Annotated in this window: 52 protein-coding genes and 1 pseudogene (2 of these 53 running past the window's edge); 29 read left to right on the top strand and 24 right to left on the bottom strand. The window is 62.4% G+C overall.

What is annotated here, in order from left to right; all coding sequences use genetic code 11:
• The 5 genes from ACIP02_RS06590 to ACIP02_RS06570 all read right to left on the bottom strand — a co-directional run.
• A protein-coding gene (locus tag ACIP02_RS06590; RefSeq protein WP_400614421.1) for a TolC family protein crosses the window boundary here: on the bottom strand, positions 1 to 835 show its 5' portion. Its footprint begins 509 nt before the window's first position; the window shows 835 of its 1,344 coding nt (coding positions 1-835); the start codon lies at positions 833 to 835; the stop codon falls past the left edge of the window.
• Positions 836 to 905: 70 nt separating this feature from the next.
• The gene (locus ACIP02_RS06585; protein ID WP_400614418.1) at positions 906 to 2,075 is read right to left on the bottom strand and encodes an ABC transporter permease; all 1,170 of its coding nucleotides are present in this window, start codon (positions 2,073 to 2,075) and stop codon (positions 906 to 908) included.
• Positions 2,068 to 2,724, bottom strand: a complete 657-nt coding sequence (locus ACIP02_RS06580) for an ABC transporter ATP-binding protein (RefSeq protein WP_400615045.1) — start codon at positions 2,722 to 2,724, stop codon at positions 2,068 to 2,070. The genes ACIP02_RS06585 and ACIP02_RS06580 overlap by 8 nt, the downstream gene beginning before the upstream one ends.
• Before the next feature lie 5 nt (positions 2,725 to 2,729).
• Positions 2,730 to 3,512, bottom strand: a complete 783-nt coding sequence (locus ACIP02_RS06575) for a hypothetical protein (protein ID WP_400614415.1) — start codon at positions 3,510 to 3,512, stop codon at positions 2,730 to 2,732.
• A gap of 91 nt (positions 3,513 to 3,603) precedes the next feature.
• Positions 3,604 to 4,104 carry a hypothetical protein gene (locus ACIP02_RS06570; RefSeq protein ID WP_400614412.1) on the bottom strand — a complete coding sequence of 167 codons (501 nt, stop codon included), beginning with the start codon at positions 4,102 to 4,104 and terminating at the stop codon, positions 3,604 to 3,606.
• A gap of 852 nt (positions 4,105 to 4,956) precedes the next feature.
• Between ACIP02_RS06570 and ACIP02_RS06565 the strand changes: the two genes are divergently transcribed.
• From ACIP02_RS06565 to ACIP02_RS06500, 14 genes are all read left to right on the top strand, one after another.
• Positions 4,957 to 6,273: a nucleotide sugar dehydrogenase gene (locus ACIP02_RS06565; protein WP_400614410.1), complete on the top strand. Its 1,317-nt coding sequence runs from the start codon at positions 4,957 to 4,959 to the stop codon at positions 6,271 to 6,273.
• A gap of 74 nt (positions 6,274 to 6,347) precedes the next feature.
• Positions 6,348 to 7,829 (top strand): glycosyltransferase family 2 protein, encoded by a 1,482-nt coding sequence (locus ACIP02_RS06560; protein ID WP_400614407.1) that lies wholly within the window; start codon positions 6,348 to 6,350, stop codon positions 7,827 to 7,829.
• A gap of 36 nt (positions 7,830 to 7,865) precedes the next feature.
• Positions 7,866 to 9,032, top strand: a complete 1,167-nt coding sequence (locus ACIP02_RS06555; protein WP_400614405.1) for a PilZ domain-containing protein — start codon at positions 7,866 to 7,868, stop codon at positions 9,030 to 9,032.
• 51 nt (positions 9,033 to 9,083) lie between these two features.
• Entirely contained in the window at positions 9,084 to 10,568 is a 1,485-nt protein-coding gene (gene algK, locus ACIP02_RS06550; protein ID WP_400614402.1) for an alginate biosynthesis TPR repeat lipoprotein AlgK, read from the top strand.
• On the top strand, positions 10,565 to 12,043 hold the full coding sequence (locus tag ACIP02_RS06545) for an alginate export family protein (protein ID WP_400614399.1): 1,479 nt from the start codon (positions 10,565 to 10,567) through the stop codon (positions 12,041 to 12,043). Before algK ends, ACIP02_RS06545 begins: the two co-directional genes overlap by 4 nt.
• 16 nt (positions 12,044 to 12,059) lie before the next feature.
• Entirely contained in the window at positions 12,060 to 13,619 is a 1,560-nt protein-coding gene (gene algG / locus ACIP02_RS06540) for a mannuronan 5-epimerase AlgG (RefSeq protein WP_400614396.1), read from the top strand.
• 13 nt (positions 13,620 to 13,632) lie between these two features.
• Positions 13,633 to 15,075 carry an alginate O-acetyltransferase gene (locus ACIP02_RS06535; protein WP_400614394.1) on the top strand — a complete coding sequence of 481 codons (1,443 nt, stop codon included), beginning with the start codon at positions 13,633 to 13,635 and terminating at the stop codon, positions 15,073 to 15,075.
• Between the two features lie 9 nt (positions 15,076 to 15,084).
• Positions 15,085 to 16,188, top strand: a complete 1,104-nt coding sequence (locus tag ACIP02_RS06530; RefSeq protein WP_400614391.1) for a mannuronate-specific alginate lyase — start codon at positions 15,085 to 15,087, stop codon at positions 16,186 to 16,188.
• 181 nt (positions 16,189 to 16,369) lie between these two features.
• Entirely contained in the window at positions 16,370 to 17,830 is a 1,461-nt protein-coding gene (locus ACIP02_RS06525; RefSeq protein ID WP_400614389.1) for an MBOAT family O-acyltransferase, read from the top strand.
• A 10-nt stretch (positions 17,831 to 17,840) separates the two neighbouring features.
• Positions 17,841 to 18,998, top strand: coding sequence for an alginate O-acetyltransferase (locus ACIP02_RS06520; protein ID WP_400614386.1), 1,158 nt, complete (start codon positions 17,841 to 17,843; stop codon positions 18,996 to 18,998).
• Positions 18,999 to 19,018: 20 nt separating this feature from the next.
• Positions 19,019 to 19,666 carry an alginate O-acetyltransferase AlgF gene (locus tag ACIP02_RS06515; RefSeq protein ID WP_400614384.1) on the top strand — a complete coding sequence of 216 codons (648 nt, stop codon included), beginning with the start codon at positions 19,019 to 19,021 and terminating at the stop codon, positions 19,664 to 19,666.
• 35 nt (positions 19,667 to 19,701) lie between these two features.
• On the top strand, positions 19,702 to 21,156 hold the full coding sequence (locus ACIP02_RS06510) for a mannose-1-phosphate guanylyltransferase/mannose-6-phosphate isomerase (protein WP_400615042.1): 1,455 nt from the start codon (positions 19,702 to 19,704) through the stop codon (positions 21,154 to 21,156).
• A gap of 197 nt (positions 21,157 to 21,353) precedes the next feature.
• Positions 21,354 to 21,818, top strand: a complete 465-nt coding sequence (locus tag ACIP02_RS06505) for a multidrug transporter (protein WP_400614381.1) — start codon at positions 21,354 to 21,356, stop codon at positions 21,816 to 21,818.
• A 139-nt stretch (positions 21,819 to 21,957) separates the two neighbouring features.
• Positions 21,958 to 22,770 carry an SDR family oxidoreductase gene (locus ACIP02_RS06500; protein ID WP_400614379.1) on the top strand — a complete coding sequence of 271 codons (813 nt, stop codon included), beginning with the start codon at positions 21,958 to 21,960 and terminating at the stop codon, positions 22,768 to 22,770.
• Positions 22,771 to 23,029: 259 nt separating this feature from the next.
• Here the strand turns inward: ACIP02_RS06500 and ACIP02_RS06495 are convergent, their stop codons facing one another.
• The 5 genes from ACIP02_RS06495 to ACIP02_RS06475 form a co-directional block, all read right to left on the bottom strand.
• On the bottom strand, positions 23,030 to 23,824 hold the full coding sequence (locus ACIP02_RS06495) for an SDR family NAD(P)-dependent oxidoreductase (RefSeq protein ID WP_400614376.1): 795 nt from the start codon (positions 23,822 to 23,824) through the stop codon (positions 23,030 to 23,032).
• 138 nt (positions 23,825 to 23,962) lie between these two features.
• Positions 23,963 to 25,414, bottom strand: coding sequence for an efflux transporter outer membrane subunit (locus ACIP02_RS06490; protein ID WP_400614373.1), 1,452 nt, complete (start codon positions 25,412 to 25,414; stop codon positions 23,963 to 23,965).
• Entirely contained in the window at positions 25,411 to 26,472 is a 1,062-nt protein-coding gene (locus tag ACIP02_RS06485; protein WP_400615039.1) for an HlyD family secretion protein, read from the bottom strand. Before ACIP02_RS06485 ends, ACIP02_RS06490 begins: the two co-directional genes overlap by 4 nt.
• Before the next feature lie 28 nt (positions 26,473 to 26,500).
• Entirely contained in the window at positions 26,501 to 28,042 is a 1,542-nt protein-coding gene (locus ACIP02_RS06480; protein ID WP_400614371.1) for an MFS transporter, read from the bottom strand.
• Between the two features lie 226 nt (positions 28,043 to 28,268).
• Positions 28,269 to 29,177: a LysR family transcriptional regulator gene (locus ACIP02_RS06475; RefSeq protein WP_400614369.1), complete on the bottom strand. Its 909-nt coding sequence runs from the start codon at positions 29,175 to 29,177 to the stop codon at positions 28,269 to 28,271.
• A 278-nt stretch (positions 29,178 to 29,455) separates the two neighbouring features.
• Between ACIP02_RS06475 and ACIP02_RS06470 the strand changes: the two genes are divergently transcribed.
• The 3 genes from ACIP02_RS06470 (at position 29,456) to ACIP02_RS06460 (ending at position 30,786) form a co-directional block, all read left to right on the top strand.
• Entirely contained in the window at positions 29,456 to 29,902 is a 447-nt protein-coding gene (locus ACIP02_RS06470; protein ID WP_400614366.1) for a universal stress protein, read from the top strand.
• Positions 29,903 to 29,995: 93 nt separating this feature from the next.
• Positions 29,996 to 30,322, top strand: coding sequence for a type II toxin-antitoxin system PrlF family antitoxin (locus ACIP02_RS06465; RefSeq protein ID WP_201206841.1), 327 nt, complete (start codon positions 29,996 to 29,998; stop codon positions 30,320 to 30,322).
• Complete coding sequence (locus tag ACIP02_RS06460; RefSeq protein WP_400614363.1) at positions 30,319 to 30,786, top strand: type II toxin-antitoxin system YhaV family toxin; 468 nt, start codon at positions 30,319 to 30,321, stop codon at positions 30,784 to 30,786. The genes ACIP02_RS06465 and ACIP02_RS06460 overlap by 4 nt, the downstream gene beginning before the upstream one ends.
• A gap of 251 nt (positions 30,787 to 31,037) precedes the next feature.
• Here the strand turns inward: ACIP02_RS06460 and ACIP02_RS06455 are convergent.
• Positions 31,038 to 31,228: pseudogene (locus tag ACIP02_RS06455) on the bottom strand (efflux transporter periplasmic adaptor subunit); the annotation flags it as partial.
• Between the two features lie 92 nt (positions 31,229 to 31,320).
• Between ACIP02_RS06455 and ACIP02_RS06450 the strand changes: the two are divergent.
• A complete protein-coding gene (locus tag ACIP02_RS06450) occupies positions 31,321 to 32,265 on the top strand; it encodes an RHS repeat-associated core domain-containing protein (protein WP_400614361.1) in 945 nt (314 codons plus the stop codon).
• Positions 32,266 to 32,476: 211 nt separating this feature from the next.
• Here ACIP02_RS06450 and ACIP02_RS06445 read toward each other — a convergent pair whose 3' ends face one another.
• The 4 genes from ACIP02_RS06445 to ACIP02_RS06430 are packed head-to-tail and all read right to left on the bottom strand — an operon-like array spanning position 32,477 to position 37,256.
• Positions 32,477 to 33,337 (bottom strand): efflux RND transporter periplasmic adaptor subunit, encoded by an 861-nt coding sequence (locus ACIP02_RS06445; protein WP_400614358.1) that lies wholly within the window; start codon positions 33,335 to 33,337, stop codon positions 32,477 to 32,479.
• Positions 33,338 to 33,347: 10 nt separating this feature from the next.
• Positions 33,348 to 33,548: a DUF1656 domain-containing protein gene (locus ACIP02_RS06440; RefSeq protein WP_009685040.1), complete on the bottom strand. Its 201-nt coding sequence runs from the start codon at positions 33,546 to 33,548 to the stop codon at positions 33,348 to 33,350.
• Between the two features lie 4 nt (positions 33,549 to 33,552).
• Positions 33,553 to 35,730: an FUSC family protein gene (locus ACIP02_RS06435; RefSeq protein ID WP_400614356.1), complete on the bottom strand. Its 2,178-nt coding sequence runs from the start codon at positions 35,728 to 35,730 to the stop codon at positions 33,553 to 33,555.
• The gene (locus ACIP02_RS06430) at positions 35,727 to 37,256 is read right to left on the bottom strand and encodes an efflux transporter outer membrane subunit (protein ID WP_400614354.1); all 1,530 of its coding nucleotides are present in this window, start codon (positions 37,254 to 37,256) and stop codon (positions 35,727 to 35,729) included. Before ACIP02_RS06430 ends, ACIP02_RS06435 begins: the two co-directional genes overlap by 4 nt.
• A 191-nt stretch (positions 37,257 to 37,447) precedes the next feature.
• Between ACIP02_RS06430 and ACIP02_RS06425 the strand changes: the two genes are divergently transcribed.
• Complete coding sequence (locus ACIP02_RS06425; protein ID WP_400614352.1) at positions 37,448 to 38,395, top strand: LysR family transcriptional regulator; 948 nt, start codon at positions 37,448 to 37,450, stop codon at positions 38,393 to 38,395.
• A gap of 115 nt (positions 38,396 to 38,510) precedes the next feature.
• The gene (locus ACIP02_RS06420; protein ID WP_400614350.1) at positions 38,511 to 39,485 is read left to right on the top strand and encodes a 2-hydroxyacid dehydrogenase; all 975 of its coding nucleotides are present in this window, start codon (positions 38,511 to 38,513) and stop codon (positions 39,483 to 39,485) included.
• Between the two features lie 117 nt (positions 39,486 to 39,602).
• Here the strand turns inward: ACIP02_RS06420 and ACIP02_RS06415 are convergent, their stop codons facing one another.
• A complete protein-coding gene (locus tag ACIP02_RS06415) occupies positions 39,603 to 40,505 on the bottom strand; it encodes a DMT family transporter (RefSeq protein ID WP_400614348.1) in 903 nt (300 codons plus the stop codon).
• Between the two features lie 263 nt (positions 40,506 to 40,768).
• Here ACIP02_RS06415 and ACIP02_RS06410 point away from each other — a divergent pair, with 263 nt between their 5' ends.
• Positions 40,769 to 41,644 carry a helix-turn-helix domain-containing protein gene (locus tag ACIP02_RS06410; protein ID WP_400614346.1) on the top strand — a complete coding sequence of 292 codons (876 nt, stop codon included), beginning with the start codon at positions 40,769 to 40,771 and terminating at the stop codon, positions 41,642 to 41,644.
• A gap of 90 nt (positions 41,645 to 41,734) precedes the next feature.
• On the opposite strand, the gene ACIP02_RS06405 is transcribed toward ACIP02_RS06410, so the two are convergent.
• The 6 genes from ACIP02_RS06405 to ACIP02_RS06380 form a co-directional block, all read right to left on the bottom strand.
• Entirely contained in the window at positions 41,735 to 44,125 is a 2,391-nt protein-coding gene (locus tag ACIP02_RS06405) for a TonB-dependent siderophore receptor (protein WP_400614344.1), read from the bottom strand.
• Positions 44,126 to 44,343: 218 nt separating this feature from the next.
• Positions 44,344 to 45,327 carry a FecR family protein gene (locus ACIP02_RS06400; protein WP_400614342.1) on the bottom strand — a complete coding sequence of 328 codons (984 nt, stop codon included), beginning with the start codon at positions 45,325 to 45,327 and terminating at the stop codon, positions 44,344 to 44,346.
• On the bottom strand, positions 45,324 to 45,899 hold the full coding sequence (locus ACIP02_RS06395) for an RNA polymerase sigma factor (RefSeq protein ID WP_400614340.1): 576 nt from the start codon (positions 45,897 to 45,899) through the stop codon (positions 45,324 to 45,326). The genes ACIP02_RS06400 and ACIP02_RS06395 overlap by 4 nt, the downstream gene beginning before the upstream one ends.
• Before the next feature lie 4 nt (positions 45,900 to 45,903).
• A complete protein-coding gene (locus ACIP02_RS06390; RefSeq protein ID WP_400614338.1) occupies positions 45,904 to 46,230 on the bottom strand; it encodes a DUF3325 domain-containing protein in 327 nt (108 codons plus the stop codon).
• Positions 46,230 to 47,807, bottom strand: coding sequence for a PepSY-associated TM helix domain-containing protein (locus tag ACIP02_RS06385; protein ID WP_400614336.1), 1,578 nt, complete (start codon positions 47,805 to 47,807; stop codon positions 46,230 to 46,232). Before ACIP02_RS06385 ends, ACIP02_RS06390 begins: the two co-directional genes overlap by 1 nt.
• Positions 47,804 to 48,109, bottom strand: coding sequence for a DUF3649 domain-containing protein (locus ACIP02_RS06380; protein WP_400614334.1), 306 nt, complete (start codon positions 48,107 to 48,109; stop codon positions 47,804 to 47,806). The genes ACIP02_RS06385 and ACIP02_RS06380 overlap by 4 nt, the downstream gene beginning before the upstream one ends.
• Positions 48,110 to 48,358: 249 nt before the next feature.
• On the opposite strand from ACIP02_RS06380, the gene ACIP02_RS06375 reads away from it, so the two are divergent.
• The 5 genes from ACIP02_RS06375 (at position 48,359) to ACIP02_RS06355 (ending at position 53,250) form a co-directional block, all read left to right on the top strand.
• Positions 48,359 to 48,904: a sigma-70 family RNA polymerase sigma factor gene (locus ACIP02_RS06375; RefSeq protein ID WP_400614332.1), complete on the top strand. Its 546-nt coding sequence runs from the start codon at positions 48,359 to 48,361 to the stop codon at positions 48,902 to 48,904.
• The gene (locus ACIP02_RS06370; RefSeq protein WP_400614329.1) at positions 48,901 to 49,821 is read left to right on the top strand and encodes a FecR domain-containing protein; all 921 of its coding nucleotides are present in this window, start codon (positions 48,901 to 48,903) and stop codon (positions 49,819 to 49,821) included. The genes ACIP02_RS06375 and ACIP02_RS06370 overlap by 4 nt, the downstream gene beginning before the upstream one ends.
• Before the next feature lie 157 nt (positions 49,822 to 49,978).
• Complete coding sequence (gene fecA / locus ACIP02_RS06365) at positions 49,979 to 52,303, top strand: TonB-dependent Fe(3+) dicitrate receptor FecA (RefSeq protein ID WP_400614327.1); 2,325 nt, start codon at positions 49,979 to 49,981, stop codon at positions 52,301 to 52,303.
• A gap of 186 nt (positions 52,304 to 52,489) precedes the next feature.
• Positions 52,490 to 52,837 carry an HPF/RaiA family ribosome-associated protein gene (locus ACIP02_RS06360; RefSeq protein ID WP_400614324.1) on the top strand — a complete coding sequence of 116 codons (348 nt, stop codon included), beginning with the start codon at positions 52,490 to 52,492 and terminating at the stop codon, positions 52,835 to 52,837.
• 122 nt (positions 52,838 to 52,959) lie between these two features.
• The gene (locus ACIP02_RS06355) at positions 52,960 to 53,250 is read left to right on the top strand and encodes a DUF3509 domain-containing protein (RefSeq protein WP_201207816.1); all 291 of its coding nucleotides are present in this window, start codon (positions 52,960 to 52,962) and stop codon (positions 53,248 to 53,250) included.
• A gap of 3 nt (positions 53,251 to 53,253) precedes the next feature.
• Here the strand turns inward: ACIP02_RS06355 and ACIP02_RS06350 are convergent, their stop codons facing one another.
• On the bottom strand, positions 53,254 to 53,724 hold the full coding sequence (locus ACIP02_RS06350; RefSeq protein WP_264311624.1) for a phosphate-starvation-inducible protein PsiE: 471 nt from the start codon (positions 53,722 to 53,724) through the stop codon (positions 53,254 to 53,256).
• 569 nt (positions 53,725 to 54,293) lie between these two features.
• Between ACIP02_RS06350 and ACIP02_RS06345 the strand changes: the two genes are divergently transcribed.
• On the top strand, positions 54,294 to 54,557 hold the full coding sequence (locus tag ACIP02_RS06345) for a DUF3077 domain-containing protein (RefSeq protein ID WP_400614321.1): 264 nt from the start codon (positions 54,294 to 54,296) through the stop codon (positions 54,555 to 54,557).
• Positions 54,558 to 55,320: 763 nt separating this feature from the next.
• Positions 55,321 to 55,587, top strand: coding sequence for a YebG family protein (locus ACIP02_RS06340; RefSeq protein WP_034137100.1), 267 nt, complete (start codon positions 55,321 to 55,323; stop codon positions 55,585 to 55,587).
• Between the two features lie 133 nt (positions 55,588 to 55,720).
• Here ACIP02_RS06340 and ACIP02_RS06335 read toward each other — a convergent pair whose 3' ends face one another.
• Positions 55,721 to 56,638: a hypothetical protein gene (locus tag ACIP02_RS06335; RefSeq protein WP_034137099.1), complete on the bottom strand. Its 918-nt coding sequence runs from the start codon at positions 56,636 to 56,638 to the stop codon at positions 55,721 to 55,723.
• A 48-nt stretch (positions 56,639 to 56,686) separates the two neighbouring features.
• Between ACIP02_RS06335 and ACIP02_RS06330 the strand changes: the two genes are divergently transcribed.
• Positions 56,687 to 56,859, top strand: partial view of a hypothetical protein gene (locus tag ACIP02_RS06330; protein WP_125923842.1) — the start only. The gene runs 604 nt beyond the window's last position; 173 of the gene's 777 nt are visible here — the first part of the coding sequence; the start codon lies at positions 56,687 to 56,689; the stop codon falls past the right edge of the window.

Raw genomic sequence — 56,859 nt, 5'->3', positions numbered from 1 at the left:
CAGCAAGTTGCTCACCGGTAATACGCTGCATCAGATAGGCAGGTTGCAGCGCTTCAGCCCGGGCCAGCGCTTGCGCAGCATCCACATGCACCTGCTGCACCTCGACCTCGTCCACGGCCCGCAAAGGGGTTGCAAGGTCGATGGCCAATGCCTGGGCCAAGGCAAGCCGGCTCTGCTGCAACTGGCTGCGGCTGCTCTCCTGCGCCAGCTCCTGGGTTGCCACCTCGGCTTCAGCCTGGATGATCTCGAACGCCGCCATGCGGCCAGCGGTGATAAGTGCCTGGTTCACCTGCACAAGCTGACGCGCGCGACGCACAGCTTGCTCGGCAATTTTCTGCTGCTCTTGCGCCCGTACCAATGCTCGATAAAGAAAAATGACCTGGCTGATGGCGTGCGCGATATTGTCCTTGAGTGCCAGCCGATTGAGCTGCTCCGACAGTTGCGCCTGACGCAGCGGCGCGCCTGCGACTGCCGGGCCTGCACCGCGCAACAGAGGCTGAATCACCATCAGGTTGGCGCCATCCCTGTAGCGCCGTCCTGACTCATGCAGCTGGGTATGGCCATACGACCAATCCATGCTCAAGCGTGTGCCGTAGGGGGTCAACAGGTTGGCCGAGGGGGCAAACTCGGCCTCGCGGTAACGCTCGCTCTGGTTGCGATTAGCGTAATAGCGGGCCTTGAGCGAAAGCTGCGGCGAATAGCGATTACGGGCCACGCGCAGGTCGAATTTTTCCACCCTGCGCTGAAGGTGGGCACTGCGAATGGCGCGGTTGTCTCGCAAGGCCAAGGCTACCGCGTCTGCCAGCTGCAATGGCACCTCCCGGGTCTGGGCCATTGCCAATGCGCTGACCCCCTCTGCCCAAGCCGCAACAGGCAGCAGCAACGCGCAGGCAAGCAGCCACCCGCTAGTCCTCACGCAATGCCTCCACCGGTTGCAGGCGGGCGGCGGCGAGTGCCGGATACAGGCCAGACAGAAGGCCTGAAACCAACGAAGCGGCAACCCCCAATGGCACCGGATAAATTGCCAGTGACAGCGGCCAACCGGACCACCAGGCGAACAGCCAGGCCGCCAGCAACCCTGCAACTGCACCACCCAGCGCACCGGTACAGGACAACAGCAAGGCCTCGAGCAGGAACGACCAACCGATGTCCCGGGCCCGCGCCCCAAGGGCTAGCCGAAGGCCTATTTCGCGACGGCGCTCGGCCACATTCATCAGCATGACGTTCATCACCCCGACACCGCCCAATAGCAAAGCAATGCCGGCAAACCCCGCCAAAAGGCCGTTGAGCATCTGCGACTGGCCCGTCATGCCCTCCAGCAACTGACTCGGCAGCCGCACCGCCACCTGGTGCTGTGGCAGCTGTGCCTGAAGGTGAGCTACCAGGCGCTCCGCGGACTGTGCCAGCGGATGCGGGTCGCGCCCGAGTGCCAGCATCAGGCCCACTTCCGGGGCCGGCATCAGTCGGTGCATGCCCGATAACGGCATGAGCACAGCCTGGTCCAGCATGATCGGCAATAGCGGATTGTCACCTGTTGCAGCCAGTACCCCTACCACGTGGAACAGATAGTGCCCCATCTGCAGCTGCTGGCCCGGCCTTGCTGCCAACTGGGCCGCCAGCGAGGCACCCAGCACTACATGCAGGGAATCGACATCATGCAGAGACAGCAAGCGCCCTTCACGGGCAGCAAGCCCAAGTACCGCTGCAAGCTGGGCCGTGCTGCCGACGACCATTGCGTCATGTCGCAAGCCAGGCCGCTGGACAGTGCTCGCGGCGACAATCAGCGGCGCTACCACCCGCACGTACGCGGATACGTCGGTCAGGTCGGGCGTCACGGCACCGTTGCCCCTGCCCTGGCGCTCCAGCTCGACCACCATCAGTTCGCTGCCCATGCCTTTGAACAGCGCCTGCACATGCTGCGCTGCACCGTGCCCCATGTTCAGCAAGGCAACCACCGCAGCACAACCTACCCCGATGCCCAGCAATGCCAGCCAAGCCCTGCGCCCCATCAGGCGCAGGTTCAGCAGCGCCTCGGCGAATCGCTGCGGCCAACCTGGGCCATAGCGCTCAGGCATCGCTCAGGCGCCCGTTTTCAACCCGCAGGCAGCGTTGCATCTGCTGCGCCAGTGACAGGTCATGCGTCACCATGAGCAGCGTGGTGCCGCGTTCGCGGTTGAGCGCCAGCAGCAGCTGCAGCACGCGTGTGCCGGTCAGCGGGTCCAGGCTGCCGGTTGGCTCGTCAGCGACCAGCATGCGCGGTTCAGTGACCAGCGCGCGCGCAATGGCGACGCGCTGCCGCTGGCCACCTGACAAGTCGGCAGGCCGCTGACGACCTTGCGCGCCAAGGCCCACGGCCTCCAGCTGCGCCTGGGCCAAGCGCCGCGCGGCAGGCAGGCGCAGGCCCCGATAGGAGAGCGGCAGTGCAACGTTATCCAGCGCGCAAAGCCGCGGCAGCAGGTTGAAACCCTGAAAGACAAAGCCGATCAGCTGATTGCGCATGAGCGCACGGCGATCAGCGCTGGCGGCTGTTACGTCAATGCCGCTGATCAGGACACGGCCACTGCACGGGCGGTCAAGCAGGCCGATCAGGTTCAGCAACGTGCTTTTGCCCGACCCGGACTGGCCAATGATGGCGCAGCTCTGGCCGCTGGGCACCATCAGGTCGATGTCTTGCAGCACTGGCCGGCCGGCATGGAACCGGCTGACGTTGGCAAGGCTGATCATCGGCTTCATGCGGTCTTGTCCTGCTCGTCTGCCGGTGTCAGCACCGGCTGTGCATGCTGGGCCTCATCTTCCAGATTGCGCACTGTCTTCAGGATCGTTTCTATCAGCGAGTCCGCTTCATCACCTCGGGGTAGTTCTTTCTTGCCAATCAGCATACTCAGATTAGTTTCATAATTAAAAAACTGCGCCTCTTCTATCGCAGGCAATGCTTTGTAATAGGCGATCATTTCTCTGATCGCATTATCACTGAGGCCGGTTCGTTCATATTCAGCATTGTCCTTATCGACGATATAACGCGTCCACAATGCATACCGATGTCCAATCTCCTTAAGGGCGGACTCTCTTTCATTCTTGGTGAAATCGCCCTCTTCGTCGTAACCGATCAGTGCCAGTTGTTCCATGGACAGATCTTTGAATGGATTCTGACCTCTGCCGTTAACATATTCGGTAGCCTGCCGCGCACGTGCCAGCAACTCCGGGTCATCCGTGTTGGGTACAAATGCATCGTTCAAAGGTTTGTTCAGACCGTATACAGATTTACTCAGGTCCATCTGGATGCGTATGCCTAACTTACCCAGTTCCTGCTGGCTAAGCTGGCTGTCACGTATTGCTGCTCGCTGTGCCGCAGCAGCCAGTTGTCGAGCCAGCGGAGAGACATCTGGCGCGCGCTCGTCTTCACTTTCGACTCGCCCAGCGTCCATATCAGGCGAGGTCGCGGTAGTGGTTTCTGGGACCGCTTTGAATATATTTTGCAAGGGTGAAGAAACAAAATCGCCAATCCTGGACATGGCCAACCTCCTGGTTCAGTTAACACCTCAATAACTCCCAACCGAGCAGCCTGCCATCAGCTGGACAAGCCGCTCGGGTAAAGCTGAGCAGTTACTTCATGGTGAACTCGGCTTTCCAGGCGTAGTTCGCAGCAAAACCTGAATTCACAGCCGTACAGGTTGCACCACCCGTCGGGGTGGCTGTCTTGTTCCATTTAGGCAGTTTTATACCCCCCGACATCATCATTACGAACGTGGTACTGAAAGCACATGTTCTACGGCCGTCCGTATACCGCAGCATTGCTCCATTTGTATCGGGGCTCACCAGCCGTTGAACCTTGATCATTATGGTCTCGCCAGCCTTGACCACTTGCTTAGGCTGCGGTTTGGCAATCTGGTAGGTGCTGGTCTCGTTCGCGTTCGTCAGTTCAAGCGTTACCGGCCCTGTCCCAAGATTCCTGAAGGTAACCTCAACAGGCGGCCCCGCCAGCGCTTCGCCAGCAGCAAGCAAGGAGGCAGTTGCACAAAGGATTCGCGTCAATTTTTTCATCGATGTCAGTCTCGTCTCTTCCTTGTGTTGATTGGGTGAGACGCCCTTGTAGCCATAGCTCAAGCTGCCTGAGACGTTCCTTCGTACACAGACACCTCCTTGGGGAGCGTCCATAAGGCTTAACGGCCACCGCGGGAATACCTTAAAGAAAATGTGCCTATCAGATGTTTCGAAATATGAAGGTCCGCTCACGCTTCTACGGGCAGCTATCGCCATTTTTTTGGCGCCAAAAAACCATTGGACTGAGGGTTATCGCCAAACGCCATAAGACCGTTCGTACCTTTTTTGACGAATTTTGCAAAAAAATTTTGGATGCTGGCATTAAAACATCTCGCAACAGTTTCACCCTTGAAACATAGGGGCGGAACCCTGCTGTGCTATCAAATTGAAATTGTCTACTTCTGAATAAATATTTAGAAATCTTTCATTTGGGCTATACCCCCTCAGGAACTTCTCATATCCCGAGCCGCTCATAGTGCCGTAACGAATTTCCTGCCTACGGGCTGTGAGAGATGACTTACAGATGACAACGGCAAGGTATCCACTACCCGCCTCGATAACGTAGACAGGCTGCACGGTTAACCCCGAGAAGCCTGTCCTTGCAGGAGACAAGCGTCCCTTACAACTCGTCCTAGTGGTTGATTTCAAAGGATTTATCCCACTTGAAAGAACAAGCACAGCAACGCGCCACGTAGCGCGCTGCAGTTAAGACGGTGCATTTCAGGGCACGTTTTTAATAATTGGCTTTTACATGCCTAATTTGAGTGCATAACTTTTTGCGCTCCGGTTTTATTTTGCCTGCGCTCGGCGAAGTGTGCATTCGCCATGGACCCGTGCGCCCGAAAACTGTTGTTAATCAACCCAGCCCGGCGCTCTGCAAAGAGGTCGGCGTGATAAACACATGAGGTGATAGCGATGCGTATCAGCATCTTTGGTTTGGGTTATGTGGGTGCAGTCTGTGCAGGCTGCCTGACGGCGCGTGGCCATGAAGTGATCGGTGTGGACGTGTCCAGCACCAAGATCGACCTGATCAACCAGGGCAAGTCGCCCATCGTCGAACCCGGCCTGGAAGCACTGCTGCAACAGGGCATCGCCAATGGCCGCCTGCGCGGCACCACCGACTTCGCCGAGGCCATCCGGGCCAGCGACGTGTCGATGATCTGCGTGGGTACCCCGAGCAAGAAGAACGGCGACCTGGGCCTGGAGTACATCGAGTCGGTGTGTCGCGAAATCGGCTACGTGCTGCGTGACACCACCCGCCGTCACACCATCGTGGTGCGCAGCACCGTGCTGCCCGGCACCGTCAAGAACGTGGTCATCCCGATCCTCGAAGACTGCTCGGGCAAAAAGGCCGGCGTCGACTTCGGTGTCGCGGTCAACCCGGAATTCCTCCGCGAAAGCACCGCGATCAAGGACTACGACCAGCCACCGATGACCGTCATCGGCGAACTGGACAGCGCCAGCGGCGACATCCTCCAGGCCCTGTACGAAGAGCTCGACGCCCCGGTCATTCGTAAGCCGATCGAAGTGGCCGAGATGATCAAGTACACCTGCAACGTGTGGCACGCCACCAAGGTCACCTTTGCCAACGAGATCGGCAACATCGCCAAGGCCGTCGGCGTCGATGGGCGTGAAGTGATGGACGTGGTCTGCCAGGACAAGGTGCTCAACCTGTCGCAGTACTACATGCGCCCTGGCTTCGCCTTCGGCGGCTCGTGCCTGCCGAAAGACGTGCGTGCCCTCACCTACCGTGCCGCCAGCCTCGACGTTCGTGCACCGCTGCTCGACTCGCTGATGCGCAGTAACGAATCGCAGGTGCAGAACGCCTTCGAGCTGATCGAAGCCCACGACAAGCGCAAGGTCGCCCTGCTTGGCCTGAGCTTCAAGGCGGGTACCGACGACCTGCGCGAAAGCCCGCTGGTAGAGCTCGCCGAACGCCTGATCGGCAAGGGCTACCAGTTGGACATCTACGACGAGAACGTCGAGTACGCCCGGGTTCACGGGGCGAACAAGGACTACATCGAATCGAAGATCCCGCACGTCTCGTCGTTGCTCAACGGTGACTTCCAACAGGTCATCGACAACGCCGACATCATCGTCCTCGGCAACCGTGACGAGCAGTTCCGCGCCCTGGCCCAGCAAGCACCGGCCGGCAAGCAAGTGATCGACCTGGTCGGTTTCATGAGCCAGCCGACCAACGCAAGCAGCCGCACCGAAGGCATCTGCTGGTAAGTGCCTGGCAGGGCAGCGCAAGCCTCCCCACTTGCGCTGCCCAACCTTTCCCGAATTCTCGACGGATGCTGAACATGCAAAGGCTCCAGACAGTGCTGTTGCAGTGCGCCGGTTGGCTGCTCTACATGAGCCTGCTCATGCTGATCGCCCTGGCCCTGCCAGCCGATATCTTCGACTCGCAGTCGAAGCACTTCATCTTCCTGGTCGGCGCAGTCGGCATCTGGCGCTATTCCATGGGCGCCACCCATTTCATCCGCGGCATGATCTTTCTCTACGGCGTGTACCCGTACCTGCGCCGCAAGGTGCAGAAAATGGGCAATGCCGCCGACCCGTCACACGTGTACCTGATGGTCACCAGCTTCCGCATCGAAGCGCTGACCACCGCCCAGGTGTACAGCTCGGTTATTCGTGAGGCGATCAACTGCGGCTTCCCCACCACTGTGGTCTGCTCGCTGGTGGAAATGTCCGACGAACTGCTGGTGAAAAGCCTGTGGGCCAAGTACAACCCACCGGCCCACGTAAAGCTGGACATCGTGCGCATCGCCGGTACCGGCAAGCGCGATGGCCTGGCCTACGGCTTCCGTGCCATCTCGCGCATGCTGCCGGACGACAACGCCGTGGTGGCGGTGATCGACGGTGACACCGTGCTGGCCGACGGCGTGGTGCGCAAGACCGTGCCGTGGTTCAAGCTGTTCCCCAACGTCGGTGGCCTGACCACCAACGAATTCTGCGAAGTGCGCGGCGGTTACATCATGAGCGAGTGGCACAAGCTGCGCTTCGCCCAGCGCCACATCAACATGTGCTCGATGGCCCTGTCCAAGCGGGTGCTGACCATGACCGGGCGCATGTCGATGTTCCGCGCCAGCGTGGTGACCAACCCCGAGTTCATCGCCGACGTCGAAAGCGACTCGCTGATGCACTGGCGCCTGGGCCGCTTCAAGTTCCTCACCGGTGACGACAAGTCCAGCTGGTTCAGCCTGATGCGCCTGGGCTACGACACGTTCTACGTGCCGGACGCCGCCATCAACACGGTCGAGCACCCGCCGGAGAAAAGCTTCTTCAAGGCCAGCCGCAAGCTGATGTACCGCTGGTACGGCAACAACCTGCGACAGAACTCGCGTGCCCTCGGGCTGGGCATCCGCCGCCTGGGGCTGTTCACCAGCATCGTGCTGTTCGACCAGCGCGTTTCGATGTGGACCAGCCTGCTGGGCCTGACCGTGGCGGTGATCGCCAGCCTCAAGTTCGGCCTGGGCTTCCTGCTGGTGTACCTGCTGTGGATCGGCATCACCCGCCTGATCCTCACCATCATGCTGCTGTGCTCCGGCCACAACGTCGGCCCGGCCTACCCGCTGATTCTCTATTACAACCAGATCATCGGCGCGCTGATGAAGATCTACGTGTTCTTCCGCCTCGACAAACAGTCGTGGACGCGTCAGCCCACTGCCCTCAAGCGTGACCTCGCCAGCTTTCAACAATGGTTCAACACCTGGTCCTCGCGGACCATGACCTTCTCGGCGGCCAGCATCTTCGTTGCTGTGCTGTTCATGGTCGTGTGAGCCCAACCCGGATCGGATCTAACAGGAACAAACCCCATGAATACCGCCGTGAACGTCAACGTCGTGCATGAGTCCGAAGCCCAGCGCCAGCATGCCCGGGTTCGCATCCCCGCCAAGCTGCGCTTCCTCGACGCCCAGCGCCAGGCCCACGATGTAAAGGTCGAAGACCTTTCCGCCGGTGGCCTGAGCTTCCACACCAAGCAGCCACTGTCGGTTGGCGACGTGTTGCGCGGACGCCTGATGTTCACGGTCGACAACCTCGGCCTGTCGATGGACATCGAGTTCCAGGTGCGCTCGTTCAACCCCGACAACGGCCGTACCGGTGCGCAGTTCCAGAACCTCGAACCGCGCGACATTGCCACCTTGCGCCACATCATCACCTCGCACCTGTCGGGTGAGCTGATCACCGCCGGCGACGTGCTCAGCACCCTGCAGCGCGATAACTTCACCAAGGCCCGCAAGCAGAAGGATGGCGGCAGTGGCCTGAGCGCCTTCGGCCGGCTCAAGGCGGTCACCGTCACCCTCGGCGTGTTCGTGGTCGGCGTCGCGGCTTTCGGCTTCGTCGCCAAGTCGCTGTACGGCATGTACTTCGTCAGCCATGCCGAAGCCGGTGTGGTCGCGGTCCCCACCACCAGCGTCACCATGCCGCGCGACGGCACCGTGAACAGCCTGGTCGAAAGCGGCGGGCAGATTGCCAAGGGCGCGCCGCTGGCCAGCTTCACCACCAGCATGCTGGACATGCTCAAGGGCAACCTGGACGACGCGCAGCTGGAGCCGGCGAAGATCGAGGAACTGTTCGGCAAGCAACTGTCCGGCACCCTCACCAGCCCCTGCGATTGCGTGGTCGCCCGCCAACTGGTGGACGACGGCCAGTACGCCGCCAAGGGCCAGCCGATCTTCCAACTGATCCCGCGCACCACCACCCCGATGGTCGAGGCGCGCTTCAGCTACCGCCAGTTCGACGAGGTCAAGCCAGGTACCCGGGTCAACTTCCAGGTCGCTGGCGAAGACGAAGTGCGCACCGGCCAGATCGTCAGCAGCGCCAGCCTCAACAGCGAAGACCTGGCCTCCGACATTCGCGTGCAGATCAAGCCTGACAGCGGCCTGCCCGCCGAACTGGCCGGCCGCCCGGCCTCGGTCAACAGCGACCGCGGTCCGTCGCTGAACTGGTTGATCGACAAAGCCATGGCCCGTGGGCTGTAAGAGGATCGGACGATGATTTCTGATACCAATACCTACCCTGTGGGAGCGGGCATGCCCGCGAAGAGGCCAGCAGGGGCAGCATCATCGGCCCTGCCAATTCGCGGGCTTGCCCGCTCCCACAAGGTCCGCGTGAACCTGGGACTGTGTGCGCTGGCTGCCGCCATCACCCTGGCCGGCTGTGCCGGCCTACCCGACCAGCGCCTGGCCAACGAGGCCATGAAGCGCGGTGACACGGCACTGGCCGAACGCAACTACAAGGCCCTGGCCGACCTCGGCTACAGCGAGGCTCAAGTGGGCCTGGCCGATATCAAGGTGGCGACCCGCGACCCGGCGCAGATCAAGCAAGCCGAGGCCACCTACCGCGCCGCGGCCGCCACTTCGCCGCGTGCCCAGGCGCGCCTTGGCCGCCTGCTGGTGGCCAAGCCCGACAGCACCCAGGCCGAGCGTGAAGAGGCCGAAACCCTGCTCAAGCAAGCCGCGAAGCAAGGCGAAAGCAACACCCTGATCCCGCTGGCGATGCTCTACCTCAGCTACCCGCAGAGCTTCCCCAAGGTCAATGCGCAGCAGCAGATCGACCAGTGGCGCGCCGCCGGCAACCCGGAAGCGGGCCTGGCCCAGGTGCTGCTGTACCGCACCCAGGGCACCTACGACCAGCACCTGGGCGAAGTAGAAACAATCTGCAAGGCCGCGCTGAACAGCACCGACATCTGCTACGTCGAACTGGCCACCGTGTACCAGAAACGCGGCCAGGCCGACCAGCAAGCCGCCCTGCTCGGCCAGCTGAAGTCTGCCTACACCCGTGGTGCAGTGCCGGCCACCCGGGTCGACAGCGTGGCCCGGGTACTGGCCGACCGCAGCCTCGGCCAGACCGACGAAAAAACCGCCAAGGACCTGCTCGAACAAGTGGCCCCGGCCAACCCGGCCTCCTGGGTCAGCCTGGCGCAACTGGTCTACGACTTCCCCGAACTGGGTGACACCGACCAACTGCTGGCCTACATCGACAAGGGCCGCGAGGCCGAACAGCCACGCGCCGAGCTGCTGCTGGGCCGCCTGTACTACGAAGGCAAGACCCTGCCGGCGGACGCGAAAAAAGCCGAGCAGCACCTGCAGGCCGCCGCCGACGCCGGCGAGATCAGCGCCCATTACTACCTGGGCCAGCTGTACCGCCGCGGTTACCTGGGCAACGTCGAGCCACAGAAGGCCGTCGACCACCTGCTGGCCGCCGCCCGTGGCGGGCAGAACAGCGCCGACTATGCCCTGGCCCAGCTGTTCAGCGAAGGCCACGGCATTCGCCCGCAGCCAGGCAACGCCTGGGTGTTCGCCCAGCTGTCGCAAGCCAACCCGACGCCGCAATCATCGGAAATGCTGCAGCAACTTGACCAGCAACTGACCGCTGACCAGCGCAGCCAGGCACAGCAACTGCTGGCCCAAGAAAAGCAGGCCCGCGGCAGCATGAGCCAGGGCGCCAACAGCACCCTGGCCATCGAAGCCCTGCAAGACGACGAACAAGAAGTAGACGGTGAGGACTCGCTATGACGCTCAATCCCTTCGTGAAAGCCGGCATCGGCCTGAGCTTCGCCCTGCTGTGGTCCTGCCCGACCCTGGCGGAAATGACCGCTGAAAAGAACTTTGGCCTGGACGTGAAAATCACCGGTCAGTCGGAAGACGACCGTGACCTTGGCACCCGCTCCGGCGGCGACGTCAACGGCCTGGGCCTGGACCTGCGCCCTTGGGTGTACGGCGAGCGCGGCAACTGGAGCGCCTATGCCATGGGCCAGGCCGTCGCGGCCACCGACACCATCGAAACCGACACCCTGCGCCAGAACGACGACGGCACCACCACCGATACCGGTGACGACAGCCGCAAGCCCGACAAGAACTACCTGGCCATGCGCGAGTTCTGGGTCGGCTACAGCGGCCTCACCGCCTACCCCGGCGAGCAATTGCGCCTGGGCCGCCAGCGCCTGCGCAGCGACGATGGCATGTGGCGCGACACCAACATCGAAGCGCTGAACTGGACTTTCGACACCACCCTGCTCAAGGCCGACCTCGGCGTGGCCCAGCGCTTCAGCGAGTACCGCACCGACCTCACCGAGCTGGCCCCGGAAGACAAGGACCGCACGCACCTCTACGGCAACGTTGCCACGCAGTGGACCCCTGGCCATTGGGTGGGCGTGCGCGCCCACCATACGCATGACAGCGGCAGCCTGAAAAACCCCGGCGAAACCGTCGACGCACTGGACAAGACCCGCACCGGCGACCTCACCTGGCTGGGCCTTGAGGCAAACAGCGACGCCTACAACTGGCGCAACGACCACACCGTCAACTACTGGAGCAGCCTGACCTGGCTGACCGGTAACCGCGACACCCTCAGCAGCCAGGTCGTCGGCGATGACCAGGTTGCGACCGGCAAGCAGAGCGGCGACGTCAACGCCTGGGCCACAGACCTTGGCATCCGCCTGCGCCTGGACCCCAACTGGCAGGTCGGCGCGGCCTATGCCCGTGGCAGTGGCGGCGGTGGCGACGACGGTTCCAACAACTTCGAGCAGACCGGCCTTGAGAGCAACCGCTCCAACTTCACCGGCACCCGCTCGCGCGTACACCGTTTCGGCGAGGCCTTCCGCGGCGAGCTGGGCAACCTGCAGGCGGCCACCCTGTTCGCCTCGTGGCAGCTGCGCGATGACTACGACGCCAGCTTCATCTACCACAAGTTCTGGCGGGTCGATGGTAGCCAGAACATCGGCTCCAGCGGTATCAACGCGGCGGTCAACGACAACGGTGTGAACCGCCAACTGGTCAATGGCGAGAAAGACCTGGGCCAGGAAATGGACGTGGTCGTGACCAAGTACTTCAAGCAAGGCCTGCTGCCGGCTTCGATGAGCCAGGCAATCGACGAGCCGTCCGCCCTGGTGCGCCTGCGTGCCGGTGTGTTCAAGCCGGGCGACGCCTATGGCAAGGAAGCAGATTCGTACATGCACCGCGCCTTCGTCGACGTGATCTGGCGCTTCTGAGGCCGGGAGAAATTTGATGAACCTTCACCCGCACTTACGTCACAGCCTGTTGGCCAGCGCCTTGCTGCTGGCCTCGGGCCTGGCCGTCGCTGCAGAGCCCAAGGTTATCGCCAAGGAACTGCAGCAGGCCAAGACCTACACCGTGGCCAGCGCGCCGATCGAGCCACTGCACATGGACCCACCCAAGCTGCCCGACCTGAGCGGTTTCACCGCCGAGGCCGTGCAGAAGAAGATCGACCGCAGCCACAAGGGCAAGGTCAGCGTGCGCCGCATGTTCCAGGAGGACACCCTCAAGGAGTTCGTCGGCGGCGACAACAAGGCGGCCGAGTGGGTGCAGCGCCAGCACGGCATCCCGCAGGCGATCTTTGTCGATGACGGGCATGTCGACCTGGTCGAGCTGAGCAAGAAGGTGCCAAAACAGTACCTGCGCGAAGTCGAGCCGGGGGTGTACCTGGCGCGCCTGCCGATCGTGGTCGGGCAGAAAGGCATCCTCGAGATCGACGGCAAGGTCAAGCAGCTGCGCCTGTCCCAGGAAGGCGGTTCGTTCCTGGTCAACGACGGCAAGCTGTTCGTCACCGACACCCAGGTGACCGGCTGGCGCGAGAAGGACAACGGCCCGGCGACGTTCCGCTCGCCCAAGGAATTCCGCCCGTTCCTGCTGTCATGGGGCGGTACCGAGACGTATATCGTCAACACCAAGATGGCCAGCTTCGGCTACGCCAAGTCCAAGTCGTATGGCGTGAGCATTTCGCAGTACACGCCGAACATGGCCAAGCGCATGGGCCGTGCCGAACCCACCGGCTGGATCATCGGCTCGGAATTCAGCGACATGTGGTACGGCTTCTACTGCTACGAAACCCAGGACTTCGTGGTCAAGGACAGCACCTACCGCGACAACATCGTCTACGGCATCGACCCGCACGACCGCTCGCACCGGCTGATCATTGCCGGCAACACGGTGTACGGCACCAAGAAGAAGCACGGCATCATCGTTTCGCGTGAGGTCAACGACAGCTGGATCATCAACAACAAGAGCTACGACAACAAGCTCTCGGGCGTGGTGATCGACCGTAACAGCGTCAACAACCTGATCGCCTACAACGAGATCTACCGCAACCACACCGACGGCATCACCCTGTACGAAAGCGGCGACAACCTGATCTGGGGCAACAAGCTGATCAACAACCGCCGCCACGGCATTCGCGTGCGCAATAGCGTGAACATCCGCCTGTACGAAAACACTGCCATGGCCAACGGCCTGGTCGGTGTATACGGCCACATCAAGGACCTGTCCGACACCGACCGCGACATCGCCCTCGACCCGTTCGACACCAAGGTGTCGCTGATCGTGGTGGGTGGCGAGCTGGTGGCCAACGGCTCCGGCCCGTTGTCGATCGACTCGCCGCTGTCGGTCGAGCTGTACAAGGTGGCCATGCTCGCCCCGCGCAAGGCCAGCGGCATCAGCCTCAACGGCGTGCTGGGCGAACGCCAGGACGAAATCCTCGACCTGCTGGTACGCCAGCAAAAGGCTGTGCTGATCGACCCGGTCGAACGCCAGACCGAAATGATCGATTAAGGAAGCCCAGACCATGACTCCACACCTGATGAAATTGCTGGGCCTGTCCGCCGCCCTTCTGGCGATCAGCCAGGGCGTGCCCGCCGACGAGGTCAAGGCACCGACGTTCAGCGCCGAGCCGTGCTGCCAGCTGTGCCCGCAAGCGCACGATGCCAGCCGCTACACCACCCGCTACCAGCAGAACTTCACCACGCTGGTGCAGGCCAAGGGCGATTGGCTGTTCCGTACCCGCGAAGACCTGCGTACCGAGTTCAACACCACCCCGGCCGGCTACAAACGCCTGCAGCAGGTGCACGACGCGTTCAAGAAGCGCGGCGTGGAACTGGTGGTGGTGTACCAGCCGACCCGTGGCCTGGTGAACCGCAACATGCTCAACCCAGCCGAGAAAGCCGCCTTCGATTACCAGAAGGCGCTGGGCAACTACCAGGCCATGCTCAAGCGCTTCGCCAGCATGGGCTACAACGTGCCCGACCTGTCGCCACTGACCAACGAACAACTGGCCGCCGCCGACCAGGGCAAGGACTTCTACTTCCGCGGAGACCAGCACTGGACACCCTATGGCGCCGAGCGCGCGGCAAAAATCGTGGCTGACACCGTGCACAAGATGCCGGCCTTCGAAGGCATCCCGCGCAAGGAATTCGAAACGAAGAAGTCCGGGCGCATGGGCAAGACCGGCACCCTGCATAACGTGGCTGGCCAGCTGTGTGGCACGAGCTACGCGGTGCAGTACATGGACCAGTTCGCCACCGAGCCGAAAGGCTCTACCGGCGGCGGCGACGACCTGTTCGGTGACAGCGGCAATGCCCAGATCACCCTGGTCGGCACCAGCCACAGCGGCAAGAACTACAACTTCAGCGGTTTCCTCGAACAGTACATCGGCGCCGACGTGCTCAACGTCGCCTTCCCCGGTGGTGGCCTGGAAGGCTCGATGATTCAGTACCTGGGCAGCGAAGAGTTCCAGAAGAACCCGCCGAAGATTCTGGTCTGGGAATTCTCCCCGCTGTACCGCCTGGACCAGGAAACCATCTGGCGGCAAATCCTTGGCCTGCTCGACGACGGCTGCGACGACCGGCCAGCCCTGATGAGCGCCAGCACCACCCTCAAACCCGGCAAGAACGAACTGATGGTCAACGGCAAGGGCGGCGTGGTCAAAGACCTGATCAACCGCAACCTGCAGATGGACGTCAAGTTCGAAGACCCGTCGGTGAAGGTGCTGCAGGCCACCCTCTGGTACCTCAATGGCCGCCACGAGGACATCAAGCTGGAAAAACCGGAAACCTCCGATACCGACGGGCGCTTTGTCTTCCAGATGCGCGAAGACGAGGACTGGGCCAGCCAGAGCCTGTTGGCCTTTGAAATCCAGGGCCCGGAAAAAGGCACCCAGAAAGTCGAAGCCAAGCTCTGCAAACGCAACAACTTCGCCGTGCCTGCGCAGACCGCGCAGGCCGGCCAGTGAGGCGACCACATGACTGCATTCAAGCAAATCTTCAGCCCTGCCCTGCTTGCCCTGGCCCTGTTTGGCAGCGCAGCACAGGCGGCGCTGGTGCCGCCGCAGGGGTACTACGAGGGCATCGAGAAACTCAAGACCGGCGATGGCAGTTTCCGTTGCGAAGCGGCGCCCAAGCCATACACCGGTGCCCTGCAGTTTCGCAGCAAGTACGAGGGCTCGGACAAGGCCCGCGCCACGCTCAACGTCGCCTCGGAAAAAGCCTTCCGCGACTCCACAGCCGACATCACCACCTTGGAAAAGGGCGTGAGCAAGATGGTCGGCCAGTACATGCGTGACGGCCGCCCGGCGCAGCTTGACTGCACCCTGACCTGGCTGGGTACCTGGGCGCGCGCTGGTGCGCTGCTGTCCACCGATTACAACCACACCGGCAAGTCGATGCGCAAATGGGCGCTGGGCAGCATGAGCGGTTCGTGGCTGCGCCTGAAGTTCTCCGATTCGCAGCCACTGGCAGCGCACCAGGCCGAGGCCGAGCTGATCGAGAAATGGTTCGCCCGCCTGGCCGAGCAAACCGTGCGCGACTGGAGCGACCTGCCGCTGGAGAAGATCAACAACCACAGCTACTGGGCGGCCTGGTCGGTGATGGCGACTGCCGTGGCCACCGACCGGCGTGACCTGTTCGACTGGGCGGTAAAGGAATACAAGGTCGGCGCCAACCAGGTGGACGACCAGGGCTTCCTGCCTAACGAACTCAAGCGCCGCCAGCGTGCGCTTGCCTACCACAACTATGCCCTGCCGCCGCTGGCGATGATCGCCAGCTTTGCCCAGGCCAACGGTGTGGACTTGCGCAGCGAGAACAATTTCGCCCTGCAACGCCTGGGTGAAGGCGTACTGGCCGGTGCACGCGACCCAAGCCATTTCAAAGCGCGCACGGGTGAGAAGCAAGACATGAAAGACCTCAAGGTCGACAGCAAGTATGCCTGGCTCGAACCGTGGTGCCAGCTGTACCACTGCGTGGGCGACACGCTTGAGCGCAAGCATGGCATGCAGCCGTTCAACAGCTTCCGGCTGGGGGGCGATGTGACCCGGGTCTATGACCCGAGTGCCGAATCGAAAAAGTAACGCAAACCCTTGTAGGAGCGGGTTTACCCGCGAATAGGCCAGACCTGCCATGGCGGTGCCTGTGCCGGCCTCTTCGCGAGTAAACCCGCTCCTACAGGGGATCTAGGTAGCCCGCCACATTTGTGTGGGGGGGTTGGGGGGCGCTTTGCCCCGGATGCTGTGAACAAAAAGGAGAACCGGGATGGTCTTCTCGTCCAACGTGTTCCTGTTCCTGTTCTTGCCGATCTTCCTCGGCCTGTACTACTTGAGCGGGCAACGTTATCGCAACCTGCTACTGCTGATCGCCAGCTACATCTTCTATGCCTGGTGGCGGGTGGACTTCCTGGCCCTGTTCGCCGGGGTCACCCTGTGGAACTACTGGATCGGCTTGAAAGTCGGTGCCGCTGGCGTACGCACCAAACCGGCGCAGCGCTGGCTGCTGCTTGGCGTGGGTGTCGACCTGGCGATCCTCGGCTACTTCAAGTACGCCAACTTCGGCGTCGACAGCCTTAACGCGATCATCAGCTCGTTCGGCCTGGAGCCGTTTATCCTCACCCATGTGCTGCTGCCGATCGGCATCTCGTTCTACATCTTCGAGTCGATCAGCTACATCATCGACGTGTACCGCGGCGACACCCCGGCCACCCGCAACCTGATCGACTTCGCGGCGTTCGTGGCGATCTTCCCGCACTTGATCGCCGGCCCGGTGCTGCGCTTCAAGGACCTGGTCGACCAGTTCAACAACCGCACCCACACCCTGGACAAGTTCTCCGAAGGCTGCACCCGCTTCATGCAGGGCTTCATCAAGAAAGTGTTCATCGCCGACACCCTGGCGGTGGTGGCCGACCATTGCTTCGCCCTGCAGAACCCGACCACGGGTGACGCCTGGCTCGGCGCCCTGGCCTACACCGCGCAGCTTTACTTCGACTTCAGCGGCTACAGCGACATGGCCATCGGCCTGGGGCTGATGATGGGTTTCCGCTTCATGGAGAACTTCAAGCAGCCGTACATCAGCCAGTCGATCACCGAGTTCTGGCGGCGCTGGCACATCAGCCTGTCGACCTGGCTGCGCGACTACCTGTACATCACCCTGGGCGGTAACCGCAAAGGCACCTTCAACACCTACCGCAACCTGTTCCTGACCATGCTGCTGGGCGGCCTGTGGCACGGTGCCAACTTCACCTACATCATCTGGGGCGCCTGGCACGGCATGTGGCTGGCGATCGAGCGGGCGCTGGGCATCGACACCAACCCGCAGCGCTTCAACCCGGTGAAGTGGGCCTTCACCTTCCTGCTGGTGGTGGTCGGCTGGGTGATCTTCCGCGCCGAGAACCTGCACGTGGCCGCCCGCATGTACGGCGCCATGTTCAGCTTCGGCGACTGGCAGCTGTCGGAACTCAACCGCGCCCAGCTCACCGGCCTGCAAGTGGCCACCCTGATCATCGCCTACATCACCCTGGCGTGGTTCGGCCTGCGCGACTTCTACCGCAATGCCACACCAACGGCTGCCACACGCACGCCGGCGCAAGTCAATGCCGATGGCTCGATCGGCCTGGACTGGACCCGGGTGATGTCCCGCGCCCTGGTGCTGCTGCTGTTCGTGGCCTCGATCCTCAAGCTTTCGGCGCAGAGCTACTCGCCGTTCCTTTACTTCCAGTTCTGAGGTTGATGACATGACCCGGACATTACGCATTACCTATTCGCTGTCGTTCCTGGGCCTGCTGGTGGGCATGGGCGTCTGGTCCACCGGTGCCCTGCAGAGTTTCCAGCGCACCGAGCAGATGACCCTGCTCAACGGCAAGCTGGCCAAGGCCGCCGAGACCCACTACGACGCCGAGTTCCCGATCAAGCGCCTGAGCACCAACCTGTGGGCGGCGATGGACTTCAAGCTGTTCAACGAAGGCCGCCCCGGCGTGGTGTTGGGCCGCGACCAGTGGCTGTTCAGTGATGAAGAGTTCAAGCCCACCGCCGGTGCCGAGCAGCTGATGCAGGAAAACCTGGCGCTGATCCGTGGCGTACGTGACACGCTCAAGCAACACGGCAGCCAGCTGGTGTTGGCGATCATCCCGGCCAAGGCGCGGATCTACGATGAGTACCTGGGCAAGGAGCTGCCGGCCAGCCTGCATGGCGACCTGTACAACCAGTTCCATGCCCAGGCGCGCCAGGCCAACGTGTTCGCCCCAGACTTGATGGCCCCGCTGGAACAGGCCAAGGCCCGTGGCCAAGTGTTCCTGCGCACCGACACTCACTGGACACCGATGGGCGCTGAAGTGGCGGCGCAGGCGCTGGCTGAGGCGGTCAACCGCCAGCAATTGCTTAATGGCGACCCGCAAACCTTCATCACCGAGGCCGGCAAAACCGCGCCCTACAAAGGTGACCTGACCAACTTCCTGCCGCTGGACCCGCTGTTCAGCAACCTGCTGCCAGCCCCGGACAGCCTGCAGCAACGCACCACCCGCCCGGTCGAGGCCGCGGCTGATGCCGACGACGCACTGTTCGCCGACAAGCAGATACCGGTCGCCCTGGTAGGCACCAGCTACAGCGCCAACCCGCACTGGAACTTCCTCGGAGCGTTGCAGCAAGCACTGCGCAGCGACGTCGCCAACTACGCCGAAGACGGCCACGGCCCGCTGCTGCCGATGCTCAAGTACCTGCAAAGCGATGCTTTTGAAAGCGCCGCGCCACAAGTGGTGGTGTGGGAATTCCCCGAACGTTATCTGCCAATGAAAAACGACCTCAGCAGCTTCGATCCGCAGTGGATCGCGCAACTGAAAAACTCCCATAAATCCGAAGAAAACCTGGCCTTGTCGTCCACCCGGACGAACCACTGATTGAAGAGAGGAACACGCACATGACTACCAAGACTTCCATTGCCAAAGCCCTCACCCTCGCGGCCGGCCTTTCCCTTGCTTCGATGCAGGCCTTCGCCGGCGCCGACGCTGCGCTGTATGGCCCAAGCGCGCCGAAAGGCTCGACCTTCGTGCGCCTGTACAACGCCGCCAGCGCACCGACTGCCGCCAGTGTCGGCAACACCCAGATCAAGCAGGTTGGCGCCCAGGCCAGCAGCGATTTCAGCTTCCTGCCAGGCGGTGACTACACCGCTCAGGTGGGTGGCAAGAGCGTGCCGGTCAAGCTGGCCGCGGACAAGTACTACACGCTGGTCAACAGCGGCAGCGGCAACCCGCAGCTGATCGAAGAACCGCCGTTCAAGAACAAACAGAAAGCCCTGGTGCGCGTGCAGAACCTGAGCGACCAGCAGCTGACCCTGAAAACCGCCGACGGCAAGACCGAAGTGGTCAAGCCGGTGGCCGCCAACGGCCGTGGCGAGCGCGAGATCAACCCGGTCAAGGTCAACCTGGCGCTGTACCAAGGCGACAAGAAAGTGGGTGACGTGAAACCGGTCGCCCTGGAGCGCGGCGAAGCCGCCGTGCTGTACGTAACGGGTTCCGGCAACGCCTTGTCGCCGGTGTGGGTAACTCGCCCCGTGGCTAGCAACTGATTCCCCTGCCTCTCAACGACTATTGGAGAAACATGATGATCCCGGTAATTCTTTCTGGTGGTAGCGGTTCGCGTCTGTGGCCTCTGTCGCGCAAGCAGTTCCCTAAGCAGTTCCTGGCCCTGACCGGTGAACACACCCTGTTCCAGCAAACCATCGAGCGCCTGGTGTTCGAAGGCATGGACACGCCGATTGTGGTCTGCAACAAGGACCACAAGTTCATCGTCCAGGAACAGCTGGCTGCCCTGAAGCTGGAAACCCAGGGCATCCTGATGGAGCCGTTCGGCCGCAACACGGCACCCGCCGTGGCCATGACCGCGATGAAGCTGGTCACCGAAGGCCGCGACGAGCTGATGCTGGTACTGCCTGCCGACCACGTAATTGATGACCAGAAGGCCCTGCAACGTGCCCTGGCCCTGGCCACCGTGGCCGCCGAGCGCGGCGAGATGGTGCTGTTCGGCGTGCCGGCGACCAAACCGGAAACCGGCTACGGCTATATCCGCTCCAGCCAGGATGCGTTGCTGCCTGAAGGTGTGGCGCGCGTGGCCCAGTTCGTCGAGAAGCCGGACGAGAAACGCGCTGCCGAATTCGTCCAGGCCGGTGGCTATTTCTGGAACAGCGGCATGTTCCTGTTCCGTGCCAGCCGCTTTCTCGAAGAGCTGAAAAAGCACGACGGCGACATATACGACACTTGCGTGCTGGCCTTGGAGCGCAGCCAGGAAGACGGCGATGTGCTGAGCATCGACGAAGCCACCTTTGCCTGCTGCCCGGACAACTCCATCGACTACGCGGTGATGGAAAAGACCCAGCGCGCCTGCGTGGTGCCGATGTCGGCAGGCTGGAGTGACGTGGGTTGCTGGTCGTCGCTGTGGGAAGTGCACGAGAAGGACGACAACGGCAACGTCACCAAGGGCGATGTGGTGGTGCAGGACAGCCACAACTGCATGATCCACGGCAACGGCAAGCTGGTGTCGGTGATCGGCCTGGAGAACATTGTGGTGGTCGAGACCAAGGACGCCATGATGATTGCCCACAAGGACAAGGTCCAGGGCGTCAAGCAGATGGTCAAGACCCTCGACGAACAGGGCCGCAGCGAAACCCAGAACCACCTGGAAGTGTACCGCCCGTGGGGCTCGTACGACTCGGTGGACATGGGTGGCCGCTTCCAGGTCAAGCACATTACCGTCAAGCCCGGTGCCAGCCTGTCGCTGCAGATGCACCATCACCGTGCCGAGCACTGGATCGTGGTGTCCGGCACGGCCGAAGTGACCTGTGACGAGAACGTGTTCCTGCTGACCGAGAACCAGTCGACCTACATTCCGATTGCCTCGGTGCACCGCCTGCGCAACCCTGGCAAGATTCCGCTGGAGATCATCGAAGTGCAGTCCGGGAGCTACCTGGGCGAGGATGATATCGAGCGGTTCGAGGATGTGTATGGGCGGACTTCCACGCCGGTGGAGCGTGGGGTTTCGGTGAAGACCATTGCGCAGTAAGTGAACCCTGGGGCCGCGTTGCGGCCCTATCGCGACACAAGGCCGCTCCTACAAGGACCGCGTACCCATGGGAAAACGCGGTCCCTGTAGGAGCGGCCTTGTGTCGCGAAAGGAGGGCAAAGCCCTCCCGCTTTTGAGCCCTCCCCCATTTCAGGCTACGATGGTCAGACCCCGCGCAACCAAGGCCTGCAAGCCCCATGATCATCGGTGCCTTCCTCATCCTCACCTGGCTGGTGCTGCTGTTGCGCTACCCGGCCAAGGCCCTGCCAATTTCCCTGGCTGCCGTGTGCGGCCTGGGCCTGGTGGCGATGTTCGTGGTCTGGCAAGACAGCCGCGAAGCCTCGCAACTGGCCCGCCTGGACGTGCGCCTGAGCTATGCCCCAGAACACTGCCCTGCCGACCGCGCCTTGCAGGTACGCATGAAGAATGGCAACAAGGCCCCGCTGACCGAACTGCGCTGGCGCGTGGCGGCGTATGCGCCGGGCGATACCGTGAACCTGGCCGAGAATACCTACAACGCTCCGCGCTACCGTGGGCCGGGTGAACTGCAGCCAGGGGCGCAGTGGAAAGACTGTTTGCCATTGCCGCCGTTGCGCTCCGGGTACCGGCCGCAGACCCTGGAGTTTCGGGCTGAGCACCTGCAGGGTACATTTGCCAACTGATGTGTTGCCTGTGCTGGCCTCTTCGCGGGTAAACCCGCTCCTACAGGGATCGCGTAGGAGCGGGTTCATCGAGGCGTCGAACCGCCGCGAATAGGCCGGCACAGGAAAAAACCAATCTCCCTGACAACAGGCCCCAACCATGCCCACCGTCCTGATCACCGGTTGTTCCAGCGGCATCGGCCGCGCCCTGGCCGATGCCTTCCGCGATGCCGGTCACCATGTCTGGGCCACCGCCCGCAAGCCTGAAGATGTCGAGCAACTGAGCGCTGCCGGCTACACCGCCCGGCAACTGGACGTGAACGACAGCGAGGGCGTGGCACGCCTGGCCGAGGAACTGCCAAGCCTCGACATCCTGATCAACAACGCCGGCTACGGCGCCATGGGCCCGTTGCTCGATGGGGGTGTGGATGCCCTGCGCCAGCAGTTCGAAACCAACGTGTTCGCCGTGGTTGGCGTGACCCGCGCGCTGTTCCCGCTGCTGCGCCGCTCGCGAGGGCTGGTGGTGAACATCGGCAGCGTTTCCGGCGTATTGGTCACCCCGTTCGCCGGCGCCTACTGCGCCTCGAAAGCTGCCGTGCATGCACTGAGCGATGCCTTGCGCCTGGAGCTGGCACCGTTTGGCGTGCAGGTGATGGAAGTGCAGCCAGGGGCGATTGCCTCACAGTTCGCCAGCAATGCCCAGCGCCAGGCCGAGCAGGTGCTGGCGGCAGATTCGGCGTGGTGGCCGTTGCGCGACTACGTACAGGCGCGGGCGCGGGCCTCGCAGGACAAGCCGACATCGGCGGCGGTGTTTGCCCGGGGGGTGTTGGCGGCGGTGAACAAGTCGCCGGTGCCGGCGGTGGTGCGGTTGGGCAATGGCAGTACGGCGTTGCCGTTGATGGCCAGGTTACTGCCGCGGCGGGTGCTGGACTGGGCGTTGCGCAAGCGGTTTGGGTTGCTGCGGCCGCTCTGATTGATGGGTTGCCAGTGCTGGCCTCTTCGCGGGTGAACCCACTCCTACATTGATGGGTTGCCTGTACCGGCCTCTTCGCGGGTGAACCCGCTCCTACATTGATGGGTTGCCAGTACCGGCCTCTTCGCGGGTGAACCCGCTCCTACATTGATGGGTTGCCTGTACCGGCCTCTTCGCGGGTGAACCCGCTCCTACAGGGTTACGCGATCGTTGTAGGAGCGGGTTCACCCGCGAATAGGCCGGCACTGGCAACTACCAATCAGGCAATGGAACGCAGCACCCCGCCATCCACCCGCAACGCCGCCCCGGTTGTCGCGCTGGCCTGCATCGACGCCAGATACACCACCATATTGGCCACCTCCTCCACCGTCGCCAACCGCTTGATCAGCGAAGTCGGCCGGTGCTCGGCCAGGAAATTGGCTTCCAGTTCTTCAGTAGACACCCCCTGCTCCTGCGCCAGCTTGGCAAAGAAATCACCCACCCCCTCCGAACGCGTAGGCCCCGGCAATACAGAATTCACCGTGACGCCGCTGCCTGCCAAGGTCTCGGCCAGCCCGCGCGACACCGCCAGCAGTGCCGTCTTGGTCATGCCGTAATGAATCATTTCGGTCGGAATCTGCAGCGCCGATTCGCTGGACAAGAACACCACCCGCCCCCATTTGCGCTCGGCCATGCCCTGGGCATAGTGGCGCGACAGGCGCACGGCGCTGAGCACGTTGACGTCGAAGAAGCGCTGCCAGTCTTCGTCTTCGATTTCAAAAAACGGCTTGGGCTCGAAGATGCCGAGGTTGTTGATCAGGATGTCGGTGTGCGGCACCTGGTCGAACAGCTTTTGCGCGCCGTCCCGGGTGCCCAGGTCGGCGGCGATGCCGATGATGCGTGCTTGCGGCAGGCGTTCGCGCACGGCCTTGAGGGCTTCATCGACACGGGCCTGGGTGCGGCCATTGAGCACCACTTCGGCGCCCGCCTCGGCCAGGCCGATGGCGATGGCCAGACCAATACCGGCAGTGGAGCCGCTGACGACGGCGCGCTTGCCGTTCAGGGAAATGTGCATCTGTGCCTCCTAGGTAAACAGGTCAATTGTCGGGGCTGCTTTGCAGCCCTTCGCGACGCAAGGCCGCTCCTACAGGCGAACGCAATCCCTTGTAGGAGCGGCCTTGTGTCGCGATGGGCCGCAAAGCGGCCCCTGCTTTTACGCTTTCTTCACCGGCTGCTCATCAAACACCTGCCAGCCACCACCCAACGCCTTGTACAACCCAACCAACGCCTGCGAAACCGCCGCCGAACTGTCGATCCACTGTTCCTCGCTGGCCAGCAAGGCCCCTTGCACCGTCAGCACATTGAGAAAGTCCACCGCCCCTTCTACATACTGGCGCTGTGCAGTTTCCAGGGCGATGCGGCTCTGCCGCACGGCCTCGGCCAAATGGTCACGGCGCAACTGGCTGGCGTTGTACAGGCGTAGCACATCGTCAATTTCATGCCAGGCACCCAGCACCACCTTGCGGTAGTTCAGCGCCGCTTCCTGCTGCTGCGCCTCGCGCAGTTGCAAGGTGCCTTTGAGCCGGCCGCCCTCGAAAATGGGCAACGACAACTGCGGCCCGAACGCGAAGCGGCGCGAATCCCAGCCACCGAAGTCGGACAGCTGCATGGCCTGGAAGCCCATGCTGCCCGACAGCCGGATGCTCGGGTAGAAGTCCGCCTTGGCCACGCCAATGCTGGCAGTGGCAGCATGCAGGCGGGCCTCGGCCTGGCGGATATCCGGGCGGCGCTCGGCCAGTTCGGACGGCAAGCCGATGGCAAACTTCTGCTGCGGTGCGGGCAGCTCGCCGCCCTTCAACAATTCGGCCTGCAAGCTGCGCGGTGGCTCGGCGGCGAGCAGGCTGAGGGCGTTGATCAGATCATCGCGGCGGGCTTCCAGGCTGGGCAGGCGCGACTCTATCGACGCGACCTGGGCGCTGGCCTGGGCCACATCAAGCCGGGTGGCGACGCCTTCGGCCTGACGGTTTTCAGAGAGTTTCAGGCTGTGCTGGGCGACCTTGAGGTTGTCCTGGGGCACATCGATAGTGTGCTGCACCGCGCGCAGCTGGATGTAGTTGCCGGCAGTTTCCGACAGCAAGGCCAACAGCACGCCGCGGCGATCGTTCTCGGCCACTTCGACCGTGGCATCGGCAGCTTCCACCTGGCGCCGCACGCGGCCCCACAGGTCCAGCTCCCAACCGGCCACCAGGTCGCCCTGCCACAGGTTGAAGGCTTCTTTACCCGCCTTGCCGGACGGGTCGCTCAGGCCTTCGGCACTGTTGCGTGCCCGGCTGTAGCCGGCGTTGACGTCCGCCGACGGCACTTCATCGGCGGCCACGGTGCTGCGCAAAGCACGGCTTTGCAGCAGCCGAGCGCTGGCCATCTGCAGGTCGAGGTTGCGTTCGGCAACCCGCTGGATCAAGGCACTGAGCTGGGCGTCGTGGAAGGTTTCCCACCAGCGCAGCTCCAGCGGCTCGGCCTGCGGCTGGCTGGCCGCTGCCTCGCCTTGCAGCGGTGCCCACTGTTGCGGTGCCTGGCTGTCGGGGCGCAGGAAGTCCGGGCCCAGGGTGCAGCCGGCCATCAGCACGGCCAGCAGCAACGGGGTCAAGCGTAATGCCGGTTTCATCGTGCGCTTACCTCTTTGCCGTCGAGCTTGTCGCCACGGGTATCGATGGTCGCTTCCACCGACATGCCCACACGCAGGCGGCTGAGCAGCGGCTGGCCATCATCGAAGACAATCTTCACCGGGATACGCTGCACGACCTTGGTGAAGTTGCCGGTGGCGTTGTCCGGCTTGACGGCGGCGAAAGTCACGCCGGTGGCCGGGGCAATGCTTTCCACGTGGCCTTGCAGCTTCTCACCGGAGAAGGTGTCGACACTGATAGTCACCGGCTGGCCAGGCTGCACATGGGTCAGCTGGGTTTCCTGGAAGTTGCCGACCACGTAAGCCTGCTGCAGCGGCACCACCGACAGCAGGCGGGCGCCCGGGTTGACGTAGGCGCCGACGCGCAGGGCGCGCTCGCCGACCATGCCGTCCACCGGGGCGGTGATGCGCGTGTAAGAAAGGTCGAGCTGGGCCTTTTCCAGGCCCGCTTCGGCGCGTTTGAGCTGGCCATCGGCACTGGCCACCTGGGCCGTGAGAATGTCCACTTGCTTGCGCGCCGCCACCAGCGCTGCCTGGGCGTTGGCCAGGCGCGCACGGGCCTGGTCGACCCCGCTGCGCGCCTGCTGGGCGTTCTGCACGGTACCGGCGCCCTGCTCGGCCAGGCGGCTGTAGCGGTTGACCTCGTGGTCGGCGAACGCCGCTTCGGCCTGGGCAGCTTTCACTGCGGCTTCCGCCTGGGCAATGAGTGCGGCCTGGCGTTCCAGGGTGGCGCGGGCATCGGCGCTTTGTGCCTGGGCCACCAGCAACTGCGCCCGTGCGGCGTCCAGGGCAGCCTGGTAATCACGGGCATCGATGGTCGCCAGCAACTGCCCGGCGGTGACCTGCTGGTTATCCTCCACCAGCACTTCCTTGATGAAGCCAGCCACCTTTGGCGCGACCACGGTGTAGTCGGCGATCACATAGGCGTCATTGGTGCTCTGGCGGTGGTCGCTGCCAAGCATCCACGGGCCAACGATTCCAGCCAGGACAGCCACGGCCAGCACCGAGCCGATGAACAGGGTTTTGCGGTTATTGGTCATTTCAGGGGTACTCGAATTCATCCAGGGTTCAGGCCACCGCGCGCGGCGGATAGACCCGGGTAGGTACGAAAGGAATCAGGCAGATCAGGGCCACGGCAATGCCGGCCATGACCAGGTAGAGGTCGGCCGAAGTCAGCACCAACGCCTGGTCGTGGATGCGCTTGGCCAGGCCAGCGGCATTACCGTCGACCAGCGGGGCGTTGCCCAGGCTGTCCACCAGGTGGTTGGAATGGAAGTGCCGGCGCAGGGTGCCCAGGGCATCCAGCAGGCCACCGGCGATCACCGCCGCCAGGCCTTTTACGGTGTTGAACCAGCTGGAGGCGAACGGGCCTTCCTGTGGGGTCATGCCGTTGGTCGACAGCATCAGCAGCGGCAGCACCGCCATTGGCTGGCCGAACACCTGCAGCAGGTAGAAAGGGTAGAAGTCGCCACGGATCCACTCGCTGGTAAGCAGGCTGCTGCCCACGCAGGACACCGCCAGCATCGCCAGGCCGATGCCCAGCACCCAGCGGCAGTCCACCGCACGGATGTTGCACAGCGCTGCGGTCAGCGGCAGGGCAATCAACTGCGGCATGGCCACCAGCATCATCAGCGGGCTGGTCTGCGCCGGGCGGTAACCCTGGATCTGCGCCAGGTAGGCTGATGGAATGCTGCCCACGCCGGAGAGCACGATAAGCACGCCGGCCAGCGTCACCAGGGCGAAACTCAAGTTGCGTCGCGACAGCATGCGCAGCTGGAAGAACGGCAGCGGCTCGGACCATTCGTTGTACATGAACAGCACCAGCAACAGCAGGCCACCGCCGAGCAGCCAGCAGATCAATGGCGAGTCGAACCAGCCCCAGCGATCACCCAGCGACAGGCCCAGCACGATACAGCTGATGGCCGGCAGGCCGAGCAGCACACCGCGCCAGTCGAACTGCTTGAAGCGCTCCAGGCGCAGCGGGTCCTGCGGCAGGCCCCAGCCGACGCAGGCAATCGCCAATGCCGAGGGCAGGATGATCTGCCAGAACGCCCATTGCCAACCGACGTACTCGGTCCACAGCCCGGCCAGTGGCGTGCCAAGGTTGGGGCCAAAGGTGGCGGTGAGGGCGTAACAGGCAAGGCCATAGACCTTGATGCCGGGCGGCAGGAAGCGCAGGGCCACGCTCATCAGCATCGGTGGCAAGGCGCCAGAGGCGAAGCCTTGCAGCACGCGCAGCAGCATCAGGCTGTGCAGGTTGGGGGCGAACGGTTGCAGCAGGCCGAGCACGGCGAACAGGCCAATCGCGCTCATGGTGAAGCGGCGCAGCGAGAAGGTGGTGGCCAGCCAGGGCGCAAAGGCCATGGCCGATACCGAAGCAGCACTGTACACCGCCAACAGCCAGGCACCTTCGTCGGCACCGATCCCCATGGCCCCGCGGATGTCGGCCAGGGAAATCTTGGTCACCGACTCGTTGAGGCCCGCACACAACACGGCCAGCAATACACCGAACAGCCCGACCACTACCTGCAGGCCGAACGCAGTCTGCGCAGGCGCGGCCGGCGCGGGGGCGGCGGCCACGGCGGCAGCTGGGGCGGAGAGGGAACTCATGGGCAGACATCTCCAGCAACAAATTTGCGACTGGAGCAAGTCTAAGAAGGTCGAATGCTGACGAAAACTGACTTCTCGGTAGGTTTATGTTGCGTCAGACGCAATCCATCTTAAAACCGAATCGCCTGGTTCGCGGGTAAACCCGCTCCCACAGGGATAACACAGGTTTTGAGGGCGGTGGTGTACCTGTGGGAGCGGGTTTACCCGCGAAGCATCCAACCCGGTTTTAAGGGTCAACACTGCAACAGGCCTTCAGGGTCTGCCGCAACCAGCGATGCGCCGGGTCATTGTGAAACCTCGGGTGCCACGCCTGTAGTACCGTCACCCTTTCCAGCGGCACCGGAATCTCGAACGAGCGCAACGGCAGCCCCAGCTTGTGCACGCTGTTGAGGATATTCGCCGGCATCGGCAGGATCAGGTCGGAGTCCGGCAACGAGAACAGCGCCGAGTGAAAACTCGGGGTGATCAACGCCACCCGCCGCTTCACCTTGAAGTTGGCCAGCTCGACATCGATCGGCCCGTTGGCTCGGCCACGGCGCGACACACTGATCTGTGGATAACTGGCAAAGCTGGTCGGCGTGATCGGCTGTTCGAAGATCGGGTGGTCGCGCCGCGCCAGGCCCACGTAGTAGGTCTGGAACAGGCTCTGCACCTTGATCTCCGGCCCCAGGTCCACGGTCGAGCTGATGATCAGGTCGGTACGCCCGTCACGCAGCACACTGTCGTCATCGCCGCCTGGGCTTTCTGGCACGAAGCGCAGCACCGTACGCGGCGCCTGCTCGTGCATGCGGCGCAGCATCTGTGCACCGTACAGGGCGATGAACAGGTCATTGGTGCGAATGTTGAAGGCGCGGTCGAGCCTGGGCAGGTCGACCTCGTCGGCACTGCGGAATACTTCACCGGCCTGCTCGACCAGCGCCGCCACCTGCTCACGCAGGGCCAGCGCCCGAGGGGTTGGCACCAGGCCACGGCCAGCACGTACCAGGATCGGGTCGCCCAAGGCATCGCGGATGCGCCCCAGGGTCCGGCTCATGGCTGCCGGGCTCAGGTTCATGCGCTGCGCTGCGCCAACCACACTGCCCTCGTCGAGCAGGGCATCGAGGGCGACGAGCAGGTTCATGTCCGGGAGTTGCATGGCCGTTTTCCGTTACAGCGGTGGGGATGGCGATGGTAGCAGGTTGGTGGATTGCACCAGACGCAATGCGCTCGTGCGTGGTGGGGCATTTATTTCGGGAGCGGGTTGGGCCAAGAATGGTGGATGGCAGGCTCGGCCCTTTCGCGGCGGTTCGACGCATCGATAAACCCGCTCCTACAGGGGTTTCGCAGGTTTCAGAGGTTGCGGTGACCTGATGTAGGAGCGGGTTCACCCGCGATGAGGCCGGCTCAGACACCCACACCCATCAAGGATCCCCCATGCCAAGCCCCATCCTGATCGCCATCGACGCGTCCCCCGCCTCCACCGCCCTGCTCACCCTCGCCCGCCGCTACTGCCGCCCCGCCGACCATGTACTGCATGTGCTGTTGGCCATCGACTCAACCTTCGCCGTGCACGAACAACCCGCGCCCTACACCGCTGAAGAACTGGAAGAATACCCCGCCGCCTGCGAGGAACAGCACCAGGCCGACGACGCGGTGGCCAAGGCGGTTGCCGAGTTGCAGCAGGCCGGTTTCGCCAGCCAGGGCTGCATGATCGCGGGGCAACCGGTCGAGGCCATCGTGGCCAAGGCGCAGGAACTGAACTGCGAGCTGATCATCATGGGCCACCGCCACCTGTCGCGGCTGGGGCGGCTGCTGGACCCGTCGATCAGCGCGAAGGTGATTGATCGGGTTGAGGTGCCGGTGTTGGTGGGGGCGGCGTGAACCGCTGATCAGCCGGGTAATGCGTTTGCATTGACCAGACAATGCAATCGCATTACCTTGATGGACGTTGATGGACCTCAATGGACATGCGCTATGGCTACCACCTTCGAAGTCGAGTCCACGCTGACCGATCGTTACCAGACCACCGTTCCTGAAACCGTGCGTCGCGCCTTGGGTTTGAAAAAACGTGACAAGATTCATTACTCGATTCGCCCAGACGGTGGGGTGATACTCACCCGCGCAGAGGCAACCGAGGATGATCCGGTGCTGGGCCAGTTCCTGAGTTTTCTGGCTCACGACATCGCGACAAATCCTCAACGGCTGCAGGTTGTCGATGCTGACCTTATCGCTCGCCTCGACAAGCTTGTCGGCGACGCGGAGGTCGATCTGGACCAACCTCTGTCGGCGGATGATGAATGAGTGATGCGAAAAAGACGCCTCTGGTTATTCATGGATGGACTGTATTTGCCCACCCACTGTTCCTGGCCAAGCTTGACGCACTGAGCGTTCAAGTTCAGGCCCAGATGCAGAAGGGCCCAACGGGTTACACGAAAAAAAATGCTTTTAAACGGCTGGCGGCCATCAAGCGGTTAGCATTTGATGTCATCCCCCAAGACCCGACAAAACCTGAGTATCGCCAGGGCGCAACGCTTGGCGGTGAGCACAAGCACTGGTTCAGAGTGAAGTTCTTCCAGCAATACCGCTTGTTCTATCGCTATCACACTGCCAGCAAGATCCTCGTGCTGGCCTGGGTCAATGATGAGTCGAGCAAGCGCGCCTACGACAGCAGCGACGACGCTTACAAGTTTTTTCAGAAGATGCTGCTAACTGGCCATCCACCAGACGATTGGGACCAGTTACTCCGAGAAGCTGCAGCGAGTTAAGGCAACGTACTTACACATATCGTCAGCGGCTAACTCGTGCTTTGAAGGAGCAACTGTCTTGCATATCTTTTCTGATCAGCACCGGCTTTTGTAGGCGCGGCCTTGTGTCGCGATGGGCTGCAAAGCAGCCCCGGCAATGTGTGCATTTGTGCGGAAACCCTAGGGCTGCTGCGCAGCCCATCCGACCGGTCCGGCGCCCCGGCAAGGCCGCTCCTACAATAGGCAAGCAATACCTTGGTAGAGCGTAAGGACTACCCCTCGCTCGGCTTCACCACCACCGTACACGTCGTCCCCGCCGCCAGCAAAAACCCTTCCGGCACTTCATCAATGTGAATGCGCACCGGCACCCGCTGCGCGATGCGTACCCATTGAAGCTGGGGTTCACATTGGCACTCAGCTCGCGGTATGGGAGATTGTCGCTGTCGTAAATACCGCAGGTGATGTCGCCACTTCCGTTAGCGCATTCCCTGACAATTTTGCCAGTTGCACGAATACGGCCAGGTAGTAAGGTGGGCATAACTCAAGGAGTCAGGAATGCGCTACTTCTACAATACACGTAACCTTGCCATGCTAGAGAGCATTGAGGCATGTACTCGATTCGTGAGTCATGACCACCACTGTTTGGCTCTTCAGCGCTCCACACTTTCGCCAACCCACGTGCTGGCCCTTGATCTCATGGGCTCAGCGTTAGCGTACGCATTTCCGAGTGGACGCATGTGCCAGGCATATTCACCTTTCGGTTTCACAAAAAAGACAGCGGCTATACCTGTGGGATTTAACGGCGGATATCTCGACTTAGCAAATGGGTGTTATGGGTTAGGCAACGGACACCGCTGGTATTCACCCGCCTTGATGAGGTTCACCACCACCGACACCCTAAGTCCATTTGGCAAGGGTGGAATTAACGCCTACTGCTATGTACTTAACGACCCTGTCAATCGCTATGACCCAGACGGCCGTACAGGTGAAAAATACATGCTTCTCAGGAACCTAAAGCCGGTTATAAGAGACAGTAATAATTTCGGGATTTATTTAAAGCCATCTCATATAAAAAATAAATCCGACTTAATTCTGCATGGCCATGGAAGCTACAATAGCATAAAAATTGGAGATAGCGTTCATGACGCGAATACCATCCCCGCGCTGATAAAATCATTATCAATTCAACTACCTGATATCGAGGACATTTTCTTGCTGTCCTGCAACAGCGGCGCTGCATCCGGAAGCTTGCTCTCACTCGCACAGCGTATTGCCAATATAACCTCGCGACCGACATATGGATTCGACGGAACGATCCAAGGTTCTATAAGACCAGATGGAGCCAACGGATACCGGGCAAGGGTCCTCGCAGAAATTTATCCCGGATTTTATCCGCTACCCTTTGAGGCCAAGGATGACATCTATACAACCACCCCCATTTTATTTTATCCCAACGTGCATACGCCTATCACCGTTTCCAAGAACATAAGGTCAAACTAACAGCGCTGCATCCAAAAACGCTGCTACCGCCCCTTATGACCCGTGGAGACTGCACTTCTATCAACAAACGCACCGCGCACCTTTTTTTCTTCAGGAAGAACAGCCGGTTCCAGCCACCGCGTTGGATTCTTCGCGGGCATGCCGGCTCCCACAGGTCCAGCGCTGTATTCAAAGGCGGTGCAGTTCCTGTGGGCCAGAATGGCGCCGAAGGTCACCCCTCGCTCCGCTTCACCACCACCGTACACGTCGTCCCCGCCGCCAGCAAAAACCCTTCCGGCACTTCATCAATGTGAATGCGCACCGGCACCCGCTGCGCCAACCGAACCCAGTTGAAGGTCGGGTTCACGTCGGCGATCAGCTCGCGGCTCTGTGGGTTGTCGCGGTCGTAAATGCCGCGGGCGATGCTCTCCACATGGCCCTTGATGCGCTCGCCGCTCATCATCTGCAACTCGGCCTGGTCACCCACCTTAACATGCGGCAGCTTGGTCTCTTCGAAGAAGCCATACACCCAGAACGAGTTTTCGTCGACCACCGCCATCACCGCCTCACCGGTGCGCGCGTAGTCGCCCTTGTGAATATTCAGGTTGGTCACGTAGCCATCTACCGTGGCCACAATGTGCGTGCGTTTGAGGTTCAGCTCGGCGGCAGCCAGTTCGGCCAGGGCCTGCTGGTAGTCGGCCTGGGCGGCGTTGGCGATGTTGCTGGCGTCGTCGCGGTTTTCCTTGGAGATCACCAGGTTGTCCATGTCAGCCCGGCGCTTGGCGTTGACCTTGCGCATTTCCCAGGTGGCCTTGCGCGAAGCAACCAGCGCCTTGGCCTGGTCGACCGCAAGCTGGTAGTGCTCGGGGTCGATCTGGATCAGCAGGTCGCCCTTTTTCACCCGCTGGTTGTCCTTGACTGGCACGTCCACCACATAGCCGGGCACGTCGGCGGCAACGTTGATGATGTCGGCGCGTACGCGGCCGTCGCGTGTCCACGGGGTGGTCATGTAGTGCAGCCACAACTGGCGACCGATGGCCACGGCAGCGACCAGCACCAGCAGGGTGGCGATCAGGCTGAAGAACTTTTTCATCGAGGGTTTCTCACCAGTAGACAGTAAGCGCCATGGCGCCGAACAGGCAGACGAACAGGCTCAGGCGCAGCAGCGCCGGGTGCCAGAAGAAGCGGTAGCCATCATGGCTGGCGATAAACCGGTCCAGGCCCCAGGCCAGGCCCAGGGCGAACAGGAACATCAGGGTCATGGTGGGCATGTATACGCCATGGAAGGCGATTTCACGGGGCATGCTTTCACGGAGCATCGTGCAGTCCTTTCGCCGGTACCAGCGGCGACTGTGGGTCCAGCAGGGAAGAACGGATGAAGTGCAGGTAGCTTTGCGCGCGACGCAGCACCGAGGTGTCGAAGTGTCGGGCAAACGGCTCGTCGGTGGCCTGCACCCGGGCGATGGCGTGGTCTACCGCCACCAGCGCACGTTCGTGATTACTGGCGCTGGGCTGCAGGAACAGCCGTGCCAGGGCGCGGCCCATTACACGGATGGCCTGGCGCCATGGTTGCGACTCGGCATAGGCCGGGTGCACCGGTGCGCGGGCCTGTTCCTTGCGCAGCTCGATGACCGCATGGCCGATTTCCAGCACGGTGAACATCCAGCCCATCAACTGGCTTTGCACCTGCGGCTTGCCGGCTGCCAGGCCATAGGCCTGGTGCAGCAGGTCGCGGGTGCGGCTTTCGAAGGCCGTGCCGATACCGCGCAGGCGGCCGCTGATGGCGAACAGCACCTGCTCGCGCAATTCCTGCTCCAGGCGGCTCCACAGCCAGCGGCTGTTGGGCGGCAGGATGATTGCCCCGGCGGCGGCACAGACGAACATGCCGATGACCATGCCAATGTAGTCGTTGATAAAGCTGTAGGGGTCATACACGGTCAGGTTGTTGGGCACCGAGCCAATCGCGAAGAACACCAGCAAGCCGATGCCATAACCCGCGTATGCCGGCCGTGACGACAGGAACGCACCCAGCACGAACACCGGCGCCAGCACCATGCACAGCAGCGGGAAACCGTCGATCCAGGGGAACACGAAGAAGGTTTCGAAGAAGCCGACAAAGGCGCCGATCGCCGTGCCGCAGGCCATCTGGAACGACATGCGCTTGGGGTTCGGCGAAGCGGCCGACAGGCCTACGGTGACCGTGGCGATCAGGGTCATCATGGCGCCGCTGGGCCAGTCGCTGAGCAGCCAGTAGCTGCCCAGCAGCAACAGCACTGCCGAGGCGCGCACACCGGCGGCGGCCGACACCAGCCAGCTGGTCTGCGCCACGTAGGGTTCGTCCCACTGCTCGCGCTCATGCTTGTGCGCAGCCAGTGAGGCGTGGGTTTCGGCGTAGCTGAACATCTCGTCGACAAAGCGGTACAGCAGCTCGAACGCGGTGTGGAAGTCGAGTTGGTCGGCCTCGCATGGCTCGGTCGCCAGGTATTCGGCACGCAGGCCGCGCACCTGGGCCTGCAGGCCTTCCTTGTAGGCGGCCAGCTCCAGGGTCAGGCGCAGCGCATCGGCGTCGGTCAGCGCCCGGCCCACGTAGGGTTGCAACAGCTCCACCAAGGTATTCAGGCCCGGTTCGATGGCACTGACGATCTGCAGCGGGCCCCGGGCGCGCAGGCGTTCCAGCAAGCGGTGCAAGGCGTTGAAGCGGGTGGTGATGGCCATGAACTCGCTGTTCATCCGCACCAGGCGGCCAGAGCGGCGGCGCATGTGCGGGTCTTCGAAGGCGGTGACGTTACGCAAGCTTTCAAGGCCCACCGCCTCGGCGATGAAACGCACGTTGCTGCTCTCGAAACGGTCACGCTGGCTGTCGCCGCGCAAGGCCTCGACCACGACCCCGGCGAACACGCCAAAGCGCTGGTACAGGGCGTTGCGCATGGCAGCACTGGCTGACTGCGGCAGAATTGCGGCGCTGACAAAGGTCGACACCAGGATGCCCAGGGCAATTTCCAATACCCGCCATACCGCCGCCATGAATGCCTGGTCGGGGTGTTGCAGCACCGGCAGGCCGATCATCGCAGCGGTGTAACCGGCCAGCACGAAGCCATAGGCACGGAAGGTACGGTAGCGCATGGCACCGGCCGAACACAGGCCCACCCACAGCGCCAGGCTGGGCAGGAACAGCTCGGTGTTCTGCGGGAAGATGGCGATCAGCGCCACCATCATTGCCGAACCGGCCAGCGTGCCAAGCACCCGGTAGAAACTCTTGGCGAACACATGGCCGCTTTGCGGCTGCATGACGATGAACACGGTGATCATTGCCGTGCGCGGTTGCGGCAGCTCCAGGCGCATGGCCAGCCACAGGGTGATGAATGCAGCGGCTAGCACCTTGAAGATGTACACCCAGGTGACGCCGTCGGTGCGCGCCCAGGCAAAGAAGCCCCGGCGCCATTCCAGGCTTTGCAGCCAGCGCACGGGCAAACTGGAAGTGCTCATTCGGCGTTATCCGGCTTCTTGTCGAAAATGGCCAGGGTGGCCGGGGTTTTCGGCGCTGCCTGGCGTTCTTCTTTCGGCACGTCCTGGCCAGCCTGAAGGCCGCCACCCAGGGCAGTGACCAGCTCGGCATGGGCGATCAGCCGCGCGGCCTGCACCTGCTGTTGCACCTGCTGCTGGCGGAACAGCAACGTTTGCGCATTGAGCACGTTGAGGTAGTCGGTAAGGCCACGCTGGAAGGCGACCATGGCGATGTCGTAGGTTTTCTGCGCGGCGGCGACCGACTCGGCGGCGAAGTGCGACTGCTCCTTCATCGATTCGCGGCGGATCAACTGGTCGGAGATGTTCTTCAGCGCACCGACCACGGTCTGGTTATAGCGCGCCACGGCCACGTCGTAACCGGCCGACGCCACGCCCAACTGCGAACGCAGGCGGCCACCGTCGAAGATCGGCAGGCTGATGGCCGGGCCGACGTTGTAGTTGAACTTGCGCCCGGTAAGGAACTCCAGCGGGCCGCCGCCGGTGGCCATGAAGCCCAGGCTGCCAACCAGGTCGACATTGGGGAAGAAACCGGCATGGGCGACGTCGATGCCGCGCGCCTGCGCGGCCACCTGCCAACGGCTGGCGACCACGTCAGGGCGCTGGCCGACCAGTTCGGCCGGCAGGTTCGACGGCAGTTTCAGCGGCGCGGCCAGGGCCAGGGTCGGGCGCTGCAACTGCGCGCCCTCCCCCGGGCCTTTGCCAGCCAGGGCCGCCAACTGGTTGCGGGTCAGGGCGATTTCTTCGTTCAGGCTGTCGAGCTGACGGTGGGTTTCCGGCAGCGGCGCTTCGGCCTGGCTGACTTCGAAGTGGGTACCGATACCGGCATTCAGGCGGCGCTTGGCCAAGGCCAGAATCTGCTCTTGCTGTTCCAGTTCGGCCTTGACGATATCGCGCTGGGCAAAGTGCAGGCTCAACTGGATGTAGGCGCGTACCACGTTGTTCTGCAGTTCCAGCTGCGCCTGGCGGGCTTCGGCCACGCTCATGTGCGCCTGGTCCACAGCCTGCTCGCTGGCATTGCGTTCACGGCCCCACAAGTCAAGGGCATAGCTGAAGCCGATGGCCGCGTTGTTATCCCAGGTGTTGGCACCGGACAGCGCGCCAGGGCCGTAGAACTGGTCTTCAGGCCAGTTGTGGCGTTTGAGCGTAGCCTGGCCGTTGGCCTGGAGCTTTTCTGCCGACTCGACCACACCGGCCATGGCCTTGGCTTCGCGCACCCTCGCCGCGGCCATGGCCAGGCTCGGGCTGCCGGCCACGGCCATGGCAAGCCAGCGGTCCAGTTGGGCGTCGCCATAGGCGTGCCACCACTGCTGGTCGGGCCAGTGGGCATCGGTTGCGGCTTCGCGAATGGCCGCGTCGGTGGTCAAGTTATTGGCTTGCAGCGTCTTGCTTTGCGGGGCAATGCCCCAGGTTCCGATACAGCCGCTCAAGGTGAGGGCAAGGGCACAGGCACTGAACGCATTGAGCGTTCTGATGATGCGACGCGGCACAGCTGCGATATCCCGAGGAAGTGGTGAGGGGGCCGGGCAATTCTAGGGGGCTGCAGCACTGGCGATAAGCGCAGATTCCTGCGAATCTTTGTTACCAAAACAGCGATAATCCGCCTTTGGTCGAAGGCAAGTTTTCATACCTTTTGCGTTACTTCGTGACACAATTTTGTCCTCTACATCGAGAGTGACCTATGGACACCCTGCAAAACATGCGTGCTTTCAGTTGCGTAGCCCAATTAGGCAGCTTTACTGCCGCTGCGGCGCAACTGGATACGACCACCGCGAACGTGTCGCGGGCGGTCTCCAACCTGGAAGCCCATCTGCAAACAAGGCTGCTCAACCGTACCACCCGCCGCATAGCGCTGACCGAGGCTGGCAAGCGCTACCTGATGCGTTGCGAACAGATTCTTACCTACGTCGAAGAAGCCGAAGCCGAGGCCAGCGACGCCCATGCGCGCCCGGCCGGGCAGCTGAAGGTGCATTCGATGACCGGGGTCGGCCAGCATTTCGTGGTCGATGCCATCGCCCGCTACCGCGAATCGCACCCGGACGTGACCTTCGACCTGACCATGGCCAACCGCGTGCCCGACCTGCTCGACGAAGGCTATGACGTGTCCATCGTGCTGGCCACCGAACTGCCCGACTCGGGGTTCGTCTCGCAGCGCCTGGGTATCACCTACAGCATCGTCTGCGCTTCGCCCGATTACATTGCCCGCCACGGTGAGGCGAACAAGCCTGCCGACCTGCTCAAGCACGCCTGCCTGCGCATGGTCAGCCCGGTGATCCCGCTGGAAAAGTGGCTGTTCGACGGCCCGGAGGGCCAGGAAATGGTCAACATCACCAGCTCGCCGTTCATGGTCAACACCGCCGACGCCATGAAGACGGCTATCCGCAGTGGCATGGGCGTGGGCGTGCTGCCAATCTATTCGGCCATCGATGGCCTGCGTGACGGCAGCCTGGTGCGGGTACTGCCCGAGTACCGCTTGCAGGAGTTGAACCTGTACGCGATCTACCCGTCGCGACAATACCTGGACGCCAAGATCAAGACTTGGGTCGAGTACCTGCGCAACTCGCTGCCGGAGATTCTGGCGGCACATGAAGCGGACCTGAAAACCCATCAGGTGCTGATCGCCAACTAAAAGCAGCTGCAAGCCGCAAGCTTCAAGCCTCAAGAAAAAGCAGATCCGTGCAGGTGCTGCTTTTTCTTGTGGCTTGAAGCTTGTAGCTTGTAGCTTTTCTTTTGGAAGTAGCCCGATGAAAAAGACCGTCCTGGCCTTCAGCCGTATCACCCCGGCCATGGCCGAGCGCCTGCAGCAAGACTTCAATGTGATCCTGCCCAACCCCAAGTTGGGCGACATCAACGCCCAGTTCAACGAAGCCTTGCCCGAAGCCCATGGCCTGATCGGCGTTGGCCGCAAGCTCGGCCGCGCCCAGCTTGAAGGTGCGGCCAGGCTGGAGGTGGTGTCCAGCGTGTCGGTCGGCTACGACAACTACGACCTGGACTACTTCAACGAGCGCGGCATCGCCCTGACCAACACCCCGGATGTACTCACCGAAAGTACCGCCGACCTGGGCTTCTCGCTGGTCATGGGCTGCGCCCGTCGCACCGCCGAGCTGGATGCCTGGACCAAGGCCGGAAACTGGCAGGCCACCGTCGGCCCGGCCCACTTCGGCAGCGATGTGCATGGCAAGACCCTGGGCATCGTCGGCATGGGCAACATTGGTGCAGCCGTGGCCCGCCGTGGCCGCTTTGGCTTCAACATGCCGATCCTGTACAGCGGCAACAGCCGCAAGACCGCGCTGGAGCAAGAGCTGGGCGCGCAGTTCCGCAGCCTCGAGCAGCTGCTGGCCGAAGCGGACTTTGTGGTTATCGTGGTGCCGTTGTCCGATGCCACCCGCAAGCTGATCAGCACCCGCGAGCTGAAGCTGATGAAGCCAAGCGCGTTCCTGATCAACATCGCCCGTGGGCCAGTGGTCGATGAGGCCGCGCTGATCGAAGCACTGCAGAACGGCACCCTTCGCGGCGCCGGGCTGGATGTGTACGAGAAAGAGCCGCTGAGCGATTCGCCGCTGTTCAAGCTGCCCAATGCGCTGACCTTGCCGCACATTGGCTCGGCCACGGCCGAAACCCGCGAGGCCATGGCCAACCGGGCGATGGACAACCTGCGTGCGGCCTTGTTCGGCGAGCGGCCGCGGGACCTGGTGAACCCGCAGGTGTGGAAGGGCTGATAGCCCTGTATTGCCTGTACCGGCCTCTTCGCGGGTAAACCCGCTCCTACACAGGTTATGTGATTCGTTGTAGGAGCGGGTTCACCCGCGAAAGGGCCGGTACAGGCAACCCATCCCCTATTTAACCATCACAACAGGCCCAACCACCCTGGCCTTGGGCTTGCGAAACACCAGCACATTCCCCGCCATCACCGCCACCAGCCCCAGCAGGGCCGGCGCGGTCCATTGATACCCCTCGGCCACCGCCGACACATTCAACGCCACCAACGGAAAAAGCACCGTGCAGTACGCCGCCCGCTCCGGCCCCATGCGCCCGACCAGTGTCAGGTAGGCAGTAAAGCCGATCACCGAGCCGGGGATCACCAGGTACAGCAGCGAGCCGATGTAACGCGTGTTCCATTCCATGGCGAACGGGATACCGCTGACCAGGCAATACACCGCCAGCATCGTCGCGCCGTAGACCATGCCCCAGGCATTGGTGGTCATGGGCTTGAGGCCGGCTTTCTGTTGCATGCTGGAAAGCATGTTGCCAGCCGAAAAGCACAATGTGCCCAGCAGCGCCAGGCCCAGCCCGTAGAGGGTTTCGGGGTTGGCGGCGTGGTGCGACAGCTCCGGCCAGAACAACAAGCCCAACCCCAGCAACCCAAGCGCTCCGCCGCCTAGCACATTGCTGGCGATTTTCTGACCGAAGAAGATCCGCGCATTCAGCGCGTTCCACAGCGTGGCGGTGGAAAACACCACGGCGATCAAACCGCTGGCGATCCACTGGCTGGCGCTGAGGAAGCAGATAAAGTTGACGCAGAACAGGCACAGGCCCTGGGCCAGGCAGATCTGGTGGCCGCGCTTGTTCATCGGCTGCAGGCGCCGGGTGAGCAGCAGGAGGGCAAACAGAATCAGGCCGGCCAGGGCGAAGCGGTAGACGATCGACACCGGAATGGCGACCACGCCCAGCTGGAGCTTCAGGGCGATCCAGGTGGTGCCCCAGATCAGGACGGTGAGCAGGTAGAGTGACAGGTTCATGGCGGTGATTCCTTGGGCCTTTCGAGATCGGTGCCCGGCGCTTCGCGGCTAAAGCCGCTCCTACAGGGACCGCGCCGATTTCGCGATTGACACGGTCCCCGTAGGAGCGGGTTCACCCGCGAAGCGAGGGCACAGCCCTCGCCGATGCCTTTCAGTGTTCTCCCGGCGAGCCCCAAAGCGCTTGCACAAACTTGCGCATTTGTCCCGCCGGTGGCTGTCAGCCAGCCCAAGGCGCAGTAGGATGGGCCTCAGAGGAACCACCCATGACGCCATTCACCCAACTGCAAGTGTTCAACGCCATGCACGCCTCGCCCCACGCCCGCCTGGAGCTGAGCGCGCACCTGGGCGACGGACTGGCGGCAGCGTTGTGGAGCAACCGCGACGATGCCCGCGACTATCAGGCGCCGAGCCACCACACCCTGTCGTGCTACATCGCCGACGGTACCGGCACGTTCCGCCGCCAAAGGCCGGCCGACAAGGGCGCACCCGACAAGCTGTGCATCATGCCGGCCGGCCACGAATCGAACTGGGTGGTGAATGGAGAGATCCGCCTGGCGCACCTGTACGTCAGCGAAGCGCAGTTCGCCCTCGGCTGCGTGCGCCTGCTTGACCGTGAGCCGCGCGAATTGCAATTGCAGGAAGCGACCTTTCTGGACGACCCACAGCAGGCCCGACGCTTTCGCCAACTGATCGCCCTGGGCTGGGACGAACCCGGCGAGCGCCTGTTGGCCAGCAGCCTGGCCCATGAAATCGTCGACCATGCACTGCTCAGCCAGGTCGGGCTGCGTCAGGGCCTGCGCCTGAAAGGCGGGCTGGCGCCAAACCTGCGCCGGCAACTGGTCGACTACATCGAAGCGCACCTGGACCAGCCGATGACCCTGGGCGAGCTGGCGTTGCGCTGCAACTTGTCCGAGTACCACTTTGCGCGCATGTTCCGCGCCAGTTTCGGGCTACCGCCGCACCAGTACCTGCTGGCCCGGCGGCTGCACCGGGCTTGCCAGCTGTTGCGGCAGGGGGTGATGCCGCTGGGGGAAATTGCCCTGCTGTGTGGGTTTGCCAGTGCCAGCCATTTCAGTAACCGGTTCCGGCAGGCGATGGGTGCGACACCCGGAGAATACCGTATGGCCATTCGCGGCTGAAGCCGCTCCCACAGGGACCGCACCAGCCTCCAACACAACGCGTTACTTGTAGGAGCGGCTTTAGCCGCGAATAGGCCGGCACAGGCAGCCTCAGAACTCGAAGGTACTGGACAAACTCACCTGCCGCGCATCCCCAATCGCCACAAAATACTGGTTCACCGCCGAGCTGTAGTACACCTTGTCGAACAGGTTCTTCACGTTCAACTGCAACAGCACCTTGTGCTCGTCCAGCTTGGTCTCGTAACTGGCAAAGGCATCAGCCACGGTATAGGACGGCAGGTCGAAGGTGTTGGTCGAGTTGCCGCTGCGCTCCCCCACATAGCGCGCCCCCGTGCCGATACGCAGGCGGTCACCACCGAACAGGCTGCCATAGTCGTACACCGCCGACAGCGAGCCCGTGTGACGTGCTACGTTCTGCAGGCGGTTGCCTTTCAGGTCCGGGTCCTTGGTCACCTTGGCATCGGTGAAGGCGTAGCTGCCGATCAGGCTCCAGCGCTCGCTAAGCTGCCCGGTCAGGTCCAGTTCGACACCGCGCGAATTGACCTCACCCGCATTGCTGTAAAGTGTTTCGCCAGTACCACTGTCGAAGTTGGCTACCAGCACATTGCGCTTGGTGATGTCGAACAGCGCCAAGGTGCCGGTCAGGCTGCCCGGCATATCGAGCTTGGCCCCCACCTCCCACGACTTGCCCTCCTCCGGGGCGACCGACGAATCCAGCACCACACCACCGGACAGCGGCGCAATGCTGGAGTTGGGCTTGAACGACTCGCTGTAGCTGCCGTAGAACGACAGCTGGTCATCGACCTTGTAGACAATGCCGGCATGCGGCACCCAGGCCTGGCCACTGATATCAGTGTTGGCCTTGAACGGGCGGCCACGGCCGGCGTACTGGTCGTACTGCTGGAAGCGCGCACCGGCTACCAGGATCCAGTGTTGGTCCAAATGCAGCGCGTCCTGCAGGAAGATCGCATCGGTGCGCAGTTTGTCGGTCTGGTCACTGTCGCTGGCACGTACTGATGTGCCTTCCACTTCCTGGCCGTAGACCGGGTTCACATAGCTGAAGGTGGATTGGGCGGTCTGCCGGATCAGGTCACCGCGGAAGATCTTGCGGTCTTCGTGATCGACGCCAAACAGCAGGTCGTGCTGCATGCCGGCCAACTGCAGGTTGCCGGCCAGGCTCAAGGTTGCGAACTGGTCACGGCTCATGGCGTTGTGGGTACCGTCGATGCTGCGGGTCAGGGTGCCCTTGGCCTCGTTCACCCCGGTGACACGAACCTGGCTGGCATCGTAAGTCTCGCGATTGAAGCTATAGCCGAAGTGCAGCTTCCAGTCATCGGCCAGCTGGTGATCGACCTCCAGGCGATACAGGTCGGACCGCCCTTCCATGTCGTTGAACGGCTCGTCCAGGCGCCGTGTGGCCGGAATGTCCAGCGGGTGGCCATTGCTGCCGAACGCCGTACCGCGGTCGAACGGGTAAAGGAATTCGCGGTGCTCGTAGGCCAGTACCACCTGGGTGTCCTCGCCCAGCCAGGCCAGCGACGGCGCCACCAGCGATTCGCGGTGCACGCCGAAGTTGCGCCAATAATCCTCGTCTTCATGGTCGACAATCAGCCGATAGGCAAAGTTGCTGTCGCCCAGCGCGCCGGTGCTGTCGAACCCGCCGCCACTGCCGTTCTTGCCACTGCCATAGGTCGAATCACGCACGTTCAGTGCGTTGTACTGCTCAAGCTGCGGGCGCTTGCTGACCACGTTGATCACCCCGCCCGGGTCCTGAATGCCGTACAGCAGCGAGGCCGGGCCTTTGAGCACTTCGACACGCTCGGTGCTGGCGTTGAGGCTGCGGCCCTGCACGATGGGCATGCCATCGCGCATGATCGAGCCGTCGCGGTTGTCGCCAAAGCCGCGCTTCATCACTGTGTCGGAGGTGCCGCCGAAGTTGTTGCCCTGGGTAATGCCGCTGACATTGGCCAGGGCATCGTCGAGGTTGCGCGGGGCCTGGTCGCGGATGACCTGGGCCGGGACCACGTTGATGGCCTGGGGAATGTCCTGGTTCGGGCCCTGGCCGCGCATGATCGAGGCACTGGCCGGGGGCTGGTAGCTGAAGGCGTCCAGTTGCGAGGTGACGGTAGTGGCCTGCAGGTTGAGGGCGCCCGAGGTGTCCACCGTTTCCAGGGTCAGGGTGCGCGCGTCGATACGCCGCCAGGCCAGGCCGGAAGCGCCCAGCAGTTGCTGAAGAGCCTGCTCGGCACTGTAGCTGCCGTGCAGCGCCGGGGCCTGCACGCCGGGCAGTTCGACGGTGTAGACCACACTTTGGCCCGTGGTGCGGCTAAAAGCGTTCAGGGCCTGGGCCAGCGGCTGGGCCGGCTGGGCGAAGGCATAGGCCTGCTGTTGCTCGGCAGCGCTGGCCTGGGGGACGGCGGCGATGACAGGCAACAGGGCAAAGCCGAACCAGAGGGGGACGCAACGCGGGGAGAACTTCATGGACGCTGACCTGTGAGAGGGATATTACTGCGAATGAATCGCACTTCCACTCATTACACGGATGCCACGCCCTGTTACCTCATCCGCTTTTTGAAAATATTTCTCTTGTGGCGGCCTCTTCGCGGGTAAACCCGCTCCTACAGGGTATTGCACAGGCCTGGGGAGGGCGCTGTCCTGTGTAGGAGCGGGTTTACCCGCGAAGAGGCCACCACAGGTAACTACCGGATCAAGGTCAACCGCCCCAAAACGGTCTGTCGCGAAAAGCCCATCACCTTGCCCAACGAATCCAGCGCCAGCAGCGGTTCAGCTACCGGGAAACTGCCGCTGACCTTGCGCTGCCCCAGTTCATCATCAAGCACTAGCATGCGCCCCGGGTAATAACGCCCTAGGTCCTCGACCACCTGTGCCAGCGGCACCTGGTAGTAATTCAGCCAACCCTGGCGCCAGGCCAGACGGTTGTCGCTGTCCACCGCCACGGTTTCGCCCATGTGGCCCGCGCCGTAGGTCACCTGCTGGTTGGCCGTCAGCTCGCGCGCCACGTCGCCCGCTACCGGGCTCACCGCCACCCGCCCGCTGCGCACCGTCACCTGGCTGCCCTCGCCCTGCTGGCGCACCTCGAACTGGGTACCCAGCACCCGCACCTCACCGTCCCCTGCCTCGACCAGGAACGGTGCGCCGGTATGGGTAACCTGGAAAAACGCCGCGCCATGCAGCAAGCGCACGCGGCGCTCGCCATGAGCGAAATCGACCGCAATCGCACTCCCTGCATCCAGGGTCACCTGCGACTGGTCCTGCAAGGTCACCTGGCGAACCTGCCCGGTACTGCTGTAGTCGGCCTGCAGGTCCTGCAGCCAGTAGCCCGGGTGCCAACCACCGGCAACGCTGATGGCCAGCACCAGGCAGGCAGCCGTTGCCATTGCCGCAACCCGCGCACGCCATGGGCGCCTGGCTGTGGGCCTGGCCATGGCGTCCAGATAACGTTGCAGGCTTTCATGCTCTTGTTCAGCCAGGCGCGATGCGGGCACGGCGGTCTTCTGCCACAGCGCCCGGGCCTGGTCATAGGCTGCGCGGTGCCCGGGCTCGGCCAGCAGCCAGCGCTTGAACGCCGCCCCTTCGGCTTGCGCTGGTTGGTCGATGATACGGCTGAGCCATTGCAGGGCCGCTTGCGACTGCGCCTCGGTGATCGGCGGTAAACGGCTCATCGACGGGCACTCCCTGGCCGGCGTGGGGTGGGCGCGGGCTCGGCAATGCTCGCCTTGCACGCTTCGAGGGCGCGCATCATATGCTTTTCCACCGCGCTCTGGGACAGTTGCATGGCCTTGGCGATTTCGCCGTACTTGCAGCCATGGACGCGGTTGAGCAGGAAGATCTGCCGGGTACGCTCGGGCAAGGCGCGCAAGGCGGCTTCGATGCGCTGCAAATCGTGGTCGACCTCCAGGGCCTGCTCCGGGGCCAGGGCCATGCTCGCCTCATCCACCGGAATAGCCGCTTCGGCCACACGCTCGCGGCTGCCTTCGCTGCGCAAGTGGTCGATGGCCAGGTTGCCGGCGCAGCGCAACAGGTAAGTGTCCAGCGCCTCGACCTTGACCTCGGGGCGCCGCCACAAACGCAGGAACAGTTCCTGGACCAGGTCAGATGCCGTGGCGCGGCAGCCCACCCGGCGGCTGACCAGCGCTTCCATGCGCGCGCGCTGGGCCTGGAACACCTGGACGAAACGCGCCCGGCCGCCAGCACTGTCGGCGTCGGGCTTTATGCTTTCCCCCTGCTCGCTCAAGGGTTCACACGGCGAACACGGCCAGCAACGGGCCCAGCACCACACTGGCGGCGGCCAGGCCCAGCAGCAGGCGTGGCTGGTACGGCAGGCCGAACACCCACAGGGTCACCCCGGCCATGATCACCGCCGTCCACTCCACCAGGCCATGGGCCCAGCCACGCAGATGCACGCTGAGGACCAGCGACAGCGCCAGCAGCAGCCAACCGGCGATACGCAACAGGCGCAACTGCCGTGGGCGCGGCTTGCGCCCGAGCAGGTCGCTGAAGTGCTTTTTCATGGCCAGGCACAGGGCGACGAAGCCAGCAAAGGCGATCAGGGCGTTACCCAGCATCAGCTCGCCTCCACAGGTTCAGTGCTCGGCTTTTTTGCCGCACGCGGGGCACGCTTGGCCACCGGCTTGGCGCTGCGCAGCATCTTGCCGGCCAGCCAGGCGAGGAAAAGGCCGATGGCCAGCGCGGTAAGGTCGAAGCCGGCCATGGCCCAGTCCCCCGCAGGCACGGCGTGGTTCAGGCCTTGGCCGGTGGTCAGGCCATTGAGCAACGGCAACAGGCCAAAGCCCACTGCCCCCAATGCCAGTTGCTCACCCCAGGCGCGCCGCCCGGGGCGCAGCACAGCATGTACCAGGGACAACGCCCACACCAGCAAGAAGGTATTCACTTCCCAGTCGGCACGGCCCTCGACGCCCACCGGGATCAGCCGGTTGGCCCAGAAGAAGCCCGCCACCGCCAGCAACAGGCCGCTCATGCTGGCGATATTGAGGACCTCGACCAGGCGCAGCTCACCCGGCATGTGCTCACGCTTGGCATGCTTGAGCTGGCGCTTGCCCAGCCACATCACCAGGCCAGTGCCGATCACGGCGGTGCCGGCCACACCGAAGACGAAGTACAGCCAGCGCAACCACGGCCCGGCGAAATTACCCATGTGCAGCCCGGCGAAGCTGAAGGCGGTCATCATCGCCCCGGTCTCCGGCTTGCCTTGATTCAGCAACTCGCCCGTTGCGGCATCGAACGTCCAGTTGGCACTGCGCTTGTAAGCCACGTTGTCAGCCGAGGACTGGGTGAAGGTGACACGGGCATTGCGGTCACCCGGGTTCTGCAGCTGGATGTAACCAATGCGCGCACCCGGCTCCAGCGCCTGCACCTTCGCGTACAGGCTGGGCAGCGGTGCCAGCGGCGTCGCGACATTGGCCACCTTGGGCACATCGTCACGGCCGAACAGGTCGTTGAAGTAATCCCCGGTGTTGCCGCCATAGCTGGCCAGGATGCCCGCCGGCATCACCATGTACATGAACAGCACCAGGCTGCTGTAACTGATCATCAGGTGAAACGGCAGCACCAGCACGCCAATGGCGTTGTGCCCGTCCAGCCACGAGCGCTGGCCTTTGCCGGGGCGGAAGGTGAAGAACTCCTTGAAGATCTTCTTGTGGGTGATGATCCCGGTGACAAGCCCCAGCAACATGATGAAGGCGCAGAACGTCGATAGCCAACGCCCGAAGGGATACGGCATTTCCAGCTGGAAGTGGAAGCGGTAGAAAAATTCGCCGCCGCGGCTGTCACGTGCGTCTACCGGCTGGCCGGTCTGTGCATCGAGGCTTTTGCTGACAAAGCCTCGCCGTCCGCCATCCGGGTTGCGCCAGCTCACGCCGAGCGCTGCTTCGCGCTCGCTCGGCAAGCGGATCATCCAGTTGCTGGCGTGGCCAGCGTTGGCTTCGAGGTAACGCTGTGCCAGCCCCAGGCTCGCTGCCGGGTCGAGCGCATGGCGGCGCACTTCGGGTTGCGACCAGTGAGTGATCTCGTCCTTGAAGTACGACATCGTGCCGGTCAGGAAGATGGCGAACAACAGCCAGCCAAAGATCAGGCCGGTCCAGGTGTGCAGCCAGGCCATGGCCTGGCGAAAGCCTTCTTTCATGGGTTTTTCATCCAGTAGGCAACGCCGCTGATCAGGCCCAGCAGCACGCTTGGCACCAGCACGCCCAGCCACGCGCGCCAGGCGCTGCGGCAGGCGAAACACCAGATGAACGCCAGCAGGTAGAAGACGAACGATAGCAGCAGGCCGGTAACCGTGGCATCGACCTTGGGCAAGGGCGCCACCAGGGCGACACACACGCTGGCCATGGACGCCAGCAGGTAGCCGCCCAGCAGCGCGGCCAGGCTGCGTGAGGCCACGGCCAGGCGATAGCTGAGCGGGAGGCCGGCGGTTTTGCGCGTCATGGCGAAGGTCCGGGCGTTTTCGGGGATGCAATAATAATGATTTCAATTCTCATAAGCAAAACTCTTCAAGCCTGCGCGGGCTATTGTAGGAGCGGCCTTGTGTCGCGAAAGGGCTGCAAAGCGGCCCCGACAATCTGTGCTGCGAAGCTGAGAACCTGGGGCCGCCTTGCGGCCCGATCGGGACACAAGGCCGCTCCTACAGGTGACCGCGCCAGCCGGCGATTGCCGAGAACCTTGCCCGCACATATAATGCGAACAATTCTTACTACCAGTTGCGCTGAATTGCGCCGGAGTATCACGGTGCACAGCGCGCGCTCTTCCACTGTCGAAGGCCTCTACCACACCCATCACAACTGGCTCACCAGCTGGTTGCGCCGCCGCCTGGGCTGCCCGCAGAGTGCCGCCGACCTGGCGCAGGACACTTACCTGCGCCTGCTCCAGTCACGCGAAACACCGCAACTGGTCGAACCTCGCGCATTCCTCGCCACCGTGGCCAAACGCGTGCTGTGCAACCACTTCCGCCGTCAGGAACTGGAGCGCGCCTACCTGCAAGCCCTGGCCCAAGTACCGGAAGCAGTAGCGCCCAGCGAAGAAGACAAAGCTCTCATCTTCGAGACTCTGCTCGAACTCGACCGCCTGCTGGACGGCCTGCAACCTCTGGTCAAACGCGCCTTCCTGCTAGCCCAGGTCGATGGCCTGGGCCAGGGCGAAATCGCCCGCGAGCTGGGCATATCGCTGGCCACGGTCAAGCGCTACCTGAGCAAGGCGGCCATGCGCTGCTACTTCGCCCTGTGAACGCGACGTTCTCCCCGCAGGTGGCGGAGCAGGCCGTGCATTGGCTGATCGAGTCGCAGGGCGATGACTTTGGCCAGAGACAACAACAGGCGTTCGACCGCTGGCTACAGGCCAACCAAGAGCATCAGCGGGCCTGGGCGCACATTCAGCAGGTCAACCAGCGCTTGCGCGGTGTGACATCGCCAGTGGTGCACGCCACGCTGCAAGCCCCTCCGTCACCAGCCCGTCGGCGCGCGCTCAAGACCTTGCTGCTGGTGGGTATCACCAGTGCTACCGGGCTTGGTCTGCAACAGCACAACCGGTTGCCGGGTCTGATGGCCGACTACCGCAGCCCGCTCGGCCAGCGCCGGCGCATGCAGCTGGACGACGGCAGTGTGCTGCAACTGAACACGCGCAGCGCCGCGGACGTGCGTTTTGACGGCCAGCAGCGCGTGTTGCGGCTGTTCGAAGGTGAACTGGCGCTGCAGGTGGCCAGCGATGCTCGGCCATTGCTGTTGCGTACCGCGGAGGGGGCGCTGCGCTTGGACAGTGGGCGCTTCAACGTGCGCCAGTTCGATGGTTACAGCGTGGTTTCTGTATTCGAAGGTGTGGCCAGCGCCGCTGGGCAACCCCTGTTGGCCGGGCAGCAGGCACGTTTTGCTGGCGCATGGCGATCGGTGGCGGCACTCGACCGTAATGTCGGGGCCTGGGTCGACGGCATGCTGGTGGCATCGCAGATGCGCCTGGCCGACTTCCTCGCCGAGCTTGGGCGATATCGCCATGGGCAACTGGGCTGCAGCGATCAGGTTGCCGACCTGCGCATTTCCGGGTCGTATCCGCTGGATGACAGTGAACGCATCCTGCAGATGCTGGAGGTGGCGCTGCCGGTGCGGGTGCGGCGGTTTACCCGGTATTGGGTGACGGTGGATGTGGGGTGAGTCTCAGGTGCTCGCCGCGAGTTGTGCAGGGGCGCTCGATCTCACAACCAATACAAAACTTACGACGAACACGCGCAAAAAAACTTCGATTCCCCTGAGCCATTTTCCCAACCTCGCGTGACAGACATGGCAAACCCCCTCTGTCAGGACCCGACCCATGCCGTTGCGCCCAAGCCCACTTGTTCACGCCCTGCTGCTCAGCACCACCCTCGTGCTGGCCATGCCCGCCGCCCATGCTGAATCGCGCAGCTACCACATCGCCGCCGGTTCGCTTGAAGACGCCCTCAACCAGTTCGGCCGTGAAAGCGGTGCGCTGATCTCGTTCGGCTCGCAACTGACCCAAGGCATGAACACGCAAGGCCTGGATGGCCAATACGACGTACGCGAGGGCCTCGATGCGCTGTTGCGCGGCAGCGGCCTGCAAGCGCGGCAGGAAACCGACAACGCCTTCAGCCTGCAGCCCGTAGCCAGCGCAACTGCAGGCGCCGCCGTCGAGCTGGGTGCCTCTACCGTGGTCGGCGACTGGCTGGCCGAGGCGCAGCAGGACAATGTCTTCGAACATCCTGGCGCTCGTGACGTGGTGCGCCGTGAAGCGTTCGAACGCAGCGGTGCCACCACCGCCCGCGAAGTGCTCAACCGCATCCCCGGGGTCAACGCCCCCGACAACAACGGCACCGGTAGCCACGACCTGGCGCTGAACTTCGGCATCCGTGGCCTCAACCCGCGCCTGGCCTCGCGCTCAACGGTGCTGATGGACGGCATCCCGGTGCCCTTCGCCCCGTATGGCCAGCCACAACTGTCGCTGGCTCCGTTGAGCATGGGCAACATGGACGCCGTGGATGTGGTGCGCGGCGGTGGCGCCGTGCGCTATGGCCCGCAGAACGTCGGCGGCATCGTCAACTTCGTCACCCGGGCTATCCCCGATCAGGCCACGTTCAAGGCCGCCATGCAGAACCAGATCAGCCCGTCCTCCAGCCACGATGGGTTCAAGAACAGCGCCAACCTGCTGGTCGGCGGTACCAACGCCAACGGCCTGGGCGGCGCATTGCTGTACTCCGGCACCCGTGGCGGCGACTGGCGAGAGCACAGCGACACCCAGATCGACGACCTGATCCTCAAGGGCAAGCTGCAACTGGACGAAGCCAACAGCCTGCACGCCATGGCCCAGTACTACGAGGGCGAAGCCGAGATGCCCGGCGGCCTGAGCACCGCCGACTTCGACGCCGACCCGTACCAGTCCACCCGCCTGAAAGACAAGTTCTGGGGCCGCCGCACGCTGTTCAACTTCGGCTACGACTACAAGCAGGACGACCGCCAGTTCAGCGTCAACAGCTTCTTCACCAAGACCCTGCGCAGCGGCTACCTGGACCAGGGCAGCTTCGTATCGCTGTCGCCACGCGAGTACTGGGTACGCGGTATCGAAACCCGCTTCTCGCAGGGCCTGGCCCTGGGCGGCAGCTGGCACGAACTGGGCATCGGCTACCGCTACATCAACGAAGCCGGCCACGAGCTGCGCTTCCGTGAACCGGTCAACGGCGACCTGCCCACCACCGCCAGCCGCAACGACCGCGACACCCGTGGCAGCACCGAAGCCCACGCCCTCTACCTGGACGACCGCATCGACATCGGCCGCTGGACCATCACCCCGGGCGTGCGCTACGAGATGATCGACTCGGAGCAGAGCAACAAGCTCAGCGGCCAGCGCTACCAGGGTAGCTACAACACCGCGCTGCCGGCACTGAACGTGATGTACCACCTGACCGACAGCTGGAACCTGTACGCCAACACCGAGGGTTCGTTCGGCAGCGTGCAGTACAGCCAGATGCCCAACCGGGTCAGCAGTGGCGAAGTGAAACCGGAAAAGGCCCGTACCTGGGAAATGGGCACCCGCTACGACAACGGCGACCTGCAGGCCGAGATCGGTGCGTTCCTGATCAACTTCGACAACCAGTATGAGAGCAACCAGACCAACGATTCGGTAATCGCCCGCGGCGAAACCCGCCACCAGGGCATCGAGACCAGCATCCGCTACGCGCTGGACGGAGTGAGCCCGGCGCTGGCCGGCTTCGACGTGCACGCCAGCTATGCCTTCGTCGATGCCACCATCCGCGAGGACGGGCCGAACAAAGGTAACCAGGTACCCTTCTCGTCGCGCCACAAGGGCAACCTGGGCCTGGGTTATACCGAAGGACCGTGGCAGCTCAACCTGGACGGCAGCTTCCAGAGCAGCCAGTACGCCGACAACGCCAACACCGGCACCGAAAGCGCCGACGGCAGCACCGGGCGCATCCCCGGCTACATGCTGGTCAGGACCCGCGCCGGCTACGATTTCGGCCCGCAGCTGTCGAACCTGAAGGTGGCGGTGGGCGTGAAGAACCTGTTCAACCGCGAGTACTACACACGCTCCTATGACGACAACAACAAGGGCAAGTATGTGGGTGAGCCGCGGACCTTATATGTGCAGACGTCAGTTGAGTTCTGATCGATTGTATGGGGCCGCTGCGATGGGCTGCACAGCAGCCCCAATTGCAACAAGAAATTTATTTTCGAAAAGGGCTTGAATTCGTTCCCCGGTTGCCTGACCTTAGAGTCAAGAGGCGCAGAAATTCCAAGAGTCTCAAGGACCTGGACGCGCCTCCATGCGAGCAAGCTGAATAAGGATTGAATCATGCAAATCCAGGTCAACAGCAGCAACCATTTCGAAAGCAACGCCCGGCTCGACCAGTGGGTCCGCAGTACACTGGAAAGCTCTCTTGAGCGCTTCGAGGACGACCTCACCCGCATCGAGGTGCACCTGCGCGACGAGAACGGCGCCAAACCCGGACCGCATGACAAACGCTGCCAGATGGAGGCTCGCCCCAAAGGCCACCAACCGATTTCCGTGACCCACACCGCCACTTCGCTGGACCAGGCAGTGGACGGTGCCGCCACTAAACTCAGCCACGCGCTGGAACACTTCTACGGCAAGCTGCGCAGCAAGCGCGGCGCCCTGGAGCTAAGTGACCCGGACGCCTGATCGCCCCACTGAAAACGCCCGGCCAAGTGCCGGGCGTTTTCGTTTGTACCGATCAATGGTGCTGAACCAACCTGCAAACCAGCCGGTCAACTCCTGCATTCATTCACCGCAGAAGCAAGACCATGAACAACCCCTTCGACCGGATCAGCGCCGCCTTCGCCCCCGAGTACCGGGTCAACCTGAGCATTGCCAACCTCGACGGCAGCATCATGCTCACCCTGTCCGACGACGCCGGCGTGGTCGCCAAGCGCCTGATCACCCAGGCCCAGCGCAACGACCCGGTGCGTTTGCAGCGGGTCATCGACAGCATCCGCCTGGGGCTGGCCATCGAACTGGGCCAGAACCCGATGCAGGTACTGGCCGCACTGACCCGCGATGCCAGCCACGAGCCGCGCGCGTTCATGGCCAACTGAGGGCTACTTGCCCTCCTCCACTTCCTTGCCGTTTGCATCCAGCACCTTGGTCGAGGGGTAGCGGTACGAGGCGTAGCGCACCACCAGGATCGAGAACGCCAGCAACAGGATCCCCCCGCACAGGTACAGCAGCCCTTCGTCCGGCGCCTTGTGGTGCGAGACATCGCCGATCAGCAGGCGGGTCAGCGCAGTGATTGCCACATACAGCAGGAAGCGGATCGGCATGTGGTTGGTCTTGAAGTAGATCCCGACCATCGCCCCCAGCTCCAGGTAGATGAACAGCAGCAGGATGTCATCGACACTGATCCCGCCCTTGCCGAGCATGTCCAGGAAGGTCACCACCGCCGCATAGGCTGTGATTGCGCCAATGCCGAACAGCGCCAGGTAATGGAAGGCCTCGACGCACAGGTTGCCCAGCGAGTCGGCCGAGCCGTGCAGGCCCTTGCGCAGCTTTTCTGCCCATTTGATGTTCACGATGTTCCATTCCCCGATACGGCTTGTGAAGGATGATGCGTCACCGGTGTGACGCTTGTGCCATGCAGTTAAAGGGCCAGGCCCTTGCCTTGGAAGGCGGCCGATTGCCGCAGGGCACTTTGCGGCGGGGTGGGTTGTGTGGGGGCTGCCAGGTGTTCGGCTTGGCGGTTTTAGCGCCTGTGAGATCGAGCGCCGCCCGCGCGGCGCTTCGCGGCACAAGGCCGCTCCTACATCTGTTTCGGGCCAGTTACTCCTGCTTCCTGCGCACTCGCTCCCTGGGTGCATGGCTGGAGATTGCAGAAAAGCATGGGCGACACCTTCGATATCGAAGGGAAAAACAGATTTAACACATTTCTTGTAGGACATTTCTCAAAGACACTCCATGCCATTGTGGTGTAGGGGAATGCGCACTAGTCTCGGGTGGTCGTTGCCAATCAACGATCGGCTTTGACAGGCCGCCCTGAACTAACCACATGGCTTTGCCTTTATGGCAGCTGTCATGGGCACCTCGTGTGCGCCGGCTTTTTTTAGCCAGACCAGACACCAGAGAATTTTCAGGGGATTGAACAATGACAACAGAAGACACCCAATTCACCGTCGGCAAGACCACCTTCTACCAGGGCAAAAATCGCACCCACCCGCTGTTCCGGATCGAGCCGGGTATCCCGTGCCGGGATGCCCGCGAGCAGTCTTCGGAGTTGATGGGGTATGTGCGCGAACTGACCATCACCGGGCTGATGGACGAAAAGCCGATGATGATCTGGGCTGCCCATTACCTGAGTGCGATGGCCAAAGCACTGATGGATGATGCTGAGTTGGGGATGAAGCAGTGAGGGGTTGGCTTTAGATCGCATTAGGGCCGCCATGTGTCCGACACAACAATTTCAGCGCCTATGAGATCGAGCGCCGCCCGCGCGGCGCTTCGCGGCGCAAGGCCGCTCCCACATCTGTCTCGGGCCAGTTACTCCTGCTCCCCCCGCACTCGCTCCCTGGGTGCATGGCTGGAGATGGCAGAAAAGCATGGGCGGCACCTTCAATATCGAAGGGAACACACAAAGCGGGCAGCGGTGAACTCACAGAAGAGACTGGCCCGAAACAGATGTGGGAGCGGCCTTGCGCCGCGAAGCGCCGCGCGGGCGGCGCTCGATTTCACAGGCACTAAAGTTGTTGAGCCAAACACCCCGCAAACCGCCACGCTACAATTTCTGCTTGCGAACCAACCAACATTGCCATTACTGTATATAGATACAGTAAACCGCAACACAACCAGCAAAAAGGCATAGAGGTGATGAATGGCCGTCGAAGTGGTGTACCGCAGCAGCCGCGACCCGGAGCGCTTGTCCGCCGTTTTCTACACCTAATGCCTGTCCAGTTAGTGTCAAAATGCTTTGTTTTATTGTTTTAAATCAGCGCGTTAGACGCCAACTGACAAATCAGATACAGGAAGGCGGTGCATAGATTTTCGAAAGGACCTATGCCTAGTTATCAATGTTCATATGAAGACAAGCACGGATCGTAGAGATAACATCCATCGGATAGAATTTTTTTCAGGGCATTGCCCCAGGTAGGCAGCCCTTTAATTTTTGAGAGGCCATCATGGCAGTAGAAGTACTTTACCGAAGCACTCGAGATTTGGAGAAGGTTTTTTTGGATCGAAAACTAGCCGATGCACATGATCAAATGCTTGAATTGGCAGAAATTTTAACTTCCGTTCTCATTAAAAATGTACCAGGTCTTGACGAAAAACAAGCGGAGGACGCAAGCATTTTTATGGCGAAAAATAGAGCAATCTTTGCGTCGGCGTTTAAGAGTGGTGCTAATGCGTTGGATCAGTTGACAGGGAAAGACGATAGCGCCAACTGAGATGGTGTCACAACACATAGCCAACCCATTTGATGCATGGCGGAATCAGCATGCTTGAACGTCCCGCTTTCGGCTCCATAATCGCCCTTGATAATGGATAGCTATGGACGGGACGGTGCTTAAACTACTGAGCCTAGAAGTCCGATCGAATGCCCGATGCATCGAGAGTTTCATGGTCTTCGGATGTACTCGCCGCAGAGTCGATCCAATCCTCCTCTTGATCGTGCCAGTCGCCCGTGTCTACCATCAAAGAGTCTTCGACGAACTCTAGCGCCTCAGGATTTGGATTTGCCGCTTCGCAGGTCAATTCGCAGGTGTAATCGAACGACTCATCCAATTCGGCTCCATCGCCTCTTCTGAGATCAGAGTTAGATCCCCACTGCAGTGTTACCCCTATGCTACCGCTTACCCTGATGTGTACAGTCTCTGAGGTAATACTGGTAACCTCATGCGATTCCACATAGATTTCTTCAAGGGAATAGTGCGAGGCTAGCTCATCTACAGCGTCCAAACTTTCCCCAACAATCTGCTGGACCGTCGCATCATTGATCGCATGCGATAAACGATCCCCGACGGCGGCTCTGCACTCTTGGATGCAGGCCATCAGTCCGGCCACGGCTTCGATTGTTTCTACTGCGAGGTGCTCGATGTCGTCCTCCTCCATGAGGAAAACTTCTGGTGTGATGTGGACGTACCCGTTCAAACGGACTACGGCATCTCGAAGCTCCTCAAACTCCTGAGCGAAGTCCAACCGGAGCTTTGTTCGCACGTAGTGGTTGGAAAGCCCGCCCTGCGTTGCATACACACACCGCTCGACTCGCGTTACCTCCGGGACAACGCCTTCTGCCTTCTGCTGCCACCATATGCACTTTTTCACCTCGGCGTCTGGAGCCAGGCGCTTCAGCGTGTGACCCACCAGCTCGCGCATAGCAAAGGCGAAGTTATGAAAGCGAAGCCTGTTCCTGCGGTCTTCGAGATTAAACATCGCAGCTTCATAAAGGCAACGCTCGAACTGAGCATCACCGATTAGCTGCAAGATCCTTTCGTCCATGTTCTTCCTCTCGTCTACGACCATTCCGCATCATTGCTCAGAGCGGGGATGGAAGTCACCTACAGGCTAAGCACAACGGATGTTAAGCGCATCAGCTGGCCATGCAGTCAGGGCTTGGCCAATAATGACCTAGCAAGGGGCAACAACCCCAGATCCACACGATACACCCACGAGGATGTACTCGGCGCGGTAGAGAAGATCGCAAAGAAGAAAGGAAAAGG

The sequence above is a fragment of the Pseudomonas sp. NPDC089408 genome (genome assembly GCF_044749445.1).
Classification (GTDB): Bacteria; Pseudomonadota; Gammaproteobacteria; order Pseudomonadales; family Pseudomonadaceae; genus Aquipseudomonas.
The sequence above is the reverse complement of the archived record's forward strand: the minus strand, read 5'-3'. Positions and strand labels throughout refer to the sequence as shown.

Coding starts and splice junctions, on each gene's coding strand:
- ACIP02_RS06585 (WP_400614418.1), bottom strand. CDS start 2,075: ATGCCTGAGCGCTATGGCCCAGGTTGGCCGCAGCGATTCGCCGAGGCG.
- ACIP02_RS06580 (WP_400615045.1), bottom strand. CDS start 2,724: ATGATCAGCCTTGCCAACGTCAGCCGGTTCCATGCCGGCCGGCCAGTG.
- ACIP02_RS06575 (WP_400614415.1), bottom strand. CDS start 3,512: ATGTCCAGGATTGGCGATTTTGTTTCTTCACCCTTGCAAAATATATTC.
- ACIP02_RS06565 (WP_400614410.1), top strand. CDS start 4,957: ATGCGTATCAGCATCTTTGGTTTGGGTTATGTGGGTGCAGTCTGTGCA.
- ACIP02_RS06560 (WP_400614407.1), top strand. CDS start 6,348: ATGCAAAGGCTCCAGACAGTGCTGTTGCAGTGCGCCGGTTGGCTGCTC.
- ACIP02_RS06555 (WP_400614405.1), top strand. CDS start 7,866: ATGAATACCGCCGTGAACGTCAACGTCGTGCATGAGTCCGAAGCCCAG.
- algK (WP_400614402.1), top strand. CDS start 9,084: ATGCCCGCGAAGAGGCCAGCAGGGGCAGCATCATCGGCCCTGCCAATT.
- ACIP02_RS06545 (WP_400614399.1), top strand. CDS start 10,565: ATGACGCTCAATCCCTTCGTGAAAGCCGGCATCGGCCTGAGCTTCGCC.
- algG (WP_400614396.1), top strand. CDS start 12,060: ATGAACCTTCACCCGCACTTACGTCACAGCCTGTTGGCCAGCGCCTTG.
- ACIP02_RS06535 (WP_400614394.1), top strand. CDS start 13,633: ATGACTCCACACCTGATGAAATTGCTGGGCCTGTCCGCCGCCCTTCTG.
- ACIP02_RS06530 (WP_400614391.1), top strand. CDS start 15,085: ATGACTGCATTCAAGCAAATCTTCAGCCCTGCCCTGCTTGCCCTGGCC.
- ACIP02_RS06525 (WP_400614389.1), top strand. CDS start 16,370: ATGGTCTTCTCGTCCAACGTGTTCCTGTTCCTGTTCTTGCCGATCTTC.
- ACIP02_RS06520 (WP_400614386.1), top strand. CDS start 17,841: ATGACCCGGACATTACGCATTACCTATTCGCTGTCGTTCCTGGGCCTG.
- ACIP02_RS06515 (WP_400614384.1), top strand. CDS start 19,019: ATGACTACCAAGACTTCCATTGCCAAAGCCCTCACCCTCGCGGCCGGC.
- ACIP02_RS06510 (WP_400615042.1), top strand. CDS start 19,702: ATGATCCCGGTAATTCTTTCTGGTGGTAGCGGTTCGCGTCTGTGGCCT.
- ACIP02_RS06505 (WP_400614381.1), top strand. CDS start 21,354: ATGATCATCGGTGCCTTCCTCATCCTCACCTGGCTGGTGCTGCTGTTG.
- ACIP02_RS06500 (WP_400614379.1), top strand. CDS start 21,958: ATGCCCACCGTCCTGATCACCGGTTGTTCCAGCGGCATCGGCCGCGCC.
- ACIP02_RS06495 (WP_400614376.1), bottom strand. CDS start 23,824: ATGCACATTTCCCTGAACGGCAAGCGCGCCGTCGTCAGCGGCTCCACT.
- ACIP02_RS06490 (WP_400614373.1), bottom strand. CDS start 25,414: ATGAAACCGGCATTACGCTTGACCCCGTTGCTGCTGGCCGTGCTGATG.
- ACIP02_RS06485 (WP_400615039.1), bottom strand. CDS start 26,472: ATGACCAATAACCGCAAAACCCTGTTCATCGGCTCGGTGCTGGCCGTG.
- ACIP02_RS06480 (WP_400614371.1), bottom strand. CDS start 28,042: ATGAGTTCCCTCTCCGCCCCAGCTGCCGCCGTGGCCGCCGCCCCCGCG.
- ACIP02_RS06475 (WP_400614369.1), bottom strand. CDS start 29,177: ATGCAACTCCCGGACATGAACCTGCTCGTCGCCCTCGATGCCCTGCTC.
- ACIP02_RS06470 (WP_400614366.1), top strand. CDS start 29,456: ATGCCAAGCCCCATCCTGATCGCCATCGACGCGTCCCCCGCCTCCACC.
- ACIP02_RS06465 (WP_201206841.1), top strand. CDS start 29,996: ATGGCTACCACCTTCGAAGTCGAGTCCACGCTGACCGATCGTTACCAG.
- ACIP02_RS06460 (WP_400614363.1), top strand. CDS start 30,319: ATGAGTGATGCGAAAAAGACGCCTCTGGTTATTCATGGATGGACTGTA.
- ACIP02_RS06450 (WP_400614361.1), top strand. CDS start 31,321: ATGCGCTACTTCTACAATACACGTAACCTTGCCATGCTAGAGAGCATT.
- ACIP02_RS06445 (WP_400614358.1), bottom strand. CDS start 33,337: ATGAAAAAGTTCTTCAGCCTGATCGCCACCCTGCTGGTGCTGGTCGCT.
- ACIP02_RS06440 (WP_009685040.1), bottom strand. CDS start 33,548: ATGCCCCGTGAAATCGCCTTCCATGGCGTATACATGCCCACCATGACC.
- ACIP02_RS06435 (WP_400614356.1), bottom strand. CDS start 35,730: ATGAGCACTTCCAGTTTGCCCGTGCGCTGGCTGCAAAGCCTGGAATGG.
- ACIP02_RS06425 (WP_400614352.1), top strand. CDS start 37,448: ATGGACACCCTGCAAAACATGCGTGCTTTCAGTTGCGTAGCCCAATTA.
- ACIP02_RS06420 (WP_400614350.1), top strand. CDS start 38,511: ATGAAAAAGACCGTCCTGGCCTTCAGCCGTATCACCCCGGCCATGGCC.
- ACIP02_RS06415 (WP_400614348.1), bottom strand. CDS start 40,505: ATGAACCTGTCACTCTACCTGCTCACCGTCCTGATCTGGGGCACCACC.
- ACIP02_RS06410 (WP_400614346.1), top strand. CDS start 40,769: ATGACGCCATTCACCCAACTGCAAGTGTTCAACGCCATGCACGCCTCG.
- ACIP02_RS06405 (WP_400614344.1), bottom strand. CDS start 44,125: ATGAAGTTCTCCCCGCGTTGCGTCCCCCTCTGGTTCGGCTTTGCCCTG.
- ACIP02_RS06400 (WP_400614342.1), bottom strand. CDS start 45,327: ATGAGCCGTTTACCGCCGATCACCGAGGCGCAGTCGCAAGCGGCCCTG.
- ACIP02_RS06390 (WP_400614338.1), bottom strand. CDS start 46,230: ATGCTGGGTAACGCCCTGATCGCCTTTGCTGGCTTCGTCGCCCTGTGC.
- ACIP02_RS06385 (WP_400614336.1), bottom strand. CDS start 47,807: ATGAAAGAAGGCTTTCGCCAGGCCATGGCCTGGCTGCACACCTGGACC.
- ACIP02_RS06380 (WP_400614334.1), bottom strand. CDS start 48,109: ATGACGCGCAAAACCGCCGGCCTCCCGCTCAGCTATCGCCTGGCCGTG.
- ACIP02_RS06375 (WP_400614332.1), top strand. CDS start 48,359: ATGCGAACAATTCTTACTACCAGTTGCGCTGAATTGCGCCGGAGTATC.
- fecA (WP_400614327.1), top strand. CDS start 49,979: ATGCCGTTGCGCCCAAGCCCACTTGTTCACGCCCTGCTGCTCAGCACC.
- ACIP02_RS06360 (WP_400614324.1), top strand. CDS start 52,490: ATGCAAATCCAGGTCAACAGCAGCAACCATTTCGAAAGCAACGCCCGG.
- ACIP02_RS06355 (WP_201207816.1), top strand. CDS start 52,960: ATGAACAACCCCTTCGACCGGATCAGCGCCGCCTTCGCCCCCGAGTAC.
- ACIP02_RS06345 (WP_400614321.1), top strand. CDS start 54,294: ATGACAACAGAAGACACCCAATTCACCGTCGGCAAGACCACCTTCTAC.
- ACIP02_RS06340 (WP_034137100.1), top strand. CDS start 55,321: ATGGCAGTAGAAGTACTTTACCGAAGCACTCGAGATTTGGAGAAGGTT.
- ACIP02_RS06335 (WP_034137099.1), bottom strand. CDS start 56,638: ATGGACGAAAGGATCTTGCAGCTAATCGGTGATGCTCAGTTCGAGCGT.